Raw genomic sequence first — 57,671 nt, forward strand, 5'->3', positions numbered from 1 at the left:
GCAAGAGCGGAGGGGAAACACCTGTACCCATTCCGAACACAGAAGTTAAGCCCTCCAGCGCCGATGGTACTGCACTGGCAACGGTGCGGGAGAGTAGGCCGCTGCCGGATGCTTTTTTATGTACATCACATCGAAGGAAAGGGGTTGCAGAGTTTATGATCCGGGAAGCGAAGGAGATGGCGAGGGAGATCCGCGAGAGGATGCGCGATGGGAAGGGTTCGGTGGAGATCACCCACATATTCAAGCAGGATGAGCTCAGGGGGAAGGCACGCCTGGTCGCCAGGGTCACCATACCGCCCGGCGCATCTATCGGTTTCCATGAGCATAATGAAGAAGAGGAGATATACTACATAATATCCGGCAAAGGCCTCGCTAATGATAACGGGACCACAAAGCTCGTCGGCCCGGGGGATGCTATCCTCACGGGCGGGGGCGCTGGTCATGCCATCGAGAATGCAGGGGACGAGCCCCTGGAGATGGTGGCTGTGATCCTCCTTTTCGCTTAGATTCGGCGTAGATATCTGCCTGTTTTCGAGGTCGAGCGAATATCGTCGGGTGGGGGCGACCAATTATCTACAAGCTCGAGCTGGTGAATATATATAAGCGGAAACTTATCGCTATTTCCGGCAGGTTAAATGAGGTGGAGGTCCTCCGCGATGTCTCCTTCGGGGTAAGGGGAGGGGAGGTTACGGCGCTCCTCGGCCCATCCGGATCCGGGAAGTCAACAGTTCTCAGAATCCTCAACCGCCTCGAGGATCCCTCTTCGGGTCAGGTCTTGCTTGATGGTGTGGACACGTGCTCACTGGATGTCCGCGCCCTGCGCCAGAGGGTGGGGATGGTCTTCCAGGTGCCGGCGCTCCTTGGCGGCACCGTTCGGGATAATATTCTCTATGGGCCCCGTATGAGACAGCGTCGCTGCGATGTGGCCATGTATCTCGACATGGTCGGCCTGGAGCGCGAGTTGCAGGACCGGCCCGCGACGGCCCTCTCCGTTGGCCAGCAGCAGCGAGTGGCCATTGCGCGGGCTCTCGCCAACGAGCCCGAGGTTCTCCTCCTCGACGAACCGACGTCCGCCCTGGACGGGAAGGCTGCGCACAATATTCTCGACCTCATTCTGAGGTTCAACTCATCTCTAGGGCTTACTGTGGTGATCGTTACGCATATACTCGAGCACGCCCGCGCGGTGGCTGACCATGTCGTGTTGCTCGTTGCTGGCAGAAAGATCGAGGACGGACCTGCGGCCAAATTTTTCCAGCCGCCTTCGATCGAGATCGGCCGGGGGTACCTCGAGGGGAATCTCGAGGTGAATGAGACGGGTTCCGAAAAAAGCTCCGAAAAGAACTCCGGAGAAAATCACGAAGCGCAGCCCGAAGGGGGTTTCAGGGGAAACTCGAAGGGAACGCGGATATAAAGGTGAGGTAAGGGTAAAGGCGGGGAAGGTAGTCAGGACGCAAGAGGCGACAGAATCGAGGCGACGGAATAGATAGCAGGTATGACAGACTCGAATTCGGTAAACTCCTATATCCACATAACATATCTCGACCTCCTCATTGCGCTAGCCCTCATTGCCATTGCAGCGGCGATCTCGCGATGGCAACGGCTCGGTATGGAACGGGACATGGCCGTCGGGACTGTGCGTGCATTCGTGCAGCTCCTCGCGGTCGGCCTCGTGCTCCAACAAATATTCAACGCTGCCCGCTGGTACTGGGTTATCCTCGCCCTGGCTGTGATGACCTCGGTGGCGGGGTGGAATGCGATGCAACGGCAGGCCGGGCCGCGCCGCGGGGTGTTCCCGCTGATGGCCGGGGCCATAGCCATCGGGAGCGCGCTTGCGCTGGCTATCGTCATCGGTGTCGTCCTGCGCGTCCGGCCATGGTACCAACCGCAATATGTGATCCCCATAGCCGGAATGGTTATAGGCAATGCGATGAATGGTGCGGCTCTGGTGGTTGGGAGGCTCCGTTCCGAGATACTGAACCGGCGTAATGAGGTGGAGGCTGCTCTCGCGCTCGGGGCCTCGGCCCGCGTGGCTTCTGAGTCTGCGCTGCGCGAGGCCTTGCGCGCGGCCATGGTACCAACCATCAACTCGCTCATGACGGTCGGCATAGTCCAGCTTCCCGGGATGATGACGGGGCAAATAATCTCCGGGGCCAGGCCCGCGGATGCGGTGCGCTACCAAATAGTCGTGCTGCTCATGATCGCGGCGGCTACCGCAATCACCGCAATGGCCGCCGGGTTTGGCGCGTTTTCGCTCTTCTTTACGCCGGCCCACCAGATATCGCCCTACATGGAACTCGGCCGGGACGGAGGTAGGTACAGGACAAAGTGTAGGGGATAAAATAAAATGGATGCTCCAAATGACGCGGAAAGGTGGACTTCCCGAGGGCTCTCGTAGCTTGGGGGAGTATGAGAAGGAGGGTGGCAACGTCCATGCGTATAGGGGTTATCGGGGATATTCACGGCAACTTCTTCGCCCTGGAGGCTATAACCACGGATGCCGCCTCTCAGGGGCTCGATGGCTGGATATCCGTGGGGGACCTGGCATTCAAGGGGCCGATGCCGGAGGAGGTTCTGGCGTCCCTCATGAGCCTCGGGCCGGTCGCGATGGTGATGGGCAACACCGACGAGTGGTTGGTTCGCGGTTTCCCCACATCGTTTAACCCGGGTCCCGATAAGCTGGCCAGGTTCAATAAATACAGGGAATGGGCGCTCGAGAGGCTTACACAGCGGGGGATTGGCTTGCTTTCGGGGCAAAAGGCATCGCATGAAATGCAGCTAGGGGGCCAGAAGGTGTTATTCGTTCACTCAACCCCGCGATCCATGGCAGACTGGATTCCATCTTCGTCCCCGGACCAGGATATGGCGCCGATGCTGGCTGGCCATGATGCCGGTGTCGTAGTCTGCGGTCATATCCATACCCCGTATCTCCGGCGGGTCGAGGGGCGGACCATAATCAACACGGGGAGTGCTGGTAACCCGTTTGACGGCGACCCGCGCGCATCATACCTCGTGCTGGAGTTCGGAGGCGAAGCCGATTCCGGTCCTGATGGCCCCGATGGTCCTGATGCCGGCCTCGGTTTCGCGGCGAGCATTCGACGGGTATCCTATGATGTCGATCGGACCGTGGTCGCCGCCAGGGAGCGGGGATTCCCATGGGTTGAAGAGTATGCCGAGGTATTGCGAAGGGGCCGGGGGTTTTAGTTAGTCGCCCCGTCAGGGGTTCAGCAGGGATAGAGATCGGTGCTCAGGTATTTCAGGCCGCAATCATTAATAGTCAGGGCTACGGATTTGCCTTTCTCTTGTGTCGTAAGCAGGGTCCGGGCCGCGGCAACGTTTGCGCCGGAAGAGAAGCCGGCAAAAATACCCTCTACTCTGGCCAGGTCTCGCGCGGCTTTGGTCGCTTCCTCGTCGGTCACCGTCACGTAGCCGTCCACGAGCTCCCGGTCGAGGAGGGTGAGGTCCCTGCAGTAACCGCCGCCCTGGATCTTGTGATTTGGGGACGTTACGGGTCCGCCGGACAGATAAGGCGCCGCGGCCGGTTCCACAATGTAGCAGCGGACACCAGGATTGTGCCTCTTCAGAGCCCGGGCACATCCAACGAACGTCCCTCCTGTCCCGACGAAGTCGACATAGGCGTCAACCGCTCCCCCCGATTGCGCCCAGATTTCCTCGCCGGTATGGTGTTCATGCGCGCGGATGTTGGCCTTGTTGCCAAACTGGTCGGCAAAGAAGGCATTCCTCTCCCGCGCGATCGCCTTTGCCTTCTCTTCGACGAGGGCGAGATCCTCCCCGGATACGTAGCCGGGCCGGGCACCTGGCGCTTGATCCACAAGGATGACCTCTCCGCCCAGGGCCTGTATCATGCGGGCCCTTTCAGGGGAATTCCCCTTTGACATGACTGCCACGAATGGGTAGCCCTTTACCGTGCAGACGATCGCGAGGCCGGTGCCGGTATTGCCGCTGGTAACCTCGACAACGGGCTGACCTGGCTTCAAGGTCCCGTTCCTTTCGGCCTCCTCGATGATTTGCAATGCGATCCTGTCCTTCTTGCTGAAGCCGGGGTTAAGGTATTCCAGTTTAGCCAGGATCCGACCCTGGATTTGCCACAGCCTGACCAACCGGGATAGTTCGATCATAGGGGTTTGACCTATGGCCTCATAGATTCCTGATAGTATTTTACTCGGCATTATGCAAAGGCTCCTTGGTTTCCTCAAACTTAGGATAGGCCCTAACCGGTGAAACTCACGCGCTGGATGCTTATATGTCACATATTCTAGGATTACCGCCCGATCAATGCTTAATACCTCGTCATTACCGAGCTTGGGTACACCAGCGCCTATGTTAGTTGAAGGGAAAATATCTTAGAATTCAGATGGTTATCTGCCCAGAAATGTAGAAAAAGTATAGGTTTTATGATATAATCGTTGCCGATTATGTATTTGTTTTGGGTTGGATGCCTCAGATGATCTACATGGAGGGAGAGCGGGGTCGCCATGCTTGCCGAAGAACGTCGCAGGGAAATATTAAATTTGCTGAATACTAAGGGTATTCTTAGAACGGCGGAATTATGCTCGATGTTCGATGTATCCAAGGAAACCATTCGTCGAGACCTCAGGGTGCTACAGGAAGAGGGCCATATTAAAAAGGTTTACGGGGGCGTAATTTACCCGGGAGGTCCTGAGAGAGTCGAGACGCCATTTATGTACAGGGAGAGGGAGAATAGGGAGGAGAAGAGGAAGATCGGGGTCGCCACGGCCCAATTAATAGGGGACAGGGAAACTATTATAATAGATACGGGTACTACGCTTAGGGAGGTTGCCCGGCATATTAGGGCGAGCTACTTAAATGTGTTCACAAACTCAATCCCCGTTGCCCTGGAGTTGCTGGAGAAACCTAATGTCGAGGTTTATCTTATAGGAGGCAAGCTCCGGGCAGGTGAATTGTCATTGTCCGGGCATATAGCGGAGGAAATTTTAATGGAATTTCATGTTGATAAAGCGATAGTGGGTGCGGGTGGTTTATCTATACGCGAGGGGCTGACCGACTACCATATAGAGGAGGCAAGCATAAGACGATTCATGATCAAAGCTTCCTCAAAGGTAATTGTTGCAACAGATCACACCAAACTTGGCAAAGTAGCCCTCGCCAATGTGGCACCGTTATCTAGTATTCATGTTTTGGTTACTGACAGCGGCATATCCCCTGAGGATAAAGCGAAATTTACGGAGGCGGGGATACAGGTCATAATCGCTGACTATGTTATAAACTCATGATTTATTTCGACCTGTGATGTAATAGATGGCAAGGGCATATCTCCCGGTAATTAGATTTTTGGAGGGGTTTACAAGGTGAAAAAGTATATTCTCTCGATCGATCATGGGACGACTGGCACAAGGGCTATATTGTTTGATCGATCTGGAGCAGCCATCGCGCGGGCGTACAGGGAATTATCTCAAATTTATCCGCAGCCTGGTTGGGTTGAGCACAATCCCGAAGAAATCTGGAATATCACTGCCTTTGTGATCAAGGAAGTATTGAAACAGGCTCAGGTTGGGCCCGCGGATATAGCGGCTATAGGTATCGCAAATCAAGGTGAGACAGTAGTCGTTTGGAACCGTTTCACTGGTAAGCCTATCTATAATGCAATCGTGTGGCAGTGCCGCAGAACGTCATCACTATGTAGCAAGTTGGTTGAAGAGGGGTATCAGGATAAGATACAGTCGAAAACGGGGCTTGTCATCGATCCATATTTTTCCGCGACCAAGGTTCAATGGATCCTCGATAACGTGCCCAATGCTAGGGTGCAGGCGGAGAACGGTGAATTGCTCTTGGGAACTACGGATACATGGCTTGTCTGGAAGTTAACCGCAGGCCGGGCCCACCTTACAGATTACTCTACTGCATCAAGAACTATGATGTTTAATATCCATTCGCTTGAATGGGATCAGGAGATATTGGACCTTTTATCGATACCTCGAGTGATGCTTCCTAAGGTCGTTTCGTCAAGCGGAGTATGTGCTAAGACAGATCCTTTTTTATTTGATGGACAGAGCATGATAATCGCCGGGTTGGCAGTAGATCAGCAAGCCGCTTTGTTTGGGCAGGGATGTTATGAACGTGGAATGCTCAAATGTACCTATGGCACGGGGAGCTTTATGCTAATGAATACAGGAGAGTCCCCCGTCAAATCCACCCATGGCCTTCTAAGCTCGATAGCATGGAATATAAACGGCAGGATAAATTATGTGCTTGACGGAGCAATCTATGTAGCCGGGGCTGCCGTCCAATGGCTCAGGGATGGACTCCGGATCATAGAGAATGCGTCTCAAACGGACGAGCTTGCCTCTAAGGTGCCAGATACCGGAGGAGTATATTTCGTGCCTGCCTTTGCCGGATTGGCCGCCCCATATTGGGATACCAATGCTCGTGGCACTATAGTTGGTCTCACCAGGGGTACTACCCGGGAACATCTCGTCAGGGCGACCCTTGAGTCTATTGCTTATAGAGTGCGGGACGTGGTTGCTGCGATGCAGGAGGATTCAGGTATCAAGATAGAGAAATTGAGAGTAGATGGAGGGGTAACGGCCAATAAATTTTTGATGCAGTTTCAAGCCGATATTTTGGGTATTCCTGTGGAATTACCGCCAATCGTCGAGACCACTGCTCTAGGGGTTGCTTACCTGGCCGGTCTGGCTGTCGGATATTGGGATGGCATAGATGAGATTAAATCCCGGTGGAGAGCAAGGGAGAGATTTGTTCCTAATATGGGCGAGGAACAGCGTAGTAAGCTATATGCAGAGTGGAAGAGGGCCTTGAACCGAGCGAAGGGGTGGGCGGTTGATATTTGAACCCCCATACCGCCTACATAATATGATTTTTGTTACATAATGTGATTTCGATCTCTCAGCAGCATTGCTGAGAGATTTTTTGTTGTTTCGTTTGGCAATCGTGCCCTCAATAATGCATATGTTGTATTGGGGCTTAAAATGTCTGGTGCATCCATGAGCAAAAAATATTGTAATGCGGCAGGAATTAAGAGCACAACGTCAAATATAATACAATAGATATGGGCATAAAGAATAAGTACATCCACACAAATTTAACATAATAATATCACAAAGCCAGGTTGTTGAGATAGTTTTATTTCTCGTCCTCTGGCTGTATTTCATGCTATGGGAGGTCATTAATAAAATGTACGGCAAAAAGTATCTTTTTAGCCCGGGTCCAGTCCTGGTATCCCAACGAGTCAAAAATTCTCTTCTGCATCCTGATATATGCCACAGAGGGCCCGATTTCATGGCGATGATGGATTCGATTCAGGAGAAGCTTATCCGCTTATTTAGGGCTGATAGCGAGTATGTAGGCCTGGTAGTAAGCGGATCGGGGACGGCCGCAAATGAGGCTGTTTTATCATCAATCCTAACCGAGGGGGAGAAGATCCTACTTATAACCAATGGCGAGTTTGGCGAGAGGTTGGACGAAATCGTAGAAAAACATAATATTCCCAAGACCATCTTGCGCTACAAGTGGGGCGGATATCCGAAGGTGGCTGATGTAGAGGAGGCATTAAAGGCCGATCCGGCGATTGGGCTCGTGGCGATGGTTTTCCACGAGACCAGCACCGGGATGATAAACCCTGTCCACGAGGTAGGAGAGGTTGTTGCACGTTACGGGCGCAACCTCATGATTGATGCTGTAAGCGCCATTGGCGGCGAAGATGTCAACGTCCTAAGAGACAACATAGATTTCTGTACAGGGGTTGCTAATAAAGCAGTCGGCGGGCTGCCCGGAACCTCGTTTATATGCGCCCGAAGGAGCGTACTGGAAAAGCGGAGGGCAGCGGCGAGACCCAGGACGGTCTACTTGGATATATATAAACATCTTGATTTCTTTGACCAGATGAGACAAACACCCAATACCCCGAATGTGTCCCTATTTTTTGCGCTCGATGCTGCCCTGGAGGAGATCCTTAGCGAAGGATTGGAAAACAGGTTCGCACGTTACAGAAGGTGTGCGGAGATTCTCCGTAGTGGAATCAAGGAACTTGGACTGAAGCTCCTGCTTTCGGACGAGCATACTTCTAACACTGTAACCTCGGCGTTTCTCCCGGAAGGTATTGAGATCGATGAGTTTTGCGAGTTAATGGAGAAGAAGGGTATAGTGATTTACCCCGGCAAGAGGCACCTGAAGGCGGAAAACATGTTCCAAGTGGCCAACATGGGGACTATCGATGAACGGCTGTGCAGGATGTTTCTCATCATCCTCAGGGAGACCCTGGAGGAGCTCGGCTACGAAATCAAGGAACCGGAGGAACAAGAACTTCGGTCAATAAAGGTTGCGGCTAGCTAATCCATCAATAATAATAGGGCCCTATTAGGCCTACTTCGGAGAGGTGGTAAATCATGCCCGATAGCATGATGCTCAATCATGACATGGAAGGTCTCATCGGAAGCCGAGAGCCTGATAACATCTCAGGCGAGCTCATAAGGCGGGCTGGCGCCAGGCTCGGGCTATCCCGGGAGGCTATAGGGGAGCTCATAAAGCCCCAGAACATATATGCCTTTCGCCTGCCCGTGTTGCTGTATGGCAGGGTGGTCAATATATGGGGCTGCGTTGTCCTACATAACAATGCAAGGGGTCCGTATAAGGGCGGGGTGAGGCTTGCCCCTGATGTTGATATATGGGAGACAACAGAGCTTGCAAGGCTCATGACTCTTAAGACCGCTGTCACCGATATAGAGTTCGGCGGGGGGAAGACCGGTATAAGGCTTGATATGAGTAGACTGTATAAGATATATGGCAGGACCCCTAGGGATCCCGAATTCGAGACGAACGTAAAGAGGAATGTACTCAGGGACTTCGGTCTTGAGTTCAAGGACATATTCACGAGGCACATCTACATCCCAGCACCGGACATGGGTACAGGGCCCCTTGAGATGACCCAGATATATAACGCAACCATGGATCCTGCATCTGTGACAGGTAAGCCCCAGGGCATCCAGGGATGGCTCCCTGGAAGAAAAGAGAGCACAGGGTACGGAGTAGCTGCTAGCACCCTGAAGGCTATAGACATCCTGGGTCTTGACCCAAAGAGCGTCAAGGTTGCGATCCAGGGGTTCGGGAATGTTGGCTCCCATACAGCCATGTTTCTTCATGAGAAGGGGATAAAGATAGTTGGAATCACGGATATAAACGGAGGAGTGTATAACAAGGATGGGCTTGATATAGAGAAGCTGCTAGAGTATGCAGAGAAGACAATGACAGTGGCGGGGTTCGATGGAGGGGTGCCGCTGACGAATGAGGAGCTATTCTCCCTTGATGTAGACATCCTGATACCCGCAGCGACGGGCCATGTAATAAACAAGGATACAGCGCCCATCATAAAGGCGAAGGCAGTAGTAGGGGCAGCCAACATGCCGGTGACCCCGGATGGGATGGAGATACTCGAGAGCAAGGGGATAATGTTCTTCCCGGATATCATAGCAAACGCAGGGGGCGTCATAGCATCGCAGCTGGAGTATTCAGGGTCTTTGAGCGCCCGGCAGAGGACGAAGGAGAGGGTGCTTGAGATAGTGGGAGAGAAGATAGAGGATGCATTTGAGCGCACGGTTGAGATAGCAAGACAAGAGAAGGTTAATCTCACAGAGGCGGCGATTCAGCTTGCTGTAATGAGAGTTCACGATGCTATGATGCAGAGGGGATGGGTAAGTACAACTACAATTGCATGAGGGGAGACGAGCAAAATGCGCTTAAGAGTTGGAGTTGTCGGGCTAGGGCGAAGCGGCATGGAGCTTCATTGCGATCCCTTGAGCAAGATGGAAGACCAATATGAACTTGTGGCCGTCTGTGATCAGAGCGAGAAGCGGCTTGAGATAGCAAGGCAGTCTTTTGGGGTAAAAACATTCACGAACTACGCTGACCTGCTCTCTGAGCCTGGTATTGATCTTGTAGTTATCTGCACTCCTCCAAATTATCATAGCTCCATGGCGATCCAGGCCATGGAGGCAGGTAAACACGTGGTCGTCGAGAAGCCTATGTGTCTTGGTGTCGACGAGGCGGATAAGATGATAAAATGCGCTAAGGATCGTGGGGTCATCCTCACAGTATTCCAGAACCGGCGCTGGGATCCTGATTTCGAGACTGTAAAGCAGGCTATCCAATCCGGGCTCATAGGGGATCTCTTTGTGATCGAAGCAAGGGTTATGTCGTATGGCGAGGAATGGACGAAATATGGGGTAGCCGAATTCAGGCCCTCATGGCGGCTTGAAAAGAAATATGGGGGAGGCCAGCTGCTTGACTGGGGTGCGCACCTCATAGACCATACCTTGCAGATCGTGCAGAGCCGCGTTATCGATGTATATTGCGACCTACAGTCCAGGTTATGGACGGAGGAGGTTGACGATCATTTCAAGTGCATGATTCGTTTTGAAAACGGCGTAATAGCCCATGTTGAATCGAGCAATAATGCAAGGCTGGTTCTTCCTCGATGGTATGCCATAGGAAGCAAGGGCACGCTATATGGGAACGGCGAGTGGGGGAGATGGGAAGATATCACCATAAGGACCAAGGTGGGCTATATGGATGTTACCTTGAAACCATCGCCGAAGATCGCGGCGACCTCAGGGGTCAAGGCGCTCGATGTGAATATATCGAATGCTTTGAGGTTCTACGGCAATATCCGCGAAGTTATCGAGGGGAAGGCCGAACTCGCGATAAAGCCCGAGGAAGCGAGACAGACGATAAGCGTCATAGAGGCGGCGAGGAAATCAAGCGAGATGAGTCAGGTGGTGAACCTAAAGTCTTAAGATAGGATTCAAGGGGTGATGGGAAAGATGTGGTTGAGCATGAAAACTAGAAAGCACCTAACATCTTACATTTTTTTGACGCCCTACGCCCTCCCCTATATCATTTTTTTACTTGTGCCGGTTATTTGGTCGTTTTATATAAGCCTATCGCAAGGGGGTATTCTTACAGGCACGACTTTTGTTGGTTTACAGAACTATAAGAAAATATGGGGTGACGCGTTATTCATTAAGTGCTTCAAAAATACGGTCTTTTACACCGTCATGGTTGTACCAATATGTATGGTTGTCTCTTTTTTGGTTGCCCTCCTTCTTAATAGTATTATGCGACTACAGAACTTTATTAAGCTATCTATATTCTTCCCTTTGCTGAGTCCAGTTGTTTCTCTAGCGATTATATGGAAGGTGTTGCTTTTACCCGGAAATGATGGTCCCATAAACTACCTTATAAGTAGGGTTGGGCTTCATCCCCAAAATTGGTTAGGCAGCCCTGCGACTGTTATCCCGACGCTTGTATGGTTTGAAATGTGGAGGGGTTATGGGTTTTGGGTGCTCATGATACTTGCCGGACTTCAGGCCCTCCCTAAAGATGTTTATGAATCGGCAAGGATTGATGGTGCCACTGGCTGGAGGGAACTCGTACATATAACACTTCCTCTGATGAAGCCTACTTTATTGTTTTTGTTGGTCATGGGAGTAATATGGAATTTCCAATTGTTTGATGCTGTATATATTATGACTTTCGGAGGGCCAGCCGATTCAAGTGCGACAGTGGTTTGGTATGTCTATCGCAATGCATTCCATTTCGAAAGGATAGGGTATGCCTCGACGATGGGCTTCGTGGTTCTTGTAGTATTATTAGTGGCATCCATATTTCAAATGAAGTTCTTGAGGTCGGGTTTTGAATACTGAAAGATGTGGTTGTCAGGGAGGTACCAGAATGCGTACTGACTTACTACTCGTAAAGGACAGCAAGAAATTGGCAAAAAAGAAAAAGCAATTAGGTAGAAGAACGATAATATATTGCATCCTGCTTATTATTGCCTTTATATCCTTGGGGCCTTTTGCATTTATGTTTCTTATTTCAATTCAGCATACCAGTTTTATATCGGGGAACCCGACCCGTTGGTTACCCCACACCCCAACTTTAGGTACGTATATCCATGTTTTTAAGAGCTCTAATTTCTTCCGTTGGTTGATAAATAGCTGTTTAGTTGGGGGTGGCGTTACGCTCTTGACCTTACTTATACATTCGATGAGTGGGTATGTCTTTGCAAAAAGACAATTCCCGGGGCGGGATATTATATTTCTAATTATTCTTTCCAGTATAATGGTACCCAGGGCCGTTACAATTCTACCTCAGTTTCTAATCGTTACAAGGTTTCACTGGCTCAATACTTATCTTGCTCTAATAATGCCTCCTCTTTCCCTACCTATAGGTGTTTTTATGATGAAGCAATTTATCTCAACATTACCCTCGGAGTTAGAGGAAGCGGCTAGGCTAGATGGGTGTAGTGACTTTGGGATCTTTGGGAGAGTAATTCTGCCGCTCTCGAAACCGGGTTTGGTTGTTCTGGGTATTTACACCTTTATGGAACAGTGGAGAGATTTTATTTGGCCTTTGATTGTGACAACGGTCGATGAAATGAAAACTTTACCTGTTGGATTATCCACATTTCATACTGAGTTTCAGACAGACTATGGGGTAATGATGGCCGGGGTTATGTTGAGTATTTTACCTATTTCTGTAGTTTTCCTGTTTGGACAGCGATATTTCGTTAAAGGGTTAACGTTGGGTGCCGTAAAGGGCTAGATACCTATACATTAGTGCGCCACTATAGAAAATAAAGATGGGATATCAAAATAGAGACCCATGTCATCAATGGATAAGAGTACGAGCTTTACCAGTACTACGAGCCTGAAAGGCGGAGGTAAAGTTATGGAGATAATTGACTGCCATTGCCATATAGGAGAGCATCTAGAATTTGGACAGACCCCGGAAGAACTTCTGAGAATTATGGACGAATATTCCATTGCACAAGCTGTAATCGGACCCATGGGACGTTCTTTGTTACTAAATATACGTCAGGCTAACGAAATAATTGCGCGGACTGTTGAACGATACCCTAATAGGTTTATAGGGTTCGGGACGGTAAATCCATGGTACGACAACGTCCTTGACGAATTAGATTATGCGATTAAGGCTTTGGGACTAAGAGGTATATTACTCGAGCCTGCTCTCCAGGGTTTTCCTGTCAACCATGCGATGGTTTACCCTCTTATGCAAAGGGTTGTCGAATTAGGGGTTCCTATTCATATCCAGGTAGGGTCTCCGGAATATTCTCTTTCAGGACAGATTTCCGATCTAGCGGACCATTTCCCCGATGCCAAGATAATTATTGGGAGCATGCGCTCAGATTTCTGGTTTGACGTTAGGTCGTCGGTAGAACGTGTCAATAACATCTGGCTTGAAACATCGTGTTGCGTGGTCGAGACAGAGCTAAAAGCTATTCTCAAGTCTATCGATTCTGAACGGGTTCTATTTGGTACAGATCTACCTTACTATTCTATCGCTGCGCTTATGGCGAGAGTAGAGTTGCTTGGCCTAGATGGTATCGACGCAGAGAATGTTTATTATCGAAATATCACTCGGCTGTTAGCATTAGAGGGGTGCTGACAAATGATTATCGACGCACATGCGCATCTAATGATGGATGCCAAGGGAGAATTTGCCTCCTCACGAAGCGATAACGGCACCGAAGTATTACTTAGAAATATGAATGAGTGTGGGATTGACAAATCCGTAATTTTTACCATAGATTTCAGGACTCCTTCGTATAAAACCAATAATAGGATTGCCGAGGTAGTGAGGGAAAATCCCCATCGCTTTATCGGTTTCGGTACTGTTCACCCATTTGACGGTGGAAGGGCGATCAAAGAAGTCGAACGTTGTGTGGCGGAGTTAGGGCTGAAAGGTCTTAAGTTCCATCCGTGGGTCCAGGCCTTTAGGGGGGATGATCCGTCCTTAGACCCTATTATTCATAAAGCTATACAGCTGGAGTTGCCGGTATTCTTTCATACAGGTACTCTCCCCTACACTCATCCTTTCCAGATCGCCGTATGGGCGGAGAAATATCCTAAACTTATTTTGATAATGGGACATATGGGCCTCGGAAGCTATTGGAGAGATGCCTTACACGCAGCAGAAAAGTTTCCTAACATATATCTTGAGACATGCGGTTTACCATATGGGAAGCCGGTGAAAATTGCCTTAGAACGAATAGGTGCTCATCGAATAGTATTCGGTTCAGATAATTCCCTTTTACACCCACGACCAGAGGTTGCCAAGATTCGATCGTTAGAGATTTCAGAGAAAGATAAGATATCAATTATGGGTGGCAATATGAAAAGGCTTTTGTGTCTATAGGGTTGGAGAAAGAAATATAGGAGTAGCATTTTGTCTTATGAATTCACATAGGGTATGGGATACCAGCATAGTCCTAGGGTTAAGGGGGGATGCACCTAGATAGAACATAGAGAGAATATGATATCGGAAGATAAGATTAGAAACCTACAAGTAGAGGATTGGGATCTTTAGGCTGATTTGAATCAAGTATTATTATAGTTAGGAGGAGACTGTAGATGAAGGGTATAAGTCGTTTGCTGAGGCATAGAACCAGTTTGTTGTTTTTCGTTTTGGTGGTTTTGTTTCTTGGATTATCGCTCCCAGTTGGGGCTAAGAAAATAACTATTACTTTTTGGAAGGCGGCTCATGGAGCAGATGTAGAACTCTACACTCCCATTATTGAGAAGTTTCAAAGCCAGAATCCAGATATTGAAATAAAGTTTCTTTCCCATCCGTGGGAGGGTTGGGACGAGAGATATGGTTCGGCGTTTGCTGCGGGAACCCCCCCAGATATTTCCTATATGCCGGATGAGTTTTACCCTAAATTTGCTGAAGCGGGCCTATTGGCCAAGTTAGACGAGGTGTTCCCCGATGCCATGAAGAAAATGGCCAAAGACTACCCACCCAACTTCTGGGCTAAGGGTGCTTATGGGGGACATCAATATGGTGTACCATATCTGTTTGTAGCAGTCGCGCTTTTCTATAATAAAGACATTTTCAAGACAGCCGGAATTAAGGAGCCTCCATCCGATATGCAAGCTGCTAAAGGATGGACATGGGGAGAATTTGCTGAGGTCGCGCAGAAACTGACCGCGAGGGAGAAAGACCGTTGGGGTTATAGTTGGAGTGCCGCCTATCGCGATCCTAACTACCTCTATCCATATTTCTGGCAAGCAGGTATGGATATCTTAGACTTAAATAACAACAGGGCTGGCTTTGGTGGTGAAGGGGGTGTAAAGGCGGTACAATTCCTAGTGGATCTTGTACACAAATATAGGGTTGTACCCGCAGACGGAATGCATCCGAATTTTCAGCAAGTATTTTACGAAGGGCGAGCTGCAATGGCTCCCGTTGAGTCCTTTTCTGTCCCGATCGTGAGGCGCCAATATCCGAAACTTAATGTAGGCGCTGCACTAAATCCCCAGGGCCCCGGAATTCAGTTCTTCGAAGGGCGTGGGACCTTTGGCAACCTCGGTTTCATGGTTGTTTCGAAGTCTGCCATAAGTTCTTCGACCAAGAAAGAAGCTGTATTAAAGTTTCTAGAATTCCTATGCAATAAAGAAAACGCTCAGACATATGTAGGTGGAGTTTCGCTTTTTGGTGCTAGGAAAGATTTTGTTATGGAGCCTGACCCCCTTTATTCAGTATTTCAGAAAACCATCCCATTCCTGGTTGGCTATCCACTTCATCCGAAGCTCAGGCAAGTTCACCCGATTGTCATATCGGAGGTCCAGTCAGCAATCCTTAAACAAAAGTCACCTAAGCAAGCCGTTGATGATGCTGTAAGACGCGTTAATGAACTCCTAAAGTAGAGTGACATGAGTGAACTAAGTCTGGGTACTGGGTATATGGTAGAAATGTGAAGACGTGAAAAGTAAGGTAGAAGCGAGGCCGGCATATGATCTTGGTATTTGGTCGCAATTGCTGGCCTCGCTAAAAGAGGGTAATTCCCCTTACCATGGAAGTAACTTGTGGGATTTGCTAGCCTATCCCCTTATGAGGCCTATAAATTGTCATTGGTTTGTTCCCGAGTTTAAGGACTAAAGGCTTATATTTGTTGTAGCGCTAGGGCTTATAGTCTTTTCAATTCTCGGACCTCTTGAATTGCGCCAGTACAAAAGTCAATTAATGAGGGGATAAGTGCGTGGTAACTATAAAACAGACCCGAGTTAGTTAGTCTTGAAAGAATCTACAGGATGATTTTGATTTTTCACGTACATCATGCTGCCGTGTTCGCTTTCTGGAGGGGCTCAAGACAGATGTATAAACAGAATGGGGGTAAGAAGATTATGGAGAGGCGATTAGAGTATATGAGACCAAGTCAGATCCTGGCTGAGAAGGAGCGGTGTTCGGTTATATATGTACCTGTTGCCCCACTTGAGTGGCATGGCCCCCATCTACCTCTAGGAACCGACCCCCTCCGTGCCCGGGAAGTTGCTCTTAGGGCTGCGGCGATAACAGGGGGGGTGGTTATGCCTACTTTGTTTTGGGGTACTGAAAGGGAAAGAAGCCCTGAACTTCTGAAGAGTATAGGTTTTAAGGGAGACGAGTGGATTATAGGGATGGACTTTCCTAATAATGCTATGAAGAGCCTATACGCCAAGGAGGAATTCTTTAGCATAGTCGTGAGGGAAACGCTTAATCTCCTTGTCAAGCAAGGTTACAGAGTAATAGCTATTGTAAATGGGCATGGTGCAGAGAATCATATGGCTGTTTTGAAGAGGCTAGCTGCAGAATTCACTGCAGAGAGCCCAGCCACGGTTATATATAGCTTTGTTGCTGTGGAGGATGGCAATGTCCAGCTGAACTTTGGACATGCTGACAGAGAAGAGACATCCGTAATGATGGCATTATGTCCTGAGAATGTTGACTTAGGCACTCTCCCGCCCAAGGGCCAACCTCTTTACAATTTGGATTGGGCTATTGTAGATGACCAGACCTTCCGTCTTAACCCTAGCCCAGATTTTACCGTTAGGGATGACCCTCGTAACGCGTCTCCCCAGGAAGGGGAAGAGAATATCAGGGCAGGGGCTAATCATGTAGCCCTAAAGGTTAAAGAGGCCCTGGAAAAGCTGTAAGTGCGGTAGTGTTCGCCGATCATTCCAGGGGATCAAGTGGTCAAAGCTAGCCTTTAATGGTGGAGGAGCTTCAAATTCAAGAAGGGAGATGGGAATAGATGGTGGAGGCAAAGGTTACGCAAAAAGATGCTGTAACCGGAGGAGTATATAGATTCTCCGCAGGCCCATGGAACATCCACGAGGGGGCGGATCCCTTTGGCCCTGCGGTTAGAGAGCCCTTCACATTTGAGGAGAAGATAAGGTTCTTAAAGGATTTAGGCTTCGATGGCGTCCAGTTTCATGATGATGACGCGGTTCCCGGGCTTGCTAGCATGTCCACCTCTGAAATACTGGCGCGCGCCCGGCAGGTTAAAAAGCTATTAGATGATGCCGGTCTTGTAGCGGAGTTCGTGGCCCCAAGGCTTTGGGAGGCGAGGGAGTTCGTAGATGGGGCTTATACTGCGAATGATCCTAAGGTGAGGGAGCTAGCCATGAATCGTTCTCTTACGGCAGTAGATATAGCCCGGGAGCTCGGGACGAGAAATATCGTTCTCTGGCTTGCAAGGGAAGGTACCTATATCAGGGAAGCTAAGTCGTCCAGGAGATCAGTGAAGTACATCCTTGATGCGATAAACAGGATGCTTGAGCATGATAAGGAAATCCGGATTCTCATTGAACCTAAGCCAAATGAGCCTATGGATCACGCGTATATTCCCACTATAGGTCATGCCCTGGCCCTTGCATACATGAGTGCCGACCCAGCTAGGGTCGGGGGTCTAATTGAGAGCGCTCATACTATCCTCGCGGGTCTTGACCCTTCCGATGAGATGGGGTATGCCCTGGCTCATGGTAAGCTTTGGAGCGTCCACCTAAACGGGCAGAACGGGTTGAAGTACGACCAGGATAAGTCCTTTGGCAGCGATAACCTGAGGGTAGCGTTTAACCAGGTCCGTGTCTTGGATGAGAATGGGTACGGCAGAAACGGTGAGTTTGTGGGCCTTGACGTGAAAGTGATGAGGACTCAACCCAGGGACATGTCTACCAAGCACCTTGCCAACAGCATAAGACTTTTCAAATATCTCCTTGAGAAAGTCAGAACTCTAGATCGAGACCTTGAACAGCGATTAATAGCTACCAGGGATTACGAGGAACTAGATCTCTACATGAATGAACACCTCCTAGGGGTGCGCTAAACTCTAGGTTGTCAATTGGTCTACTGGGTAATATCGCGTGTGGATATTCATTCTAAGAATCGGGGGAGCATTAGAGGCTACTGCCCACTATTTTAAGCGCCGCTAGACATGGAAAGTGAAGGAGGGTATAGTGACTCGGTCATTCTGGGCTACTGAGAACACCATATGTAGCTTCGAATAGAAGCATCGCGGACCAACAAAATTGCTTGGTGAAAAAGGGTTGTAGATGTGAATAATAGGGGGATTTTGGGGATGGCACGTCCTAAGATTGGTCTCGCGACGATAGTGAATCCGTTTGAAGTCGGCGCTGAGAGAGCTAGTGATATCCAGGCTGAAGGTTCAATGCGGATAAGTAAGCTTCCTGCTGACCTGGTTGTGGCTTCCGCCATCGTAGAGGATGAGAATAGTGCGTGGCAGGTTGCTGAAGAGTTAAGATGTTCCGATATCGACGTTCTATGCGTTCTGGTCGGGACCTGGAGCGAGGATCACCTAGTCCTCGAGATTCTTGAGCGGCTCAGGGTGCCTCTTGTAACCTGGGCAATGCCGGGGATTCATACCGGGTCATTGTCCGGCTCTCAGCAAATCTGCTCGGTCTTAAATGAACTTGGATTCCCATATAAGTTTATCTACGGCAAGCTTTCGGATTCCCATGCGTATAATTCTCTAATGGTGTACGCCAGGGCCGTCGCGCTGAGGAATCGATTGCGTCTAGCTCGTTTTGGGCTTATTGGGACGCATGTGAAGGGAATGACCGAGGTTACATTCGATGAAATTGAGCTAAAAGCGCTTTTCGGATGCTCGGTGGTTTCAGCGAATGTTCAGGACCTTGAGCAATGGACACAGGAGATATCTATGGATGATGCGACCTCCATATGGGAGGGAGTTAAGGGTCGGGTTGGAAGTGTGAACGTGGATGATGAGGAAGGGTTGGCATCTTGCAGAGTATACCTTGGTCTCAAGAAGTTTGCTGAAAAGGAGCACCTGGCCGGGTTGGCCATCCAATGCTACCCGACCCTTATGGGCAAGGTTTGCCTGGCTTATTCTCTCCTCAGTGAGGAGGGAATCGTAGCTGGATGTGAAGGTGATATGAATTCGACTGTGGCCATGTATATGTTACATATGCTGACAGGTCAGCCTGTGCATAACACGGATCTACTAGCTGTAGATGAAAAGGAGCATACTATGGTCCTGTCACACTGCGGGTCAGGCGGATTCTCTTTAGCTTATCGACCTGATGACATCACACTCGGCCCTGTTAGATTGGCCGAAAGTGGCCTATGTGTCCTATTCCCTGCGAAGCCCGGGCCTGTTACCATGGTAAATCTCATCGGCCGCCGGGGGACATACCGGATGTGTACACTTTGTAGTCAGGCGCTTCCTACCCACATGGTGTTTCCGGGTAACCCTATTAAGGTACGAAGCCCTATGAATATAGGAGATCTCCTTGATAAAATAGCGAGTTATGGTTTCGGTCACCACTGGATGATTGGATATGGTCATGTGGGAAATGAGCTGAAGGAACTGAGTAGGCTTCTGAAGATCACATACATCAGTTATTGATGTCGACCGCATAGTTCTACCGAGTTTGGTCTCGGCTGGTCTTTTTATAGTGACAGGAGAGGAGAAGTGGGAGCCACTCCTTCCTGTTTCAAAATGGGTGCTTAGTAGGGGTTCATGTATGGAAATTGCATCAATTAGTTGCTTGCTCTTGCTTTACAAGGTTTATCAGGAGAGTAGTGAAGAATAAGATCAATTCTGGTTGGACGGAGGATGATTTTATGCGTGTACTAGCTGTGGGTGCTCATCCGGATGACCTAGAGCTTTTCTGTGGGGGGACCCTCGCCAAATATGCACAACGGGGTGACGAAGTGTTCATGGCTATTGCCACCAATGGCGAAGCGGGTTCCGCGGTTCACGGGAAACAAGAGATTGCCAATATACGATATAGGGAAGCCAAAGAAAGCGCGGCGGTAATTGGTGCAACCCTTATCTGGATGGGATATCCGGATGAATTTCTCTTCAGTAATGAGGAGACTAGATTAAGGTTTATAGATTTGATCCGCGAAGTCAAACCGGATGTAATTTTTGGGCACTACCCCGAAGATCTATATAATCCTGATCATTCGACTGCTGGCCAAATTCTTAACGATGTAGCTATTATGGTCACCGTTCCTAACATAAAGACAGGGCATCCACCCTGTGATAAGATTGTTCCGATGTATTTCACTGAGTCTCATTGCGGGGTAAATTTCCTTCCTGACGAGTACGTTGATATTTCATCTACCATCGAGATCAAGAAGACCATGATGAGCAAGCACCAAAGCCAAGTTGCTTGGCTAGAGAATCAATATGATATGACTCCTCTCGATTTTATCGAGATTACCGGGCGATATCGCGGCCTGCAAGCTGGCGTTAAATATGCCGAAGTATTCAAGCGTGTCCGTGCATGGCCACGTGAATTCCCTGGTAGTCTACTTCCGCATGATTAACTTGGTTATAGATTGTGGGTGGGTTAGGACATTGAAGGAGAATTTTTAAAGGAGGCGAACCGAAGCGTGTGAATGTTCTAGAAAAGATTATTGTAGCCCATAAGATGTGAACTATCTCTATTATTTCTCATGTATAAATCTAGAGGCGGAGTAACTAACTGCTAGAGGGCAGGAAGAAAAAAGGCCGGAAACAGCTATGGTCTTTTTTAATGATGGGGTGAGGGGGCCATGAGTGTAAGGGTTGATTTTAAGCGAAGTCACTGGGGATTTCAAGTATTAATGGTTGAGAATGAAATATTCCGGGTGACGATTTTCCTAGAGGTTGGAGGGAAAATTTGGGATTTATATTATAAACCTGCAGGTTGTAATTTCCTCTGGCATAACCCTCGTGTGGAGCTACGGAGGGTGACATCTAGCGCGAATTTTGATGATGTTTGGCCCGGAGGGTGGGATGAAGTCTTCCCTAATGATTCACCTGATAGGTCTCAGGGAGAGGATTATCCAGATCATGGTGAACTATAAGTCAAGGTGTATCCCGGTGGGAATATCGAGGTCGATCTCCGGGGGTAAAATTATTATAGCTTGAGCCATATCTTATAGAAGGAGAAGTCACGCTAATAGCGAATTATTGTGATTAGGAATGTTCCAGGAACGTTTCCATGAGGTAGGACCCGATGCTATAAAAGTAATATAGGCAAAGAGAATCTGAGATAAGGAGAATCATAGCAGCGTGGGCGATAGAAACATTACGATCAAAGACGTAGCCAGGATGGCAAAAGTAAGCAAATCTACAGTATCCAGGGTTGTAAATAACCAGGGTGGGGTCAAGTCTGAGACCGAAAAAGCAGTTTGGGAGGCCGTGAGGCGACTTGGATATAAACCGAACATAGCTGCCCAGCGTCTGGTGCGCGGGGAAAATGGACCTGGCCCCACGCAGGAACCTAATAGTGTGGCCTTGTTGCTTAGTAGCGATGCGCATTTCTATGGGGTTCATTTCTTTAGTGAGCTAATCAACGCAACTACGAACATTTTATCGGAGAAAGGTTTACATTTCTACATCCTCAAAATTAATAGAGAGCAGGACCCTGAGCTTATAATCCGCAGACTAACTGAGGTAAACACTCTTGGTGTACTGAAGATGAGTCTCGCCGCCCCTGAGAGAGAGTTTGTAGAAGGAGTTCTCGCCAGGGAGTTCCCAGTTGTAGTCGTGGATCACCTCGCATCGGAGCTTGAGGTCAATTGCGTCTGCCCAGATTATTATCATGGAGCATATGAGATGACCCGGTACCTCATAGGGCTTGGGCATCAGCGGATAGGGGTAATAGCGGGGCCAAAAGGGGAAATCGAGGGTTCTTTTGGGGCAAACGCCCTAAGGGGTTACCAGAGGGCGCTCGAGGATGCAGGTCTAGACTTTGACGAGGGGATCATAGTGCACGGGGATTACCGCGCCGTAGGTGGCCATGACGCTATGATGAAGCTCATTCAAATGGATGAAAGACCTACAGCAGTCTTCGTATTGGGCGATGAGGTCGCTGTGGGTGCCATCCAAGCCGTAGCAAAGAGCGGTCTCAGCATCCCGGACGATATATCCATAGCTGGCTTCGATGACCTCGAGATATCCGAGGATTTGCATCCTGCGCTTACTACAGTCCACGTACCCAAGAAAGAGCTCGGCAATATAGCTGTGAATCGATTGATCGCCATTTCCCGCGGCGACGACGATCTTCCCCTTAAAATAATCCTCCCGACTCGGGTTGTTGTCCGGGATTCTTGCCGGGCTCTTGACCAACGCGGGAGGGGCTCCAGTGAAAGGGAATCTGTCTCGGCCATGGCGTAAATGATCACCTTACTAGAGGTGATCAGAAGCGCTTCTCAAAACTTAACAAACTCTTATACTGGAATTATATAACAATAAAATATAACAATAAAACTTGGAGGGATTCCAAATGTCAAAGAATGATGTCACAACGGTAAAAGGTGCACCAATCCATGGGCAAGATGTCTTCCCTGGAGGAGAAAATATAGGGGAGGAAGAGAAGCGCGCGGTAGTCGAGGTCATTGAGAGTAAATCCTTGTTCCGCTATTACGGACTGAACCTTCTCAACAAGGTAAAAGAGTTTGAGCAAGAGTTCGCCAAGACCATGGGAGTAAAATACGCGCTCGGCGTAAGTTCAGGCACCGGTGCCCTCTATGTGGCCATGAACGCCCTCGGGATAGGGCCTGGCGATGAAGTCATCGTTCCGGGCTATACGTTCATAGCGTCTATGGAGGTCATACCGGCGGTTAAGGCGATCCCGGTTATTTGCGACATAAATGAATCCCTAAATCTGGATCCCGAGGAGTTCGAGCGACGAATAACCCCGAGAACCAAGGCTGTAGTCGTTGTTCACATGCGCGGAATACCGGCCGACATGGATCCCATTCTTGAGATCGCAAGACGACACAACATTAAAGTTCTCGAAGATTGTGCCCAGGCTACGGGAGCAAGCTATAAAGGCAAGCGGGTTGGCTCAATGGGGGATATAGCAGCCTTTAGCCTCCAGTACCACAAGATCATCACCTCGGGCGAGGGCGGGGTCGTAGCTACTAACGACTTTGATCTCTACAAGCGCGCTATCCGCTTCCATGACCACGGATACATGCGATTTGAGGAATATGGCAGCGAAGAGCAGGTCAATGAACCCCTCTATCTCGGCTTGAATTTTAGGATGAGCGAGCTCGTAGGCGCGCTCGCCCTGGCTCAACTACGCAAGCTCGATTCCATACTTACTGCCCTCCGTAGAAATAAAGCTAAGATTATGGATGGTATCCGAGATATCAGGGGTATAACCTTCCGCAAGATCCCGGATCCATCCGGAGAGGCTGGATCGACGATAGTGTTCTTTACCGATTCGGCAGAGAAGACGGCTCGATTTGCCGAGATGCTAAACGCCAAGAAGGTGGCTGCTTTCATTCCTTACTACAGCGGCCCACATGTTTATGCACACTGGAGACAGCTCCTAGAAAAAGCTGTCATCCATAACACCGTCAAGTGCCCGTTCGAAGGGTGTCCTCACAACAAGAGCGATGTGAAATATGAGGTCGGGATGCTGCCGAAAACGGACGACATCCTCAAGCGGGCGATCCATATCGACGTATCTCCATTCTTAACGGACGAGGCAGCAGACCAGATCATATCCGCGATACGGAGCACAGCAGAGGCTGTCCTTTAATCAACTTTAATTAACTCTGCCTCGATATCCTAATTGATAATACTCTAAATAACAAATAACGCATATCCCAAATGGGGGGTCATAGCGGTGAAACTTTCGGCATGTATAGAGATGCTTTATACAGAGTTCCCTTTTGAGGAGAGGATCGTAAGGGCAGCTGAAGATGGGTTTGAGGCTATCGAGTTCTGGGATTGGGAAAACAAGAACCTCGGGATGGTAACCGAAAGGGCGATGGCCGCTGGGGTTGAGATCGCCTGTTTTCAAGGGAATCGCGTAGGCTACCTGACATACCCATCCGCGAGGGAGCGAACCATAGCAGATGTGAGAAAATCGATTGCCAAGGCAAAGGAGAGCGGGGTGAGGAGGTTGATACTCCTCACGGACGAGCTTGGCGAAGACCGGTGCGTGAGGCCTTTCGGGCCCTCGCGCCCGGAGGATGAGCGATGGGAGAGCAAGTGGGAGAGCGTGCTCGAGGGTGCCAGGATCCTCGCGAAAATAGCAGAAGATGAGGGCGTGATACTCCTCCTGGAGGCCTTGAATACAAAGGTGGATCATAAAGGCTACTTCCTCGATCACTCCGGGCCTGGTTTCCAGATCATCAAGGAGGTCGGGAGTCCCAATCTCCGCTTGTTATTTGATATATATCATATGCAGGTAATGGAGGGTAATCTAATATCAACTATCCGAGAGAATATTGAGCTCATAGGGCATATTCACGTCGCTGACGTCCCGGGTCGGCATGAACCTGGCACTGGTGAGATCAACTACAAGAATGTATTCTCAGCCATAGAGGAGTCGGGATATGCCGGTTTCGTTGGCATGGAGTTTCAGCCAGCATCCGGCACCCACATAGCTATTACTTCGCTAAAGAAACTATTGTGAAATATATAGGCTGCCGTAAGGAGGGCATCATATGCCAATAAGAGCGTTGAAGGGTGGACAGTTCAAGCCTCTATCCGACGGTGATATTCGCAGCATTCACTGGGCCGTTCTTGAAGTCCTTGAGGAAGTAGGGGTACGCGTGGAGTACCGACCTGCGCTCGAACTCTTCCGAGACCACGGATGTAACGTGGATTTTGAGGGGCGAATCGTCAAAATCCCCGAGCACATCCTGAGGAGGGCTCTTAGCACGGCGCCAAGTCGCTTCACTTTGTGCGGCAAGACCCCTGAATATGATGTTAGGGTGGATACAGATAGTGTCTATACGATAGGCGGTTCATCAGCTTTATACGTGCTCGATCTTGACGGTAGGCGCCGGGAGGCCACGCTTCAGGATCTGGCCGATCTGACGCGCCTTCAGGATGCGCTGGAGAATCTGCATATAATACATGCTATCGTTGATCCGCAAAATATCCAAAGGGAGGCCTTTGATAGAATACTCTTCTCTACTGTTGTACGGAATACCTATCGAAATTACTACTCTCAAGGGCAAGGAGGACAATCGGTCCGTGACCAGGTGGAACTCGCGTCTATAATCGTCGGTGGCACAGAGGAGGTTCGCAGGCGCCCGATTTTCACTATGGTCACGTGCCTTATAAGTCCACTCGTTCAATCTCGCGAGCGGGTTGAAGAGATAATGGAGGCTGCCAAGTACGGGGTTCCCCTTTATATAGAGGTAGATGCCCAGCAGGGAAGCACCACGCCTGTGACCATTGCGGGGACTCTGGTGGAAGAATGCGCAAATGTGCTGTGCGGGATCACTCTGGCCCAGCTTGTGAACCCGGGGACGCCATGCATTTTTGCTATCGCATCTGGCCTCATGGAGATGCAATCGGGAGGATACTGCGGGGCTGCGCCGGAGGTAGCCCTGCTGCATGCGGCTACGGCGCAAATGGCGCACTTCTATAACCTTCCCTTCCAGGGTGGCACGGGGATCGATGCTAAGCTTCCCGATGCCCAAGCTGGCTACGAGCGAGCTCTGCAGGTGTTGACGTGCGCTCTCGGCGGGGTGAATTTCATCCATCTATCGGTGGGGATGATGGACCAGATGCTCCTTGCGAGCTATGAACAATGCGTAATAGATGATGAAATATTGGGGGCGGCGTTCAGGATCGTGCGGGGTATTGAGGTAAACAGCGAGACCATAGGCCTGGATGTCTTAAAACGCGTCGGCCCGGGCGGGCACTTCCTGGACCAGGAACATACAGTCAGGCACTTGCGACGGGAGGTCTGGATACCGCGGCTGACTAATCGTAACAGGTGGGAGATATGGGAGCAGCAGGGGGCGCGGGATATGCGTTCGGCTGCCAACGAGCGGGCCCGGCAGATCTTGCGTGATCACCATCCAAAACCCCTTACCCCGGAGCAGGAGAGGGAGCTTGACCGGTGTCTTGAGGCTCAGATCAGGCGTCTCGTACAGCGCGCAGGGTGAGAATTGCTTTGAGTGAGAGAGTAGTTTGATAAGAAAGCTTTGGTTGACCGGAACGCTATTAGATTACGAGGTAGACAAGCCTGGAAGGGGGGATGGGATTTACGTGACTGGAGACTAATGCAATGCTAATGCCAACTATTGGTGCTAACTGATGTCGTATCCATAACGGGTCATTTGAATGGCATGTCATTTGAAGGGAGGGTTTGGAATATGGTGTGCCAGAGGTTTAGAATATCGGTGAGGGCGTTTGTCGTTGTTGTGGTCGTTACGTTATCGCTTGTAGCATGGGCTGCTCAGGGTATACTTGGCGCCTCGAAGATTACCATAAGCTTTCACAGCTGGATGGCCGCTGAAAAAACCTCCGGCGGCGTGGGGGTGCTGGAGTATGCGGAGAAGCTCTATGAAAAAGAGCATCCCAACATAGATATCAACACGGTTCCCCTACCCTATGAGGAAACGCTCAACCAGTTTACAGTTATGTCCGCAGCTGGAAATGCACCAGATATTACCTTGATTGATGTTGCCTGGCTTGCTCAGATCGCCGCTATGGGAAATGTAGAGACTCTCGATGAATACCTACCGAAGTCCATGGTAGATGACATGTTCCCTTCCACCCTGGCAGAGGGGCGTATCCGGGGAAAGCTCTATGCTCTTCCATGGAACCAGAACCCTAATTGCATGGTATACAATAAGACCCTGATGAAAAAGGCTGGTCTCGATCCCGAAACCGCACCGCGTACGATGGATGAGCTAGATAAAGCTATCGCTGCGATCGGCAACCTGGGACCAGATATTCAAGGTATTGCCCTTAACGGGACATTGGATGCATTCTCGGCGGATTACCTCCACCCGTGGTTGTGGAACTTTGGAGGGGAAGTGCTTGATACCAAGGGCAACGTAATTATCAACCAGGAGGGTGGGGTTAAGACCTTTAAGTGGTTGAAGAATCTTGTCGATAAGAAGTATATGAAGGCGGGCCTTGGCATCAGGGAGATCAGGGTGTTGTTTGCTCAGGAAAAGGTCGGTTTTATGTTGGAGGGGCCGTGGATAAAAGGCATCCTTGAGAATTTAAGTGAAAAAGGAACGGAATTCAATAAAGAATGGGCCATGGTGCCGATCCCAAAGGGTCCAGCGATCAAAGGCGAGTATGGTTATGCGAACCCAAGCTCTCATATGCTGGTGCTCTCAAAGGCGAGCAAGCATAAGAAAGAAGCATTTGATTATATGAAGTTCCTCGTTACGGATCCAAGGGTTACCAGGGACTACTTTGCAAATACGGGCCTAATGCCCATCCTGAAGTCTCAACTTATGTCATGGAGCGAATTCAAGTCCCCATTTGCGCAGGCTGCCCTTCTGCAAATGCAGTACACGCGCATCCCGAATGCGTGGGGTCCCAAGTGGCAGGGGCTCGGCACTGCAATTATGAAGGCCACGCAGAAGGTTCTCATGGAAAACGCCGATGTTATTACAACTTTGAATGCGCTTGCTAAAGAGCTCCAGCGCATGCTCAAGCAGTAGCGCCGTAGGATACGGGATGAGCGGGATGGTCGTCTGAGGATATTTTGGGGTGGGGGTGCCCGGATGTCTGGGTGGGGTGCCCCCTTCCATCAGAATTTGGAAGGAGAGCTTTCCTATGGGGGAGAATACTGTTATAGCCGCTGGCGAACAGAGAAGCCTCCGCGTAAGCGGGATGCACGTCTCCGTGCACGGACGAGAAAGGCGCTTTTTCACATCCCTGATATTGCCGGCATTGGTCATAATGGCATTTACAATAGGCTTCCCCTTGGCGAGCGGAGTGCGCCTTGGTTTTTTTCGGTATTTTTTGACTGATATAACCGGCGAGAATCGCTTCATCGGCCTGGGGAACTTCGCGAACCTCTTAAGGGACCGGGCATTCTATGTTTCCTTCTACAGGACAGTTGAGTATGCTGCAGGGGTCGTAGTCTTATCTTTTATCATAGGTTTTGCGCTTGCCCTGCTCCTAAACCAGGATATACATATGAGAGGCGTTTTTCGGAGCCTATTTCTAGTGCCGTGGATTGTTCCATACGTTGTGGTTTCCTTGCTCTTTATGTGGATCCTGAATGCCAATTACGGGGTATTCAATGTGATCTTATCTAACATTGGATTGATCAAGCATTTTCGCGGGTGGCTTATAGAGCCCCGCTTGGCAATGCCTTCGGTTATCTTGGCAACGGCGTGGAAGACCTATCCCTTCTTTATGTTGATGCTCCTGGCCGGGCTTCAGACGGTCCCCGCGGAGCAGTATGAGGCAGCGACTATTGACGGGGCTGGCGTCATACAGCGTTTTCTCTATGTCACCTGGCCAAACCTGCGCGAGATTATAATGATTGTAACGTTACTGGAATTCATATGGGAGTTTCAGAATTTTACACTTATCTGGGTGCTGACGAAAGGCGGGCCAATTGACGCCACCAATATATGGCCTGTGCACATTTACAAGACCGCGTTTAAGGAATTCAACATGGGATACGGGAGTGCCATGGGTGTCCTATGGCTCGTTTTCCTCCTGATTTTTAGCCTCGGCTATATACGCGTAGTCGGGGGAAAGGAGGCGGAGTAGATGGCAGTTTGGATGCTTACTCTGGCTAGGCGAAAGCGGCTACTGGCCAAGGTGGGAACCTACGCTGCGCTGGTGGCAATGCTGGTTATAATCTATTTCCCTGTCTACTGGATGGTAATTACATCTATAAAGCACCATAATGTGTTATTTAAGCTCCCGCCAGAGTGGTTTCCCCGGAAGCCCACGCTCCTTCCCTATTATAACGTTATCGCCTCTGGGCAAGCTGAGGCGCTCAACTTTCTCGCGTACTTCCGGAATAGCATTATAGTCAGCGCCTCAACGGTATTCTTAAGCATTATCCTAGCCACTATGGCCGGCTATGCATTCTCGCGTTTCCGGTATGCGGGAAGGAGGACGACGTTGACAGCGATCCTAATAACCCAAATGTTTCCCCTTCCTATGCTTCTTATATCGTTTTACATTATGTTTTGGCGCCTGCGGCTGTTAAATACTTATACAGGGCTAATTATCTCTTATACAAGTTTCGCCCTGCCTTTTTGCATATGGATGTTGAAGGGTTTTTTTGATAAGATCCCAGGAGAACTTGAGGAAGCCGCCCTCATTGACGGGTGTAGCCGGCTCCAGGCGTTATGCAAAGTCATCCTTCCGCTGGCCCTGCCCGGGGTACTGGCGGTGGGGGTATTCTCCTTTCTAGTTGCTTGGGATGAGTTTATGTTTGCCCTGACTCTAATGTCCCAGGATAGCATGCGGACGATCCCACCTGGCGTAATCTTATCTTTTGTGGGAGAGTTTGACATAAGATGGGAAGACATGATGGCCGCATCGATAATTGTAACGGTTCCGGTGGTTGTAATATTTCTTGGGCTGCAGAAATATTTGATCCAGGGCCTGACTGCTGGAGCTGTTAAGGGCTAATCTGGAGATTGTTGTTTTGGAGCCGCAGAGGACAAAGTATGTATGTATGAAAGGGCTGTATCCTTATGAAATTGGATTTTGAGATAGATACTTGTGAGGTTGAGCACCGTAAACAACAAATACGAGATGTATGGGCATATAGAAAAGTTGATCATATTCCAATAATGATGAGCATACGTGCTAATCCGTGGGGATATACAGTCACTGAACAAATGATAAACATGGAGAAGCAGCTAGAGGTGGCATTAGCCGGTGTTAAACTCAGTTGGGAGAGGATCCCGGATGATTATATCCCCGCAATGAGGCCTGATGTCGGTTGTATCGTCCTTGCCAGTGCCTTTGGGGCAGAGGTTATATATGGTGAACACCCCGATCAGACGCCTTACATCAAGGGGCCGGTCCTGGATGACGTTGAAGACGTGGATGATCTTGAGCTGCCCGATCCGACGGTAGATGGTCTGATGCCAGAGGGGCTGCGGCGGATAAAGTATTTCGCAGAGGAGACTGACCACAGGATATATCTATCTCTCTTGGATATGGGCGGGCCGATGAATGCAGCCATGGACCTTCTGGGTTCTACTCGCTTCTTCACAGCAATGTACGATTTCCCTGAGGCATTTCGGCGGCTTTTAGATTTACTCACTGAGACATTTATTCTATTTGCAGATGTCTCAATTGAGGCCGCAGGAGGAATTGACTTTATTACATGTACTGATTTCCCCGATATCTGGTCCCCTGAGGGTCATAAGGGTCACGTAAGCGATGATACATGCGCTGCCTATTCTCCGGAGTTTTTCCGGCGTTTTAGCATGCCTGTAAATAACAAAATCTTTGCAAAATACGGGGGAGGGATGTTACATAATTGTGGGCCAAATCCCGCGGCCGATGATTACCTCTGGCATACTCCGAGGATATATGCGGTTGATCTCTCTTACCGTTGTTCAAGGGGCGACCTGACAAAGCTGAAATCTGCGTTTGCTCATGAAGGCGTTATCTATTTCGGGTTTGAAGGCCCTTTAGAAACGGCCCTTAATGACTATAAGCATGTGATGGAAGTAATGACTCCGGATGTAATAGTAATACCATGCGTGGAACTAAGTCCCGATGACGATGCGAATTATGCCTATAATGAGTTCCTTAAGATCTCCAGGGAATATGCTCTCAGGATGGACTGGTCGAAGAGGTCGTCCAACGGGAGGCGGCCAGAAAAGCCCAAATTTGAGGACGTCCGTGGACAATAGAAGCGATTCCTTTGGGTCGATTCTGGAAATCCTCCATATGCTATAGCGATTTACCAGCGGGACTGTCGCCAGGTAGATTTTTTTGTGTCGAAGCAGGAATTCGTTAGATTATGACGAATTAATAAATCGAGTTTAATAAATAATTGGGCGCTATTATGAAACGGCATCTTCAATATATCTCAATGTTACTGTAAAAATGTAATAGTCTCGTTGCCGGCATCGGTCCGTTCGGGTGCCATTTGAGTATCGCCTACCTAAAGGAGCACGTTCGGAGCCCTGACCGGTCGGGAGGAGCATCAGTAGTGGATGGGATTCGGTCCGGGAGCAACATGAGCGATGTGAGAGGGGTAAACCGCTCAATAGTCTTTGAAGCGATCAGGAATCTCGGTCCAATTTCCAGGTCTGAGATCGCCGTGATGACGAAGTTGACACCGACTACCATAACCAAAATAGTGAATGAGCTGTTGCGTGAGCGTCTAATTATGGAGAGCGGCAAGGAAGGGAATCCTGGCCCGGGGCGGAATCGTATTCTGCTCAGGCTGAACCCGAAAGCCGCCTATGTAGTAGGTGTGGGATTTGATCGAACGGGTATTACAACAGCCGTCACGGATCTCGATGCGCATGTTGTAAGTGGGCCAGAAGTCAGGATCTCAGCAGGGAGGGAGGTCGTGTCCCCCCTTGACCTTATGGCCTCCATCAGAAATGCAATTCACCTATCGAAGGTAGATAGGCAGAAGATTATAGGGATTGGCGTGGCGGCGCCCGGGCCCCTTGATGTCGCCAGGGGGATTATAGAATCTCCCCCTAACCTCAAGGGTTGGACCGGTGTGAAACTGCGCGAGATGGTTGAGGATGAATTTGGCGTTCCCATGTATCTCGAAAACGACGCGAATGCGTGTGCCCTCGCGGAAAGATGGTTCGGATGTGCAACTAACGTCTCCAATTTTGTATATATAAGGACAACATCAGGCATTGGCGGCGGTGTCTTCATAGGGGGTGAGCTTTACAGGGGCGAGACCGGGGGTGCCGGAGAAATCGGGCATATTACGATAGATATCAACGGACCTCGATGTGAATGTGGAAATCGAGGATGTGTTGAGTTGTATGCCAGCACCTCCTTAATTATGAGAAGAGTAATAAATGCGATACAGGGTGGGCAGACGACGCGTATAGCCGATTTTCTAGATACCCACTCGGAGTCTGGAGGCCTTAGCCTGGAGATGATAGGGAAAGCTGCACGCGAGGGTGATGAGTTTGCAAAGCAGGTTATATCCGAAGTCGCCGGGGCCCTCGGTGTGGCGGCGGTTAATGCAGTTAATCTCTTTAATCCGGAGCTCGTAGTTTTCGGGGGTGAACTCTCTGATGCGTGGGATGATCTTCTGATTCGGCCAATTGCAGAAATAGTGAGAGACCGAGGATGGGGAGATTCTGCAAGAATTGTGAGAGTGGTTCGGGGCGCTCTGGGCAAAGAGGCGTTGATTATCGGGGCGGCGACCATGGCTATTCGGGAGCTAGTGAGGCGCCCGACGCTTGGAGTATCGAGGGCATTGGTCGCGGGGAGGTAAGGAGAGCCTATAGTCACAATTCCTATTGCGTCACCAAGTGTTGGTCTGACTAGGTAGATATGGGGGTGATTGAAGGGGAAAGACGGAGGTATAGATGCACAGCGAAAAGTCTGGGGGTTTCGTAGGTGTATACGTGAGAGAGTACAAAGGTTTTCCGAAAACTTTTATTAAATGAAGTGGAGGAGGAATTCTGATGACAAAGGCTCAGAAAGTTATAATTTTAATATCGACTCTGATCCTTGTTTTTTCCACGGCTGCCTTTGCAGCATCGGCTATAACGATTGAGATATGGCGACCAGCAGGGGCTGCGGTTCCTGCTGAAAGGGCTGGAAGGTGGTGGGACGACGACGGGGAGATACTTAAGAAATTCCAAGAGACCCATCCTAATATCAAGGTTAAGATCGAAGATATTCCATTTGAGCAATTTGATAACAAGGAGCTCACGGCCCTGAGGGCTGGCATCGCACCCGATGTGGTCTTCGTTAACCATGTAACTGTTGGGGCCGCTGTGGGCACGGGAGGGCTAGAACAACTCGACGATTTCATTGCCAAATCTAAGGTCATAAAATCAGAAGACTTCATCCCAGGCCTCTGGAAGATAGGGAATATAAGAGGTAAGCAATATACGATTCCCTGGGATACTGATACGCGTATTCTATGGTACAATAAAAAGATTCTAAAGGACGTAGGAGTCGCCCAGCCACCGCGTACTTGGGACGAGTGGCTTAATGTCCTAAACAAGATCAAGACTCTCAACAAGAGGAATATTTTTGGGTATGGTTTCTTTGGGGCAAGTTACTGGGGTGTACTTTACCAGGATGTAGGACCCTATCTAGTTATGAAAGATACTTCGTTCTTGACCCCTGATGGTGCCAACTCCGCTGCGTTAAGCCCCAAGACTATCGATGCATTTGAATTTGCTGTAAAATTAGCCAAATTCGCGCCTGAGGCGGCTGTAACATACACTGATAGTGATCTAGACAATATCTTTGCTCAGGGCAAGCAAGCCTTTTACGTATGGGGGATGTGGTATAAGGACACGCTACGCGGCCTTAGACCCGACTGGAAGCTCGATGTCGATTATGGTATCTCGCTTCTTCCTGGGCCGGAGCCAGGAAAGACGGGATCGTCAAACGGGGGCTGGCACCTCGCTATCCCCAAAGCTGCAAAGCATAAAAAAGAAGCCTGGGCCTTCCTAGAATTTCTGTACCAGCCCGATATAATGGCTCTTGGAACAAGATTCCACATTCCGACACGCATTTCAGTGATGGACTATCCTTATTTCAAAGGCGATCCATTCGTTGAGCTTTCACTCCAGCAGGCCAAATTTGGGCGTCCACCTGTCCCGTGTGTGGCTCAGTTGCCGGAAATTGCTCAGATCGTTCAACGGCAGTACTTACGCGCTGTAAGGGGTGAGATTACATCAGAGGCTGCACTTAAAGAAATTGACCGCAGGATAATTGATGCTCTCAAGAAATAATCCAGTGTTTTTACGGGGCGGTGCCTCCTAGATGCCGCCCCTCTTCCCTCGCGTAAAATAAACGAAAAGAATCTGGAGGTGTACCGATGAAGGATACCGTCGCCCCGCGGCTTAGGGTTGGTAAATACGTTTTGCCGTATGCTTTACTCCTTCCAGCCATGGTCTTGATTTTAGCCATTCTGATATACCCTATTTTCGATACCCTACGATTAAGCTTCTATAATGTCAAACTCACTTCGATAGAACAACCTTTTATAGGCTTAGATAACTATAGAGCAGTCCTGTCTGAGAGGCTCCTGAGGGTCGTTCTCAAGAACTCTTTCATCTGGACCCTTGGTTCCATACTAGTTCAATTTCTCCTTGGCTTCGGTACAGCTTTGATCCTGGATCGGAGTGGGAGGTTGGGGAGTATCATTAGAGGGTTACTCTTGGTTCCATGGGTAATGCCAGGTATTGTCATAGCATTCATATGGCGTTGGATTTTGAGCCCTGATTGGGGTGTTCTTAACTTCACAATGACACGTCTCGGTCTTATCGATTCCTACCAACCTTGGCTCGCCCGTCCCACAAGTGCCATGATATCTTTAGTTATTGCTAACGGATGGAAAGGTTTTCCTTTCTGGATGATCATGATCACGGCAGGCTGCAAAGCCATAAACCAGGAAATCTATGATGCTGCAGCTGTTGACGGTGCTGCGGGCTGGCGCATGATTTGGTATATCATACTACCCCTTTTGAAGCTCCCCCTTTTCGTCACGTCAACATTGGCCTTTATATGGACGTTTAATTACTTTGACCTCGTTTTTGCTCTAACACGTGGTGGTCCTGTAGATGCCACTCGAACCGTACCACTTTACATCTATGATACAGCTTTTACGGCCTTTCGGATGGGTGAGGCTTCGGCAACATCTGTCCTCCTCCTTGCGCTAATGAGCGTGGCTATTTTCCTTTATATTAGACTCTTAAGAATCCAAGGGGGACACTTATCATGAGAACCTGGAGATGGTATACTCGTTTAATCATGAAACATGGACCAGCAGCTATTTTTATAGTCTTGGTCATTATATTTGCCTTCTTTCCCTTTTATTGGATGATCATAACTTCATTCAAGCCACCTTCGGAGATTTTTCGTGATCCACCGACCTTTATACCGCAAAACCTTTATTTGGGTGGCTACAGGAAGCTCCTTGTGGACCCGGCCTTCGTAGGTTATATGAAGAATAGCACTATTGTTGCAGGAGGTACTGCCCTAATTGCCACATTTGTGGCGAGTTTCGCAGCATATTCATTTTCGAAGTTCAGATTTCCCGGTAATAGGGTAATGTCATTTTCCCTGTTTCTTACGCAGCTCTTCCCGCAGTCCGTCATCCTAGTACCTTTATTCATTGTCTTTCAACACTACCGCCTCTACGATACTTATGCTGCTTTGATATTGAGCAATCTCGCTTTTAGTGTACCCGTCTCAATATGGCTCATGATCGGCTTTTTCGAGGCTATTCCACAAGAGTTGGGTGACGCAGCGCTTATTGATGGGTGCAGTCGACTCGGAGTGCTTTTTAGGATTATTCTTCCAATAGCAAGAACAGGCGTAGTGGCTACAGCTATGTATATTTTCATTTCAGCATGGAGTGAATTGCTTTTTGCACTTACATTTACAACGTCTAAGACAATCAGGACGTTACCTGTCGCCCTTTCCATGTTTATTGGCCAGTACACAGCTGATTGGTCGGGCCTTCTCGCCGCAGCAACGCTTACATGCCTTCCCGTGGCGATTATATTCCTCGTACTTCAAAGGTACTTTATCGAGGGCATGACAAGCGGAGCTATGAAGGAATAACGCTGAAGGGAGAGATTACCGATGACATCAAGGGAGCGAGTAATCGCCGCACTCCATTTCCAGCCCGTCGATCGTGTACCTAGGGATCTCTGGACATTGCCGGGGGTAAAGATGTTTCGCTCAGGTGAACTAGCAGAGGTAACTAGCAAGTTTCCCTTGGATTTTGTGGAGCCACGTTACCGTTACGGGGAAGGGCGTCGTGCACGAGGAGAGGTTGGAATAGTAGGCGAATATGTTGATGCCTGGGGCTCTGTATGGAAAGTAGGGGAACCAGGAGTAGCTGGCGAAGTCAAGAATTACCCTCTAGCCGACTGGGCAGTCCTAGATACCTATAGACTGCCGTGGGAGCTATTGGAGGAAGCTGACCTTTCGCAAGTGAACAAGAGCTGTGCGGAAACCGATAAGTTTGTTAAAGTAGGGACGGAGACGCGTCCATTTGAACGTATGCAGTTTCTGCGGGGAACGGAGAACCTTTTCATAGATCTTGCTTATGGGACCCGGGAAGTATACCGCCTCCGAGAAATGCTTCATGATTTTTTTACAAGGGAGATGGAGATGTGGGCTCATACAGATGTGGACGCGGTATCATTTATGGATGATTGGGGCTCGCAGAAAGGCCTCTTGATCTCTCCTGATATGTGGAGGGCCTTTTTCAAGCCTCTCTATAAGGATTACTGCGATATCCTTCATTCCCACGGGAAGTTCGTATTTTTTCATTCTGATGGCAATATCGAAGCTATCTATCCTGACCTCATTGAGCTTGGCATTGATGCCCTCAACTCTCAGCTTTTCTGCATGAATATAGAGGAGCTAGGGCGTGCATACCGTGGGAAGATCACCTTCTATGGCGAGATAGACCGCCAGCATCTGCTCCCCTTCGGAACGCCGCAAGATGTTAGAGATGCGGTGTGGAGGGTACGACGAGCTTTAGATGGCAAAAATGGGGGTGTGATTGCCCAGTGTGAATGGGGGGTTAAGGATCCCCGCGAGAATATCGAGGCCGTCTTTGAGGCGTGGCTGGAGGAGGGTTGACTAAGAAAAGAATCACCTAGAGTGATCGGGGAATCTTCAAGGAGACTCACCGCTCATCATAATGGAGGCGGATTTGATACAGGTAAGAGATGCAAAGGATCCTGGAGGTGGGACTATGACCTCAAGGGAGCGCGTTCTGGCCAGTATTGAGTATCGTAAGCCGGATCGTCCACCTTACAGTTTTTCGGCGATGCCCGAGTTGTGTGAGCGGCTGAAGAGGGATTTTGGTTTGGATGACGCCGGAATGAAAGAGAAGTTCGGTGGCGATATTCGCTGGGTTCGGCCAAAGTCTAAGGTAGAGGCAAGTGATATAAGATACGCGGATCCCACTATTGAGTTGACCCCGGATGGCTTATATCGTGACATTTGGGGAGTGGATTTTAGGAAGGTGGAACACTCCACCGGGGCCTATGTGGATCTGGCTCGGAATCCGCTCCGGGATATCACCTCAGTCGATGAGCTGGCAGGTTACCGTTACTGGCCATCGGCTGACATGTGGGATTATTCCACCATCGAGGAACAATGCATTGAATACGCTGATTATGCTACCATCGGGCACACGCGCGGTTTCTTCGAGATCAGCTGGTTTATGAGGGGAATGGACAATTTCCTCAGCGATCTCCTAATAGATCCTGGGTTGGCATGTGGCGTAATGGACCTGGTGCTGGAATACCTGATTGAGCGCATGAATCGCGTGCTTTCGGCAGCAGGCGGGAAACTGGCTATGTTCGAGATCAATGATGATGTAGGCACGCAAAACGGCCTTCTGATGAGCCCGGATCTTTGGCGCAGATATATCAAGCCGCGTTTGAAGCGCCAGGTGGACGTCTGCAAGCGGTATGGGGTTAAGGTGCAATATCATTCATGCGGCAGCGTGCGGGCCATCATTCCCGACCTTATTGAGATAGGGATCGAAGTGCTAAATCCTGTTCAGGCTCTCGCAAGGGATATGGATCCCCTCGAGTTGAAACGGGAATTTGGGAGCCAGCTTACATTCCATGGTGGCGTGGATGAACAAGAGCTTTTGCCTCATGCCACTCCTGGCAAGGTGAGAGATTATGTCAAACGGCTTGTGGAAGAGGTAGGGAAAGACGGCGGCCTCATTGTGGCTCCATGCCATACCATTCAGCCCGACACACCCACAGAGAATGTCTTGGCTATGTATGGGGTACTCTGGGAACCGTATTGATCAAATCTCCCCATAGGTAGCTTTCCCTTATAGATTTTCCCATAGAAAGATAAAAGGATGTCGATGAAAATGAGCGACAGTGCGGGACCTAAGGCTCATACTTTACGTATGGTCGGAAATGCCCACATTGACCCTGTCTGGCTCTGGCAGTGGCCTGAAGGGCTCGAGTCGGCTCGTTCCACTTTCAAATCTGCCCTCGATAGGATGGAGGAGACTCCAGAATTCATTTTCACTTGCAGTTCTGCCGTAGTCTATCAATGGATTGAAAAGACAGACCCTGCGCTTTTTGAGCGCATCAAGGAGGCTGTTGAGTCTGGTAAATGGTGTATAGTGGGTGGCTGGTGGATAGAACCGGATTGCAACATTCCTTCAGGGGAGTCCTTCGCCCGCCAAAGCTTATATGGTCAGAGATATTTCAAAGAGAAATTCGGAGTAATGGCCAGGGCAGGATATAATATCGACTCATTTGGCCATAATGGCATGCTGCCACAAATCCTGAAAAAGAGCGGCATGGACTATTATGTATTCATGCGACCCATGTCCCATGAGAAAGCTCTGCCTCCATTATTCTGGTGGGAAAGCGATGACGGTTCAAGGGTTCTCACCTATCGTATCCCGATAGCCTATAACTCAGAGGATGGGCACCTAGGGAAGAGAGTGGAGAGATTTCTTGAAGAGGTCCAGCCCCTCTGGCCAGATATGATGATCTTTTATGGGGTTGGAAACCATGGGGGTGGGCCGACGAAGGAGGCAATCACCAGCATCATTGAGATGAATGCTGATCCCAATATGCCCAGGCTTGAATTCAGTAATCCTGATCGTTTCTTCCAAGAGGTTGAGAAGCAGGAATTAAACTTGCCGGTGGTTCATGGTGAGCTTCAACATCATGCGAGCGGGTGTTACTCGGTGATGTCAGAGATAAAGCGTAATAATCGCAAGGCCGAAAACACCCTCCTTGTTGCTGAGAAATTCTCCGTAATCGCAGATATCCTTGTGGGAAGAAAGTACCCCAGGGGCGCATTCACCCAGGCATGGCATGACCTCCTCTTTAATCAATTTCATGATATCATGGGTGGGACATGCATACCGGAGGCCTATGAAGATGCCAGAAACCTCCACGGTCGTTGCCTGCAAGTGGGTACAGAGGAACTAACCTTCTCAACCCAGGCTATTGCAAGCAGGATTGATACCTCCGGGGTTGACCCCGTTCTGATAGTATTCAACCCCCATTCCTGGAGAGTGAAAGTACCCATAGAGTTCCGGCCGTCTCTGGATGGTCTCGAGGATGACGATGGTAAGTCTGTGCTCCATCAGAAAGTGAAGAACCTAAATATTATAACGCAGAGGGAGAGGAGTGCGGCGGTTGTCGAGGTGCCTCCCTTGGGTTACCAGGTCTATCGTAACAGTAAGAAGGCCCTTTCGCGAGATGAGGTCGAAGCTCGCGGGACCTTGAGTGCTACCGCGACTACACTGGAAAATAGGTGGCTCAGGCTCGATATCGAATCTCGGACGGGATATATCAGCGAGCTTTTTGATAAGGTCAATGGAATACGGGTTTTCTCAGATCGCAGTGCGGTTCCTGTCGTAATAGATGACCCTAGCGACACCTGGAGTCATGGGGTTTTTGAGTTCAAGGATGAATGTGCAAGGTTCACAGACGCCCGCGTGAGTCTTATGGAGAGCGGTCCGGTAAGGGCCCGCCTCCGTGTAGAGAGCAGATACAATAATTCAAACATATGCCAGGATTTCATCCTCCACAGAGAGCTTGCCTATGTGGAATCCCGGGTGACCGTGGACTGGCGTGAGAGTTATAAGATGTTGAAGTTGAGGTTTGCAGTTAATGTGGAGGAGCCTGAGGTAACTTATGAGATACCCTTTGGACACATAGTGAGGCCTGCCAATGGAGAGGAGGAGCCCGGACAAAATTGGGTGGATGTGACAGGACAAGCTACGACCACATATGGAGAGCGCATCCGGTACGGCGTGAGCCTGCTCAATGATTGTAAATACAGCTACGATGTTAGGAACGCAGAGATAGGGTTCACAATCCTCCGGAGTCCTTCTTATGCTGATCACCAGACCAATGGGGACCTGCCGGGAGTGACCTATCAGAGTATCGATAATGGGATTCAAACGTTTAAATATCTAATTCTACCTCACAGGGATACCTGGCGTGAGGCAGGAACCGTGCATCTGGGCTGGGAACTCAACCAACCGCCAGTTTGGATTGTTGAATCCAACCATAGTGGGTATCTTCCGGAGAGAATGTCGTTTATTGAAATTAGCCCGGGCAATATCTTGCTTTCCGCGTTAAAAAAACATGAGGATTCGGAAGATCTTATAGTGAGGGTTTATGAGGCGGAGGGAGAGGCCACCGTTGCTACAATCAAGCTGCCATTTCTTGACCGTGAGTGGAGTGCAAAACTTGGGCCCTGCGAGATAAAGACTTTTAGAATCTCCAGAGACAAGACGATGCCGGTATGTGAAGTAGATTTGCTGGAACGATCGTGTCACGAGCGGAACGGGGGTTCCCAGTAGGTGTGAATTTGTTAGGGAGAGGCGTAACGACAGCTTCATACCCTTGGGAGGCGGAATGACTTTATCGCAACCAATTATCTACAACGATAAACCAAAAGTCGGTGTAGTGACGTTCACAGATCCAAGGGCAGGGAATACGAGCCTGGCCCGGGAGCGCGAGGTATTCAACGCTCGGAAGCACTTTGAGCTCGTAAAACTACTTAAGGAGAACGGGTTTGAGGTAATAGACCCGATAGCCTATATGTCGTCCCAGGGCGCCGGAAATCACCCCGGCGAAGATGGGGAGGGAAGTGCCAGTGCTGGGAGTGCCAGCATCAATAATAGAAGCATCCACGACGGAGGCCTCACTGAAAGCTTAGGAACTAGCTTTGGGATAGGCTCCCCCCGTGATATCGAGCCTTGCGCCCGCATCCTGAAGCAAGCCGGCGCGGAATGCCTGATCATGGGTTGCTGGGTTTGGACCGACTCCATGCTCCCGGTCTACCTGCAGCGCGAGATGAATCTCCCCACGCTTCTGTACGCCGAGAGGGACCCGTCGAGGCCCGATGCGGGTGTGACGTGCCTGGCCGCTGTAGGTTGCTCGCTTTGGGAGGAGGCGCCCAACCGGCACGCTATTACCCACAGGCGCCTGCGCGATGATAGGGATGGTGTTATCAGGTGGGTGCGAGGCGTCTCAGCCTATCAGAAACTCAGGCGCAGCACATTGCTCCTCTGGGGCGGCTCGTGCGCGCTCCGTATGGAGCACCTGCTGGACGATATCCCGCGTTTGAAGTCCTTCCTGATCGGTGAGGTTCTAACCGAGGACCAGTACATGCTCGTTAAGAGGGCGGACCGCATCCTCGCCCGGGAGCCGGGGAGGGTTGATAGCTTCTTGAAGTGGCTCGAGACGGGCGGGGCGAAGATCGTGTATGATCCTGTGATGGTGACCCGCGAATCACTTTCTAAACAGGTTGCCTTGTACCTTGCTGCCCGCGACAGGTTGAAGGAACTCGAGGATGAAAGGATAATTGGAGTGTCAATCAAATGCCAGCCGGAGCTTTCCTGCGAATACGGGGCGACGGCGTGCTTCCTGCCGGCATTCCTGCCGTTCGGGGTTGATGCGGAGGGCCCCCGGGATGTCATCGCCACGGTATGCGAGGGTGATATCAAAGGACTTATTTCATCTGTATTATTACAAAAGGTTGCCAGTAACGGGATTGACGCGGGAGATGGAGCCTGGGACGAGAGCTCTCGGGGAGTGATGTCAGGTTCAATTGGTGGTACACTTGGTTGTAGAGTTTGTGACAGGCTTAGCCGCGTGGTCGGTGGCGAAGTGCCAGCGCTTTTCGGTGATTTCAACGATTATGCGCCAGGGTACATCGTGATCTCCAACTGCGGCGCTTCGTCTGTGTATTATGCGGCGAATTCGGCAAGGCCTGAGGATGTGCTCGGACGCCTTACGATCTCGGCGCAGTGCCAGGGGGTTGCGGGCGCGGCCATTGGCTACTTCGCCCCCGAGGCCAGAGTAACGGTGGCTCGCCTGTCGCGCGTCAACGGGCGGTATTTCCTGCAGCTTGGCGTTGGCCGTAGCGTGCGCATGCCCGATGAGGCCGTCCGCGAGGTCGCCTGGGGCAGGAGCTGGCCCAGGATGGCGGTGGACCTCGGCATCCGGACCGAGCTCCTGCTCGACGTCGCCAGCGGAAACCATTTCTCGATAATCCCTGGCGATTATTCACAGGAAGTGATACATGCATGTCGCGAGGCGGGCATACCTGTCATGCGAATCGACAGGGGGGAGGAGTTGGTGAAGGGCAGGGAGTTTGTCGAGAGTCTTGAATATCGAAATCCTTGAATCTGGTCACGTCTGTGTCCACCATGCCAAGGCGCTATGTCAAGGCGTCAAGGGTCAAGGCGTGTGGTTCGTCATGCTTGATCCCCGGCTTTTGTCACGATTGATCCCCTGATCCAGAAGGATATCATTAGCCGCGCGGAGAATGAATTATGAATTAAGTCAATATACGAAAGTTCGCCGGACTTTTTCAGCCAGTATCAGCCAGTAATTGAGGCAATGATGCAAAATGCCAGGATAGATGGATGGGGGATCGAAGGAGATGCAGTATCTACTGGGTATCGATCTTGGAACATCGAGCGTGCGATCCATTCTAATAGATACGGATGGTAATATTCTCGGCCTCGCGGGTGAGGAATATCCCATATTGATCCCGAAGCCGGACTATGCCGAGCAGGACCCTGGAGCCTGGTGGGATGCGACGAAGCGGACCATCGGGCGGGTGCTGGCCAAATCAGGCATTGACCCGCGGAATATAAAGGGGATCGGGCTATCAGGCCAGATGCACGGCACGGTGTTTGTTGATGAAGCCGGCCATCCCCTGAGGCCGGCTATCATCTGGCCAGATAAGAGGAGCGCGCGTGAATGCCGGGAGCTCAATGAGAGGGTTGGCGTCGAGCGGCTTTATGAGATTGCGGGCCTGCCTACGGCCACGGGCTTCATGGCCCCTTCGGTCTTCTGGGTCAAGCGTAACGAGCCGGATGTCACCAGGAGGGCCTCGAAGGTCCTCCTGCCCAAGGATTACATTCGCTTGAAGCTCACGGGGAAGATGGCAACGGACGTGACCGATGCCACGGGCACGCTCTTCCTGGACATCACGAAGAGGGCGTGGTCAGCGGAGGTTATGGCGGCGGTTGGTGTCGCGCCAGATATCCTACCGGACCTCCTCGAAGCGTCCGATGTTGCAGGCGAGGTGACGCCGCAGGCGGCCGGCGAGACGGGGCTTGCGTCCGGGACCCCTGTTATCGCGGGCGGCGCGGATCAGGCCATGGGCGCCATTGGTAGCGGGGTCGTGCGTGATGGCATCGCCGCCTCGACGATCGGGACAGGAGGGCAGCTGATCACGTGTATATCCAGGCCCATCCTCGACCCGAAGCGGCGGGTGCATACCTTGTGCCACGCCGTCCCGGGGAAGTGGATCTTGATGGGCGCGATGCTGGCGGCGGGGCTCTCGCTGCGCTGGTTCAGGGATAACCTCGGGCAGCTGGAAAAGCTCTCAGGTGGCTTCAGCGGCGCTGATCCATATGAGATCGTGTCGAGGGAAGCGGAGAAGGTCCCTGCGGGCTCCGACGGCCTGGTGTTCCTGCCTTATCTATCAGGCGAGCGCACGCCCCACATGGACCCGCGAGCCCGCGGCGTCTTCATTGGGCTTACGCTCCAGCATGGCAGGGGACACATGATCCGCGCCATCATGGAGGGCGTGAGCTTCGCCATGAGGGAATCATTGGACATATTCAAGGAGCTCGGCGTATCTGTCGACACGATGCTCTGCTCGGGCGGAGGGGCCAGGAGCCCGGTTTGGCGGCAGATACAGGCGGATATCTATGAGATGCCTGTTATCACGGTTAGCAATGAAGAACATTCATCCTATGGGTGCGCCCTTCTTGCGGGGGTCGGAGTTGGCATATACCGTGATGTCGATGAGGCGTGCAGGGGAAGGGTACGATACACGGGAATGACGCAACCCCAGACGCAATCCCGCGAGGCATGCCCTGGCGATCGCCTCTTTGGTGCTTTTGGTGCTGGTGAGGCCGGCGGGGATAGGGCCGGGAACAACGAGGCAGGGGAGGCAAACGCTGAAGTAGCTGGCCGGTACCGGATGTTGTTTGAGGTATATAAATCGCTTTATCCGCGGTTGAAGGATGTGTTCCATAAGCTCGGGAGCTAGTGATTAATATCTAATGATTGAGTGACCGAACCAATAACAATAACCGAGCCGGGTAGGCGGCCTATTTTCGGTCAGGCCCTTAGGTATGGCATTAGGTATGACAAACTAAGTGTGAGTTCGAAAATTATCGCCGTTTTCCCTGGGGTTGCCAGTGTTGCGTTCCGGGGACGGCGCGCTTGCGGCGCGCCTCCGTTGAAATTTGGCGCGAGGGCATTGCCAAATTTCAAAGGCCCCGTCACGCAAGCACTGGCAACCCCAGGGACGTGCTGGTAAACTGGCAGAAATTAAGGAACCTATACTTAGTATTAGCAGGGGTTTTGGCCTCAGCGGCCGGGGCGTTTATGGCTAATTCGTTAGATTTTTTACCTTGCTAAGAAGGAATTAAGGAATCTAGGGAGAATATTAATGTATATGAAGCAATCGATTGCGCAAACGATTGCTAATCTTCGGGTCTTCGGGCCCCCCCTCGGGTCTTTTGGTCTTTCTTTTTTCTCCTCTTCCTAGCCTAGTTTGTCCAGTTATTCCCAGAGGCATTTTCATCCTCTGTGGCGCCGCATCGCGGCATGAATGACTTCTCCTTTAACGATCCCAACTGGCGTTGGGGAGGTGAATATAAGAAAGATGGCTAGGATAGATACGAGACATGGAGGTGGTAGGTATAGCGAAGGACAAAGTCAGGATCAAGGCTTAAGGTTAGGGTTGAAGCTGAGACTCAGATTGAGGTAGGAGAGATTTACAATTCAAGGAGGCGGGGTCGATGAGAAACTTCAATAAGATTCTGCGTGTGGTTTGCCTGTTGGCTCTGGCATTGGTCATGTGCGTGACGCTTATCACAATGGGCGGGAGCGCAGCCTCAAAGAAGCTTGTCGTTGGATATGCAACCAAGTCCGCCACAAACCAGGGTTGGATATTAATCAATAACGGCGCGAAACAAGCGGCGAAGGACCTGGGGGTCGATTTGATTATGCTTGGGCCCCCAAAGGAGAACGATATCGCGGGACAGCTTGCGGTCGTTGAGGACCTAATCAACAGGAAGGTTGATGCTTTGGCTATAGCGCCCTGCGATTCAACGGGAATAGCCCCGGCTGTGGAGAAGGCGAATCGCCTCGGCATCCCGGTTGTGGCGGTAGACACAGCGATTTATGGCGCCAAGGTTACCAGTTTTGTTGCTACTGACAATCTCAAGGCGGCGGCATCAGCCGCTAAGTGGGTCGGCGAGAAGCTCGGTGGCAAGGGCAATATCGTGATGATAAATGGCATGATCGCCCAGCAAACGGGGAAGGATCGCCGGGATGGCTTCTATAACTATATCAAGGAACATTATCCAAATATGAAAATCGTCGCAGAAGTCCCGGCCGAGTGGCAAACCGAGAAGGCCTTGAGCGGCATGGAGGATGCCCTACGGGCTAACGACCAGATCGATGCTGTATTCTGCGCGTGGGATGGCGGCACGATCGGCGCGCTGCAGGCGCTTGAAGCTGCAAAGAGAAAGAGCAAGACACTACTGGTCGGCTTTGACGCCGCCCCCGATGCCCTCAAGGCGATGAGACAGGGCAAGGTGGACGCGGATATTGCCCAGTTCCTCTTCAAGATCGGGTATGAGGGGATCGCCACGGCTGTCAAGGCCGCCCGCGGCGAGAAGGTCCCGGAGCGGGTCGATACGGGGTCGATGGTTGTTACGCCTGAGAATCTCGAGAAGTTCATAAAGGATAACCATATCCCGGTGCGTTAGACTTGCTAGAGCATTTTCTAGATCGAGAATTATCGTTTTGAAGCGAGATCGGTTAGCTGCGGCGGGCGAGGTCGGGCCGCGATTGGTCGACGTCTGGCCTCGCCCACCAGAGCGAAGCATTCATTTTAGTGGCAAGATCGACTACGTGGTGTAGTTGCGCGCGTAGCTATGCTATGTGGTATAGCCAGGTAGCTGGGTGGTGAGTTAGGCGTGCGGCGTGATAAGGTTCGCGACAAGGTTCGCGATGGGGTTTGCGGTAGGAGCGCGGAGGGCACAGGTAGTACCGGTAATAACGGTAATAACAGCTGGGGTGCTACCAGGGGTGTTACCGGGGAAGTCATCCTCGAAATGAAGGACATCACGAAACGCTTCCCGGGTGTGCTGGCTCTGAACAAAGTTCGCTTCCAATTGCGCAGGGGAGAAGTGCACGTTCTGCTTGGCGAGAACGGCGCCGGTAAATCTACGTTGATCAAGATCTTGACAGGTGCCTATAAACCGGATGAAGGAACGATCCTCCTGCGCGGCGAGGAGATACGAATAGATAACCCTGCTCATGCTCAGGCGCTGGGAATCAGTGCGGTATATCAGGAATTCAATTTGATTCCTCACCTGGATGCGGGGAAGAACATCTTCCTTGGCAGGGAGCCTCTCAAGGAAGACGTAGTCAAGATCATCGACAAGCGCGCAATTTATGAGAGAAGCTCCAACCTCCTGGAGAGCCTCGGCGCAAAGATCGACCCGCGCATCCCTGTGAAAAGGCTGGGTGTAGCTTCTCAGCAGATGGTAGAGATCGCCAAGGCGCTTGCGGCTAACGCCGAGATCCTTGTACTTGACGAGCCGACGGCGGTGCTGACGGAGGAGGAGACCGAGCGGCTATTCTCCGTGGTTCGAAATTTGACGGCGCGCGGGGTCGCCGTGATATATATTTCCCACCGTCTTGAGGAGGTCGCCCAGATCGGAGATCGCGCAACGGTCTTTCGCGATGGCGAATACGTCGCCACCGTTGATCTAAAGGGTGCTGATATTGACATTGATTATCTAATTCAGCTGATGGTGGGACGGAGGCTCGATGAGAAATTCCCGAAGGCAAGGGTGGAGCCAGGTTGTGAGGTGCTGCGAGTTACCAATCTCTCTCGAAAGGGAGTGCTGCACGATATAAGTTTCTCGCTTCGCTCCGGTGAGATACTCGGCCTTGCGGGCCTCGTCGGCGCGGGAAGAACCGAGCTTGCGAGGGCTATCTTCGGAGCGGATCCGATTGATGGCGGGGAGATTTATGTCGAAGGGCGACTTGTTCGCATCCGTTCGCCTCGCGATGCGATTGCATTGCAGATCGGGCTGGCGCCTGAGGATAGGAAAACCGAAGGTCTCGTCCAGCTATTGCCTGTTGACAGGAATATAATCCTGGCGAGCGCGGGCAGGGTCTCCCATAGAGGCATTCTTAACCTGAGAAGGCAGAGCGAGGTCTCATGGGATTTGGTAAGAAGCCTCAGGATAGTTACCCCAAACTTGAAGCAAAAGGTCATGTACCTTAGCGGCGGCAATCAACAAAAGGTTGTCCTTGCAAAGTGGTTGGCGTCGCAATCAAGAATAATAATCTTTGATGAGCCTACTCGAGGTATAGATGTTGGCGCCAAGGTCGAGGTTTATCAGTTGATGAATGAGCTTGTGCGTCGAGGAGTGGGCATTATTATGATTTCCTCGGAGCTTCCAGAGATACTCGCGATGAGCGACCGGATATTAGTTCTGCATGAAGGGCGTATCACAGCGGAATTAACCAGGGAGGAAGCTACGCAAGAGAAGATTCTTCGTTATGCTGCTGGAGGTGGAGAACGTGCAGCTATCTGATACCCCTGTGGCGAAAACCGCTACACCCAGGGAGACGTCTTTTACCCAGTTTAGGCAGGCATTTTCAAGCCAACTGAGCTCGATCCTGGCTCTTATCGGCCTGAGTGTTATATTGAGCTTTCTGTCGCCGCACTTTCTAACATCGGGCAACCTGTTAACGGTGTTGCTTCAATCATCAATAAATAGCATTCTCGCGGTGGGGGAAACCTTTATCATTTTAACGGGCGGCATCGATCTATCGGTCGGCTCCGTGGTTGCTTTTTCTTCGGCGATCATGGGCGAACTGGTCGTGAATTATGGGCTCAATCCGTATCTCGGGATTTTGCTCGGGCTCGTCCTTGGCACTCTTACGGGCCTCTTGCATGGTGTCATCATAACTAAGATAGGCATACCCCCCTTCATCGTTACCCTCGGCGCGATGTCGATATGGCGGGGGCTTGCGCTGCAGCTAACCGGGGGAACTCATACCTATGGTTTGCCTTCCGTCATCCTCTGGCTCGGGCAAGGCTACATTGGACCGGTTCCCGTCCCGTTTGTCGTCGCGCTCGCTGTGTATGTGGTCTCCTGGTTTATCCTCGATCGCACCCAGCTAGGCCTCTACACCTATGCAATAGGCGGAAATGAGCAGGCGACTCGCCTCTCTGGGATTAACATACACCGTTATAAGGTATACCTCTACGCTATATGTGGTTTCCTCTCGGGCCTTGCGGGCGTGATATTGGCGGGGCGTCTCAATAGCACGGCCGGTGTAGTGGGCGTGGGGTTTGAGCTTGACGCGATCGCGGCTGTCGTCATCGGCGGGACCTCCCTATTCGGGGGTGAGGGCATCGTGTGGGGTTCGCTCCTCGGCGCGGTCCTTATGGGCGTGATCAGGAATGGTCTGAACCTCCTGAATGTGTCTGCATACTACCAGATGGTAGTGATCGGAGCGGTGATCGTCGCGGCAGTCGGTGTCGATGCTTTAAGGCGAAAGAAAATTTGATCCGATGCGCGGGGAAAGCGGGAAAGCGAGCGAAGAAGCCACAGCGTCTTGTGAGATTGCTATTGAGGGCGCAATGAATCAGAAAAGCAGTGAATCAGAAACATGGAGTATTGTGACATAACATGGAGTACTGTGACATGGAGCATTGTGAACCATGAGATCTTCGACTATGAAAGACGTGGCGCGATTGGCTGGTGTCTCGCCCACAACGGTTTCTCACATTATTAACAAGAGCAGATTTGTCTCGGAGGAGACGAGACATAGGGTCCTGGAGGCGATGCGGGAGCTAAACTATCAGCCCAATGCCATCGCCAGGAGCCTGCGGCGCAAGGCCACGCACACGATCGGGCTCGTCATTTCGGATATATCAAACCCCTTCTTTACGGGGCTGGTCCGGGGAAGCGAGGACGTTGCCAACAAGCATGGCTACAGCATAATCCTCTGCAATACCGATGAGGATCCCGAGAAGGAGCGCATGTATGTAGCTGTCTTACATCAGAAGCAGATAGACGGCCTCATCATCGCCCCGGCGGCCGGTGATCATGGCTACCTTTGTAAGCTGATCGAAGACGGCTATCCGGTTGTATTTGTGGACCGGTACCTTGAGGCAGTCCCGGCAGACGCGGTCGTGGTAGATAACGAGTGCGCCGCTTACGAGGCTGTTATGCACCTGATCAGACTCGGCCACAGGCGAATCGGTATGATCGGGGGAGTCCCCGGCATCAGCAGCACCACTGAGCGGGCGAGCGGCTACGAGAGGGCGCTAAGGGAAAGCGGCATTCCAGTCGACAGGGCCTTGATCATAGAGGGGAACTCTCGGGTGAACGGCGGATATAATGGTCTTACGGCTCTTCTTAGCGGGCCACAGCCACCCACCGCCGTGTTTGTCGTGAATAACCTCATGACCATCGGCGCCATGCTCGCCATTCGGGATAAAGGCTTAAGATGCCCCGAGGATATCGCTGTGGTTGGTTTTGACGATTTTGAGTGGGCCTCCGCCTTTAGACCATACCTTACGGTAGTAGCGCAGCCAGTTTACAAGCTCGGGGAGACCGCGACCCAGGTCTTGATTGATAGAATAAGAGGCAGGCGCAGGCGCCCCCAAAAGACCGTGTTGCCAGCGAAGTTAGTTGTAAGGGAGTCATGCGGAGCAGCCCCCTATGCTGCGGTGCGGCGCCACAGAGAATGAAAATGCTGCCTGGGAATAGCTGGGCAATACGAACCCCAGCCTGCAAGGCTCCGGCTGTTCGGGATTAGAGCTAAAGAGGGTCCACGCCGGGACGGACCCGTTGGACCCATTGGGATTGTTGTGAAGGGGCTGGTCTCTTTGGGCAATTTGAATAATCTGAGTCATAACCTGAATCCGAATGACCCGGATAATAAATACATACTCGCTCATGACCTGGGGACCTCAGGCAATAAGGCATCACTGTATGACGCGTCCGGAAGGCTTATCGCCTCGTCATTTTATGGTTATGAGCCGGTCTACCTTAGTGCTACGTGGGTTGAGGAGGACCCGGGGGATTGGTGGAAGGCTATATGCAGTTCTACGCGAGCTTTGCTGAGCGACTCGGGAATCCCGCCGAGCGCCATATCTTGTATCACATTTAGCGGTCAGATGATGGGGTGCCTGCCGGTGGACGTGGGGTCGAGGCCATTAAGAAGGGCTATAATCTGGGCTGATCATCGAGCAACTGAGCAGGCGATGAGGCTCGAGGATTCCCTGGGAGGGATCGAGGCTATTTACGTCCTGACGGGGCACAGGGTGAGCCCGGGCTATTCCATTCCCAAGATCATGTGGATACGAGATAACGAGCCTGACGTTTACGCCAAGGCTCGTAAATTCCTCAATGCTAAGGATTTCATCGTCGCGAAGCTGACTGGCAGGTTTGCGACAGATTACTCTGATGCATCCGGTATGGGTGCTCTTGACCTCAGGACCAGGAGCTGGTCTGTGCAGGTCCTTGACGCGGCTCATATTGACGCTGACAAGCTGCCTGATCTCCATGCTTCCAGGGATGTCGTCGGCGAGGTCACGGCGGGCGCGGCGGAGGAAACGGGGCTTGCGCCGGGGACCCCTGTTGTGATCGGTGGAGGCGACGGCGTGTGCGCGACGGCGGGTGCGGGTGTGGTCCGCGAAGGGGAAGGCTATATCTGCATTGGCTCCTCCTCATGGGCTGCTCTCGCGACTGGTGAGCCGATACTGGATGCCAGGATGCGGACCTTCACCTTTGTGCATCTGGACGATAGGATGTATTCACCCTGCGGCCCTATGCAGGCGGGTGGCGGATCATATAATTGGGCCCGGCACGTCCTGTCGCCTGTGGAGAGCGTTGTTGCGGCGGATCTGGGGTTGAGCCCCTATGAGGTTATGAATGAGGAGGCCAGGACCGTGCCGGCCGGTGCGGAGAGGTTGGTCTACCTGCCTCACCTGATGGGCGAGCGCAGCCCCTATTGGAATCCGCAAGCCCGCGGGGCCTTTGTAGGGTTGACCTCAAAACATGGGCGACCTCATATGATAAGGGCTATTTTGGAGGGTGTTGCATTTCATTTGCGAATGATCATGGATGCCTTTGAGGAATATACGCATGTGGACAGGGTGCGCGTGATCGGCGGCGGGGCGAGGAGTGAGCTCTGGCGGCAGATCATGGCGGATGTTTTCAAGAAGCCGGTGCTGAGGCCGAGGTTTCTGGAGGAGGCCACCTCCCTGGGGGCGGCCATCGCCGGGGGCGTCGGAGTTGGGATTTTCAAGGATTTCAGCGTGGCTGAGGATTTGGTTGAGATAGTTGATATTCAGGAACCAAATCGTGATAATGAAGAAATCTATGATGGCCTTTACGGGGTCTTCAAGGATACATACCGGGCGCTGGAGCCGATTTACCGGGAGCTTGCGGAGCTTCCAGCGACCTGCTAAACGACAATCCGTGAGAGCAAGTGAGGTTTGTGACCAAGCATTGCGAGAATCGCCGAAAGCTCAACTTGCTGGGAATATGCTGGGAATATATAAATCGGCGTAAATTGCTAAACGAACGGAAATTGGGGAGGGGGAGCGTATGACTCCGAAGGAGAGGCTGCTTCGCGCGTTGAATCGTGAGAAGCCTGATAGATTACCCGCTACAGTTCATAGCTGGATGACTTATTATTTGAACCATTATCTGGGGGGAGTCGATCAATTTGAGGCCTACAGGCGGTTTGGCCTGGATCCCGTGATTTATTATACGAAATTTAAGGAAGCGCCGGTGGGTCCATCGTTGGAGCTGCTATTCTTTGAGCTGTTTGAGGGGCCGAACTGGCATGTCGCGTATCAAATGATAAGGCAGGAAGGCGATATTACGGAGTACGCTTTTGAGATCGAGACGCCCGGCGGCAAGCTCACCAAGAAGATGGCCACCAACCAGTATACCGCCTGGGTTACGGAGTACCCGATCAAGGAGCTTGAGCAGATAGAGATCGTCAGGAAGTATATGCCAGTCCCGGAGCTTGATAAGGAAGCCATCAACGCAGTATACGATAAACTGGGCGACGACGGGATATTGCGGAGTTACGTCGCAGGAAACCAGCCAGGCATCTGGCAGGATGCATGCACGATGGTGGGCACCCAGGAGATGATCTTTCACGCGATTGACAATCCCGGTTGGGTTCACGAGTTCTTGAGAATCCTCCTTGAGCGAAAGCTCGCCTTTGTCGAGAGCATGAAAGGCGTGAAATACGATCTTATCGAGAACGGTGGGGGCGATGCATCGTCCACAGTTATCTCACCAAAGATGTTTGAGGAGTTTTGCCTGCCCTACGACCGGCAGGTGCATAAGGCGCTCCACGACCTGGGTTTCAAGGTTACGTATCATACGTGCGGTGGGATGATGCCTATCCTCGAGAAGATCGTGGCAAACGGTTGCGATGCCTCCGAAACCCTCTCCCCACCCGATATGGGTGGCGATGTCGACCTCAGAGAGGTGAAGCGCAGGATCGGTGACAAGGTTTGTTTGATAGGGGGCATGGACCAGTACAATATCCTCGGCAGGGGGACTCCCGAGATGGTTCGCGCCGCAGTTAGGAAGTGCTTTGAGGAGGCGGGGCCGGGCGGGGGCTACATAATGATGCCGTGCGACCATTTCTTCCATGCACCTGTGGAGAATATCCAGGCCTACGCTGATGCGGCGCGGGAGTGCGAGTACTAGAAGCGGAGTGCAAGAATCGCTTAGACTCCTCGTGATTTTTGAAGCCTAATTTTTTCAGGGTCCATCGTTAAAAGTTGCCTGGCTTAATAGTCTCTGTGGGCGTCTATTAGGGGCTTTACTTTTTGGAGCAATCTATGGCCAAATCTAGGGAGGTAATGATATAATAAAAAATAGAATAGAAACTGCGGTATTGATAAACTGCGGAGTTAATGGACTTACGTTAATTATGGTGGTGGTACGTGGCCAAGATCAGGTCAGTATATGACGCCGGGGGCGATAAATATGACGATTCAGATTCAGAAGCGGTTTCTAGTCCGTATCCCGCCCGATGTTCGCAAGGAGCTCGGCCTCAAGGAGGGTGATCATCTCGAGGCTCGGGTGGAAGGGGGACGCCTCGTGCTGGTTCCAATGAAAACCCTACCTGCCGATCAGGCTTGGTTTTGGACTGAGGAATGGCAAAAGGGAGAGAGAGAGGCGGACGAAGATATACGTTTAGGCCGGGTAATCAAGTGCAAGAGCGTGAATGATCTAGTTCGTGAACTCGAGAGATAGGCTATGCAGTTCGAATTCACGGAACGCTTTAAGAGGGAATATAAGAAGCTGTCGTCTGAGGTTAGGAAACAGGCTCAGCAACAATTTCAGCGCCTATTAGATGATCCGACGCACCCATCTCTTCGAGTTAAAAGAGTGCAGGGAACCGACAACATATGGGAGGCCAGCGTCAATATGTCGGTGCGCTTCACTTTCCATGTTCGAGGAGACTCCTACGTCCTACGGACGATCGGTGACCATAAGCGTGTATTCCGGCAGCCCTGAGGAGAGGAGAGCCATTGCTTCACTTTTCGTAAGACCTCTGGATCAAGAGCGTTCATACTTTCTGAGATATATTCAAGCTAGACAAAATCAGTCTGGATATATCATTCGTCCTCTTCTTTACTGCTTTTAATTCTCAGGAATCGCTTAAAATCCTCGTGATTTTTGAAACCCAGTTTCTTAAGCTGTCTGTTGTACCATTCGGTGCCTGTATCTCGGCCCCCTGGCATGCATATGAATATCGATTCTCAGCAGGTTGCCATGTCCCAAAATCCCAAAATACCATCTTTACAGCCGTGCAGTCGCGTATTATAATAAAAATGGCGCAGGTGACCTCGTAGAGAAGAGCGGGGGATAGGGGATGGAACCCCCGCCACGCATCTGATCAGTCGTTCCCCCTTGAGGCCCTGCGCCGCTTGGTTTACGCTTGGTTTATCTACCCTTGCCGGGGCTCAATCGAGTTCCATTCCTAATTATCTTGTCGACCCTTATGGCTTTCAGCCTTCACCTCTCAACCATGCGGCGATCTCTTCTTCACCAGGATCTACCGGGTCTGCCTTAAGGCCGGGTATATACCTTGTAGCCTCGTAGAGGACCGGCGCAACATTCCCGTGGACGCACGCCACATGGTGTATGTACGGCCCCTTTATGAATTTCTCTTCCCACTTAGGCCAGTCGTTGACCTCGACCCAAACGTAGGTGCCCCTGGTCATCGGCCCGTCCACACCGCGGCCGTGGCCCATAAGGAGCGAGTACTGGCCGCCGTCGCCGTCGAACCTGGTTATCGTGATGTCACCGCCCCTGATCTGCCACTCGCAAACACCAGGGCATCCATTCTCCTGGGTGTAGTTTCTATCTACCCTCGCATGGGGGGAATTCTCCGCCTTAAGAGAGAGCGGGAACGGCCCACAATGCCATATCAGTTCAGCGTTATCATTATCAGGGTGCCTGATCGTAAGATCTGCGAAGAATATAGGGGTCTCGCCCATCCGGGCGGCCTGGGCCATGATCGCCGACACTGCACCATGAATATCTGTCTCACATACGACAGGAAGTCCCGCATCAGTAAGCTCCGCGTTGGCGAAACAAGGCATGATGCCGAGCGCGTCCTGAAGCGCACTCCAGCATTGAATTGCAATCGCGCTGCACCCTTCCCCGGTTGCCCATTCTTCCATAGTGAGCTTTAGGGCCGCGATTCGTTTGATAATCTCATCGTCAATGTTGTGAAATTCAACTTTGCCCTTGAACTCTTCTACAGTTGTCTTCAGATTAGTATCGTTCTTTGCGATTCTAGAGTTGACGGAATTTACGATCTCCACTAGACTGATGGGCACAATTTCTATCCCGAAGCGTTCCAGGAGCTCTCCCTCGTTGACCATGACGGTCCAGAAAGCTGCGGGTCTTGTGCTTATTTGACCGATCCTCAGGTTTCTAAATGCCTTCACAACGGCTGACGCAGCCAAGAAATTCTTGACGCCCCTCTCAAATACAGGGTCATTTAGCCGGCTGTTGACGATGTATGTGAACGGAACGCGAAGCCTGCGAAGGATCTTGCTCGTCGCAAACAGGCCGCACTGGGTGTCCCTCAGCCTCATACCGTCCGGAAGCGGGGCCTCGTCGCGCGGCCCCCAGAGGAGAAAAGGCTTGCCCATAATCTTTGCAAGCTTCGCTACGGCATCCTCCGTGCCAAAGTTGCAGTGGGGGCTGAAGACAGCATCCACGTTTTCCTCCTTAAAGCGTTGCGCTATTTTGGGGGCGTCCGCCGCATCATATAACAAGCCTTCCTCGTTCAGCCAATCGATGGTTATGAGCTCTATCCCCCAGCCCTTGAGTTTTTCCTCCGTGAGCCGCTTGTATTTCGCTGCGTCCTCCTTGCTAAATATGTTTCGACGAGTGGGTGCATATCCGAGCTTGATCTTGTGACGATTAGCAGTTAGACGTGTAGCATATGTAGCCATTATTCATAGTCCTCCTCGATGTTTTACCTCAGTTTTATCTTAATGTTTTATGTTTTATAAGGTAGCCTTTGAAAATATAAGCTACTGGAATTGCTATTGGGATCGTGCGATCTCTATTAGCGCAACAATATTTTCAACGGGTACATCGGCCGGAATGGCGCCCGCCGAACTTAAGATATACCCGCCACCGTCCCCCAGCATATGCATGACTTCTCTAGCCGTCTTTCGGACATCATCACTGCTCCCATACCTCAACGTACTTTGGGCGCCGATACCACCAAAGAGGCAAATATCTTTTCCCCACCGCCTCTTTATTTCATACACATCCATACATTCGGGTTGCACGGGATTAATGACGTCCACCTCAAGCTCAACGATATCTTCGAATATTTCAAATACGTCCCCACATGTATGGATGAATACGGGGAGGCCCGCCTTGTGGACTTCCGCATACATCATCCGGAGTCTAGGTTTCAAATACCTGCACCAGTAAGTGGGCCCCATGATCAGGCCCTTCTGCTGTCCCCAGTCTTCCACGAAGCGTATCCCGTCAATATTGAATCTGGAAAGCTCCCTGATTAGGGCGATATTGAACTCAAGGGCCATATCAAGCAGGTCATTTACGAAGGTAGCGTTTCCCCCAAAATCGCAGAGCAGGTTCTCAAATCCGCGAACATGCCATGCTAGATCAAAAAGGCCGAGCAAGCTTACCACGACCATCCTGTCTTGGTGTGCTTGAATAAAGCTGGGTAGATGTTCAAACCGTTTAGGATCTCGCGGGTCTGGGAGTTTGAAGGTGCTAAGATCAGGTTCCTTCAAGGGGAAGTCAATGATGCCTCCCCAGTCTCCCATGTCACGCCACTGACCTTCCTTACGCCAGGTGACGCCGAATTCGTCGCGCACAAGGTCTGGATCCTCTGGGCGCGTAGTGGAGTCGCCCGAACTCGTCGAAGCTTCGGCGATGTCAACTCTAGCAAGATGATTACCAATGAAATCTTCTACGTCATGAATAGGTACTCCGTAGTACGCCGCGATTCTTCTTGCAGTAGCTCGGGTGAGGTCGATATGATACGGAATTATGTCAGAGGTCTCGTGTTTTATGGCTCGCTTCACCCTTTCCTTCGGGAGCATTTTTCTCACTCCTTCCCATGAGCAAGTCTTACCTCGCCCGATTATACAATGACTTAGAGTTTCGTGCCCTCGACAGCTTCAAAGAAGGCCAATATATTCTCCCAGGGTACGTCGGGTTCGAGTACGTGAGTCGGGGCAATCACATAACCTCCGCCAGCCCCCAGTATCTCAATAGCCTCTCTTACCTTAAACCTTACTTCATCCGGAGTCCCAAAAGGCATGGTAGTCTGAGTCCCAATCCCTCCCCAGAAGCTTAAATCCCTTCCATATCTCCTTTTCAAGTTCGCTATAGACATGCATTCAGGCTGGATCGGGTTGAGTATATTTACACCAATCTCGATAAGGTCGGGGATCACGGGTTCGATATATCCATCACTATGATAAGAGATAAAAACCCTGGGGTTAACCTTCTTGGCAGATTCAATGACTCTCAGAAGTCTGGGCTTAAACCATTCTCTCCACATTTTCGGGCTCATTAGCATTCCCCTCTGGGTCCCGATATCGTCACCGACCCTTATAATATCCACCCCCGACTCTGCATAGCGTCGAGCCATCTGACAACGTATCTCCGTGATTTTTTCAAGCAATACAGTCGCAAAATCCGGGTTAAAGGCTATATCCTCAAAGAGCCTATCCATCCCTCTCATATGCCATGCTATTTCAAAGATAGTCCATTCCATGTAACCAATAACCGCGAGGCCCTGATTCTTATAGCGCTCAACCT

At 50.9% G+C, this 57,671-nt stretch carries 47 protein-coding genes and 1 rRNA gene (1 of these 48 running past the window's edge); 44 read left to right on the forward strand and 4 right to left on the reverse strand.

Annotated elements, in window-relative coordinates:
- The 5 genes from rrf to HPY71_10280 all read left to right on the forward strand — a co-directional run.
- Window positions 1-110, forward strand: a 5S ribosomal RNA gene (gene rrf, locus HPY71_10260); the annotation flags it as partial.
- A gap of 45 nt (window positions 111-155) precedes the next feature.
- Window positions 156-506 carry a cupin domain-containing protein gene (locus HPY71_10265; GenBank protein NPV53892.1) on the forward strand — a complete coding sequence of 117 codons (351 nt, stop codon included), beginning with the start codon at window positions 156-158 and terminating at the stop codon, window positions 504-506.
- Between the two features lie 83 nt (window positions 507-589).
- Window positions 590-1,411 carry a phosphate ABC transporter ATP-binding protein gene (locus HPY71_10270; protein ID NPV53893.1) on the forward strand — a complete coding sequence of 274 codons (822 nt, stop codon included), beginning with the start codon at window positions 590-592 and terminating at the stop codon, window positions 1,409-1,411.
- A gap of 81 nt (window positions 1,412-1,492) precedes the next feature.
- The gene (fetB, locus tag HPY71_10275; GenBank protein ID NPV53894.1) at window positions 1,493-2,338 is read left to right on the forward strand and encodes an iron export ABC transporter permease subunit FetB; all 846 of its coding nucleotides are present in this window, start codon (window positions 1,493-1,495) and stop codon (window positions 2,336-2,338) included.
- A 92-nt stretch (window positions 2,339-2,430) separates the two neighbouring features.
- Window positions 2,431-3,201 (forward strand): metallophosphoesterase family protein, encoded by a 771-nt coding sequence (locus HPY71_10280; protein NPV53895.1) that lies wholly within the window; start codon window positions 2,431-2,433, stop codon window positions 3,199-3,201.
- A 20-nt stretch (window positions 3,202-3,221) separates the two neighbouring features.
- On the opposite strand, the gene HPY71_10285 is transcribed toward HPY71_10280, so the two are convergent.
- Complete coding sequence (locus tag HPY71_10285) at window positions 3,222-4,187, reverse strand: cysteine synthase family protein (protein ID NPV53896.1); 966 nt, start codon at window positions 4,185-4,187, stop codon at window positions 3,222-3,224.
- Window positions 4,188-4,493: 306 nt separating this feature from the next.
- On the opposite strand from HPY71_10285, the gene HPY71_10290 reads away from it, so the two are divergent.
- The 39 genes from HPY71_10290 (at window position 4,494) to HPY71_10480 (ending at window position 53,597) form a co-directional block, all read left to right on the forward strand.
- Window positions 4,494-5,273 carry a DeoR/GlpR transcriptional regulator gene (locus HPY71_10290; protein NPV53897.1) on the forward strand — a complete coding sequence of 260 codons (780 nt, stop codon included), beginning with the start codon at window positions 4,494-4,496 and terminating at the stop codon, window positions 5,271-5,273.
- A 75-nt stretch (window positions 5,274-5,348) separates the two neighbouring features.
- Window positions 5,349-6,848, forward strand: coding sequence for a glycerol kinase GlpK (gene glpK, locus HPY71_10295; GenBank protein NPV53898.1), 1,500 nt, complete (start codon window positions 5,349-5,351; stop codon window positions 6,846-6,848).
- 343 nt (window positions 6,849-7,191) lie between these two features.
- On the forward strand, window positions 7,192-8,349 hold the full coding sequence (locus HPY71_10300) for an alanine--glyoxylate aminotransferase family protein (protein NPV53899.1): 1,158 nt from the start codon (window positions 7,192-7,194) through the stop codon (window positions 8,347-8,349).
- 53 nt (window positions 8,350-8,402) lie between these two features.
- Window positions 8,403-9,728, forward strand: coding sequence for a Glu/Leu/Phe/Val dehydrogenase (locus HPY71_10305; protein NPV53900.1), 1,326 nt, complete (start codon window positions 8,403-8,405; stop codon window positions 9,726-9,728).
- Between the two features lie 15 nt (window positions 9,729-9,743).
- The gene (locus tag HPY71_10310; GenBank protein NPV53901.1) at window positions 9,744-10,805 is read left to right on the forward strand and encodes a Gfo/Idh/MocA family oxidoreductase; all 1,062 of its coding nucleotides are present in this window, start codon (window positions 9,744-9,746) and stop codon (window positions 10,803-10,805) included.
- Between the two features lie 39 nt (window positions 10,806-10,844).
- Complete coding sequence (locus HPY71_10315) at window positions 10,845-11,714, forward strand: sugar ABC transporter permease (GenBank protein ID NPV53902.1); 870 nt, start codon at window positions 10,845-10,847, stop codon at window positions 11,712-11,714.
- 28 nt (window positions 11,715-11,742) lie between these two features.
- Window positions 11,743-12,615, forward strand: coding sequence for a carbohydrate ABC transporter permease (locus tag HPY71_10320; GenBank protein ID NPV53903.1), 873 nt, complete (start codon window positions 11,743-11,745; stop codon window positions 12,613-12,615).
- 126 nt (window positions 12,616-12,741) lie between these two features.
- Window positions 12,742-13,479 carry an amidohydrolase family protein gene (locus HPY71_10325; GenBank protein NPV53904.1) on the forward strand — a complete coding sequence of 246 codons (738 nt, stop codon included), beginning with the start codon at window positions 12,742-12,744 and terminating at the stop codon, window positions 13,477-13,479.
- Between the two features lie 3 nt (window positions 13,480-13,482).
- Window positions 13,483-14,229: an amidohydrolase gene (locus HPY71_10330; GenBank protein NPV53905.1), complete on the forward strand. Its 747-nt coding sequence runs from the start codon at window positions 13,483-13,485 to the stop codon at window positions 14,227-14,229.
- 215 nt (window positions 14,230-14,444) lie between these two features.
- Window positions 14,445-15,740, forward strand: a complete 1,296-nt coding sequence (locus HPY71_10335; protein ID NPV53906.1) for a sugar ABC transporter substrate-binding protein — start codon at window positions 14,445-14,447, stop codon at window positions 15,738-15,740.
- A gap of 447 nt (window positions 15,741-16,187) precedes the next feature.
- Window positions 16,188-17,006, forward strand: coding sequence for a creatininase family protein (locus tag HPY71_10340; protein NPV53907.1), 819 nt, complete (start codon window positions 16,188-16,190; stop codon window positions 17,004-17,006).
- Between the two features lie 98 nt (window positions 17,007-17,104).
- Window positions 17,105-18,178 carry a TIM barrel protein gene (locus tag HPY71_10345; GenBank protein NPV53908.1) on the forward strand — a complete coding sequence of 358 codons (1,074 nt, stop codon included), beginning with the start codon at window positions 17,105-17,107 and terminating at the stop codon, window positions 18,176-18,178.
- A gap of 252 nt (window positions 18,179-18,430) precedes the next feature.
- Window positions 18,431-19,738 carry a hypothetical protein gene (locus HPY71_10350; protein ID NPV53909.1) on the forward strand — a complete coding sequence of 436 codons (1,308 nt, stop codon included), beginning with the start codon at window positions 18,431-18,433 and terminating at the stop codon, window positions 19,736-19,738.
- A gap of 218 nt (window positions 19,739-19,956) precedes the next feature.
- A complete protein-coding gene (locus tag HPY71_10355) occupies window positions 19,957-20,667 on the forward strand; it encodes a PIG-L family deacetylase (GenBank protein NPV53910.1) in 711 nt (236 codons plus the stop codon).
- Window positions 20,668-20,895: 228 nt separating this feature from the next.
- Window positions 20,896-21,189 carry a DUF5107 domain-containing protein gene (locus HPY71_10360; protein NPV53911.1) on the forward strand — a complete coding sequence of 98 codons (294 nt, stop codon included), beginning with the start codon at window positions 20,896-20,898 and terminating at the stop codon, window positions 21,187-21,189.
- A gap of 208 nt (window positions 21,190-21,397) precedes the next feature.
- Window positions 21,398-22,504: a LacI family DNA-binding transcriptional regulator gene (locus HPY71_10365; protein ID NPV53912.1), complete on the forward strand. Its 1,107-nt coding sequence runs from the start codon at window positions 21,398-21,400 to the stop codon at window positions 22,502-22,504.
- A gap of 109 nt (window positions 22,505-22,613) precedes the next feature.
- On the forward strand, window positions 22,614-23,879 hold the full coding sequence (locus tag HPY71_10370) for a DegT/DnrJ/EryC1/StrS family aminotransferase (GenBank protein NPV53913.1): 1,266 nt from the start codon (window positions 22,614-22,616) through the stop codon (window positions 23,877-23,879).
- A 111-nt stretch (window positions 23,880-23,990) separates the two neighbouring features.
- Complete coding sequence (locus HPY71_10375) at window positions 23,991-24,761, forward strand: TIM barrel protein (GenBank protein ID NPV53914.1); 771 nt, start codon at window positions 23,991-23,993, stop codon at window positions 24,759-24,761.
- A gap of 31 nt (window positions 24,762-24,792) precedes the next feature.
- Window positions 24,793-26,250, forward strand: coding sequence for a hypothetical protein (locus HPY71_10380; protein ID NPV53915.1), 1,458 nt, complete (start codon window positions 24,793-24,795; stop codon window positions 26,248-26,250).
- A gap of 210 nt (window positions 26,251-26,460) precedes the next feature.
- Entirely contained in the window at window positions 26,461-27,768 is a 1,308-nt protein-coding gene (locus HPY71_10385; GenBank protein ID NPV53916.1) for an ABC transporter substrate-binding protein, read from the forward strand.
- A 115-nt stretch (window positions 27,769-27,883) separates the two neighbouring features.
- Window positions 27,884-28,834: a sugar ABC transporter permease gene (locus tag HPY71_10390; protein NPV53917.1), complete on the forward strand. Its 951-nt coding sequence runs from the start codon at window positions 27,884-27,886 to the stop codon at window positions 28,832-28,834.
- Window positions 28,835-29,710 (forward strand): carbohydrate ABC transporter permease, encoded by an 876-nt coding sequence (locus tag HPY71_10395; protein NPV53918.1) that lies wholly within the window; start codon window positions 28,835-28,837, stop codon window positions 29,708-29,710.
- Between the two features lie 65 nt (window positions 29,711-29,775).
- Window positions 29,776-30,951, forward strand: a complete 1,176-nt coding sequence (locus tag HPY71_10400) for a hypothetical protein (protein ID NPV53919.1) — start codon at window positions 29,776-29,778, stop codon at window positions 30,949-30,951.
- A gap of 302 nt (window positions 30,952-31,253) precedes the next feature.
- Complete coding sequence (locus tag HPY71_10405; protein ID NPV53920.1) at window positions 31,254-32,516, forward strand: ROK family transcriptional regulator; 1,263 nt, start codon at window positions 31,254-31,256, stop codon at window positions 32,514-32,516.
- 193 nt (window positions 32,517-32,709) lie between these two features.
- Window positions 32,710-33,996 (forward strand): ABC transporter substrate-binding protein, encoded by a 1,287-nt coding sequence (locus HPY71_10410; protein NPV53921.1) that lies wholly within the window; start codon window positions 32,710-32,712, stop codon window positions 33,994-33,996.
- 86 nt (window positions 33,997-34,082) lie between these two features.
- The gene (locus HPY71_10415) at window positions 34,083-34,988 is read left to right on the forward strand and encodes a sugar ABC transporter permease (GenBank protein ID NPV53922.1); all 906 of its coding nucleotides are present in this window, start codon (window positions 34,083-34,085) and stop codon (window positions 34,986-34,988) included.
- Window positions 34,985-35,833: a carbohydrate ABC transporter permease gene (locus HPY71_10420; GenBank protein NPV53923.1), complete on the forward strand. Its 849-nt coding sequence runs from the start codon at window positions 34,985-34,987 to the stop codon at window positions 35,831-35,833. Before HPY71_10415 ends, HPY71_10420 begins: the two co-directional genes overlap by 4 nt.
- A gap of 21 nt (window positions 35,834-35,854) precedes the next feature.
- Complete coding sequence (locus HPY71_10425; GenBank protein NPV53924.1) at window positions 35,855-36,865, forward strand: methyltransferase; 1,011 nt, start codon at window positions 35,855-35,857, stop codon at window positions 36,863-36,865.
- A gap of 61 nt (window positions 36,866-36,926) precedes the next feature.
- On the forward strand, window positions 36,927-38,054 hold the full coding sequence (locus HPY71_10430) for a hypothetical protein (GenBank protein NPV53925.1): 1,128 nt from the start codon (window positions 36,927-36,929) through the stop codon (window positions 38,052-38,054).
- Between the two features lie 69 nt (window positions 38,055-38,123).
- Window positions 38,124-40,592, forward strand: coding sequence for an alpha-mannosidase (locus tag HPY71_10435; protein NPV53926.1), 2,469 nt, complete (start codon window positions 38,124-38,126; stop codon window positions 40,590-40,592).
- 55 nt (window positions 40,593-40,647) lie between these two features.
- Complete coding sequence (locus HPY71_10440) at window positions 40,648-42,423, forward strand: hypothetical protein (GenBank protein ID NPV53927.1); 1,776 nt, start codon at window positions 40,648-40,650, stop codon at window positions 42,421-42,423.
- A gap of 238 nt (window positions 42,424-42,661) precedes the next feature.
- On the forward strand, window positions 42,662-44,308 hold the full coding sequence (xylB, locus tag HPY71_10445; protein ID NPV53928.1) for a xylulokinase: 1,647 nt from the start codon (window positions 42,662-42,664) through the stop codon (window positions 44,306-44,308).
- Between the two features lie 757 nt (window positions 44,309-45,065).
- Window positions 45,066-46,040: a sugar ABC transporter substrate-binding protein gene (locus tag HPY71_10450; GenBank protein NPV53929.1), complete on the forward strand. Its 975-nt coding sequence runs from the start codon at window positions 45,066-45,068 to the stop codon at window positions 46,038-46,040.
- Between the two features lie 348 nt (window positions 46,041-46,388).
- Entirely contained in the window at window positions 46,389-47,885 is a 1,497-nt protein-coding gene (locus HPY71_10455) for a sugar ABC transporter ATP-binding protein (protein NPV53930.1), read from the forward strand.
- Window positions 47,851-48,867, forward strand: a complete 1,017-nt coding sequence (locus HPY71_10460; protein NPV53931.1) for an ABC transporter permease — start codon at window positions 47,851-47,853, stop codon at window positions 48,865-48,867. The genes HPY71_10455 and HPY71_10460 overlap by 35 nt, the downstream gene beginning before the upstream one ends.
- 154 nt (window positions 48,868-49,021) lie before the next feature.
- Window positions 49,022-50,056, forward strand: coding sequence for a LacI family DNA-binding transcriptional regulator (locus tag HPY71_10465; protein NPV53932.1), 1,035 nt, complete (start codon window positions 49,022-49,024; stop codon window positions 50,054-50,056).
- Window positions 50,057-50,224: 168 nt separating this feature from the next.
- Window positions 50,225-51,781 carry a xylulokinase gene (gene xylB, locus HPY71_10470; protein NPV53933.1) on the forward strand — a complete coding sequence of 519 codons (1,557 nt, stop codon included), beginning with the start codon at window positions 50,225-50,227 and terminating at the stop codon, window positions 51,779-51,781.
- A gap of 139 nt (window positions 51,782-51,920) precedes the next feature.
- Entirely contained in the window at window positions 51,921-53,045 is a 1,125-nt protein-coding gene (locus tag HPY71_10475) for a hypothetical protein (protein ID NPV53934.1), read from the forward strand.
- Between the two features lie 261 nt (window positions 53,046-53,306).
- On the forward strand, window positions 53,307-53,597 hold the full coding sequence (locus HPY71_10480; protein NPV53935.1) for an AbrB/MazE/SpoVT family DNA-binding domain-containing protein: 291 nt from the start codon (window positions 53,307-53,309) through the stop codon (window positions 53,595-53,597).
- A gap of 758 nt (window positions 53,598-54,355) precedes the next feature.
- Here the strand turns inward: HPY71_10480 and HPY71_10485 are convergent.
- The 3 genes from HPY71_10485 to HPY71_10495 all read right to left on the reverse strand — a co-directional run.
- Window positions 54,356-55,816: an L-fucose/L-arabinose isomerase family protein gene (locus tag HPY71_10485; GenBank protein ID NPV53936.1), complete on the reverse strand. Its 1,461-nt coding sequence runs from the start codon at window positions 55,814-55,816 to the stop codon at window positions 54,356-54,358.
- Window positions 55,817-55,909: 93 nt separating this feature from the next.
- The gene (locus HPY71_10490) at window positions 55,910-56,947 is read right to left on the reverse strand and encodes a hypothetical protein (protein NPV53937.1); all 1,038 of its coding nucleotides are present in this window, start codon (window positions 56,945-56,947) and stop codon (window positions 55,910-55,912) included.
- 53 nt (window positions 56,948-57,000) lie between these two features.
- On the reverse strand, window positions 57,001-57,671 hold the 3' portion of the coding sequence (locus tag HPY71_10495) for a hypothetical protein (GenBank protein NPV53938.1). 343 nt of this gene lie beyond the right edge of the window; the window shows 671 of its 1,014 coding nt (coding positions 344-1,014); its start codon lies off the right edge, out of view; its stop codon occupies window positions 57,001-57,003.

Source organism: Bacillota bacterium, assembly GCA_013178125.1.
Taxonomy (GTDB): domain Bacteria; phylum Bacillota; class SHA-98; order Ch115; family JABLXJ01; genus JABLXL01.

What these genes read in the sequence shown, in the direction of transcription:
- HPY71_10265 (NPV53892.1), top strand. Translation starts at nt 156, where the DNA reads ATGATCCGGGAAGCGAAGGAGATGGCGAGGGAGATCCGCGAGAGGATG.
- fetB (NPV53894.1), top strand. Translation starts at nt 1,493, where the DNA reads ATGACAGACTCGAATTCGGTAAACTCCTATATCCACATAACATATCTC.
- HPY71_10280 (NPV53895.1), top strand. Translation starts at nt 2,431, where the DNA reads ATGCGTATAGGGGTTATCGGGGATATTCACGGCAACTTCTTCGCCCTG.
- HPY71_10285 (NPV53896.1), bottom strand. Translation starts at nt 4,187, where the DNA reads ATGCCGAGTAAAATACTATCAGGAATCTATGAGGCCATAGGTCAAACC.
- HPY71_10290 (NPV53897.1), top strand. Translation starts at nt 4,494, where the DNA reads ATGCTTGCCGAAGAACGTCGCAGGGAAATATTAAATTTGCTGAATACT.
- HPY71_10300 (NPV53899.1), top strand. Translation starts at nt 7,192, where the DNA reads ATGTACGGCAAAAAGTATCTTTTTAGCCCGGGTCCAGTCCTGGTATCC.
- HPY71_10305 (NPV53900.1), top strand. Translation starts at nt 8,403, where the DNA reads ATGCCCGATAGCATGATGCTCAATCATGACATGGAAGGTCTCATCGGA.
- HPY71_10310 (NPV53901.1), top strand. Translation starts at nt 9,744, where the DNA reads ATGCGCTTAAGAGTTGGAGTTGTCGGGCTAGGGCGAAGCGGCATGGAG.
- HPY71_10315 (NPV53902.1), top strand. Translation starts at nt 10,845, where the DNA reads ATGAAAACTAGAAAGCACCTAACATCTTACATTTTTTTGACGCCCTAC.
- HPY71_10320 (NPV53903.1), top strand. Translation starts at nt 11,743, where the DNA reads ATGCGTACTGACTTACTACTCGTAAAGGACAGCAAGAAATTGGCAAAA.
- HPY71_10325 (NPV53904.1), top strand. Translation starts at nt 12,742, where the DNA reads ATGGAGATAATTGACTGCCATTGCCATATAGGAGAGCATCTAGAATTT.
- HPY71_10330 (NPV53905.1), top strand. Translation starts at nt 13,483, where the DNA reads ATGATTATCGACGCACATGCGCATCTAATGATGGATGCCAAGGGAGAA.
- HPY71_10335 (NPV53906.1), top strand. Translation starts at nt 14,445, where the DNA reads ATGAAGGGTATAAGTCGTTTGCTGAGGCATAGAACCAGTTTGTTGTTT.
- HPY71_10340 (NPV53907.1), top strand. Translation starts at nt 16,188, where the DNA reads ATGTATAAACAGAATGGGGGTAAGAAGATTATGGAGAGGCGATTAGAG.
- HPY71_10345 (NPV53908.1), top strand. Translation starts at nt 17,105, where the DNA reads ATGGTGGAGGCAAAGGTTACGCAAAAAGATGCTGTAACCGGAGGAGTA.
- HPY71_10350 (NPV53909.1), top strand. Translation starts at nt 18,431, where the DNA reads ATGGCACGTCCTAAGATTGGTCTCGCGACGATAGTGAATCCGTTTGAA.
- HPY71_10355 (NPV53910.1), top strand. Translation starts at nt 19,957, where the DNA reads ATGCGTGTACTAGCTGTGGGTGCTCATCCGGATGACCTAGAGCTTTTC.
- HPY71_10360 (NPV53911.1), top strand. Translation starts at nt 20,896, where the DNA reads ATGAGTGTAAGGGTTGATTTTAAGCGAAGTCACTGGGGATTTCAAGTA.
- HPY71_10370 (NPV53913.1), top strand. Translation starts at nt 22,614, where the DNA reads ATGTCAAAGAATGATGTCACAACGGTAAAAGGTGCACCAATCCATGGG.
- HPY71_10375 (NPV53914.1), top strand. Translation starts at nt 23,991, where the DNA reads ATGCTTTATACAGAGTTCCCTTTTGAGGAGAGGATCGTAAGGGCAGCT.
- HPY71_10380 (NPV53915.1), top strand. Translation starts at nt 24,793, where the DNA reads ATGCCAATAAGAGCGTTGAAGGGTGGACAGTTCAAGCCTCTATCCGAC.
- HPY71_10385 (NPV53916.1), top strand. Translation starts at nt 26,461, where the DNA reads ATGGTGTGCCAGAGGTTTAGAATATCGGTGAGGGCGTTTGTCGTTGTT.
- HPY71_10390 (NPV53917.1), top strand. Translation starts at nt 27,884, where the DNA reads ATGGGGGAGAATACTGTTATAGCCGCTGGCGAACAGAGAAGCCTCCGC.
- HPY71_10395 (NPV53918.1), top strand. Translation starts at nt 28,835, where the DNA reads ATGGCAGTTTGGATGCTTACTCTGGCTAGGCGAAAGCGGCTACTGGCC.
- HPY71_10400 (NPV53919.1), top strand. Translation starts at nt 29,776, where the DNA reads ATGAAATTGGATTTTGAGATAGATACTTGTGAGGTTGAGCACCGTAAA.
- HPY71_10410 (NPV53921.1), top strand. Translation starts at nt 32,710, where the DNA reads ATGACAAAGGCTCAGAAAGTTATAATTTTAATATCGACTCTGATCCTT.
- HPY71_10415 (NPV53922.1), top strand. Translation starts at nt 34,083, where the DNA reads ATGAAGGATACCGTCGCCCCGCGGCTTAGGGTTGGTAAATACGTTTTG.
- HPY71_10420 (NPV53923.1), top strand. Translation starts at nt 34,985, where the DNA reads ATGAGAACCTGGAGATGGTATACTCGTTTAATCATGAAACATGGACCA.
- HPY71_10425 (NPV53924.1), top strand. Translation starts at nt 35,855, where the DNA reads ATGACATCAAGGGAGCGAGTAATCGCCGCACTCCATTTCCAGCCCGTC.
- HPY71_10430 (NPV53925.1), top strand. Translation starts at nt 36,927, where the DNA reads ATGGAGGCGGATTTGATACAGGTAAGAGATGCAAAGGATCCTGGAGGT.
- HPY71_10435 (NPV53926.1), top strand. Translation starts at nt 38,124, where the DNA reads ATGAGCGACAGTGCGGGACCTAAGGCTCATACTTTACGTATGGTCGGA.
- HPY71_10440 (NPV53927.1), top strand. Translation starts at nt 40,648, where the DNA reads ATGACTTTATCGCAACCAATTATCTACAACGATAAACCAAAAGTCGGT.
- xylB (NPV53928.1), top strand. Translation starts at nt 42,662, where the DNA reads ATGGATGGGGGATCGAAGGAGATGCAGTATCTACTGGGTATCGATCTT.
- HPY71_10450 (NPV53929.1), top strand. Translation starts at nt 45,066, where the DNA reads ATGAGAAACTTCAATAAGATTCTGCGTGTGGTTTGCCTGTTGGCTCTG.
- HPY71_10455 (NPV53930.1), top strand. Translation starts at nt 46,389, where the DNA reads ATGAAGGACATCACGAAACGCTTCCCGGGTGTGCTGGCTCTGAACAAA.
- HPY71_10460 (NPV53931.1), top strand. Translation starts at nt 47,851, where the DNA reads ATGCTGCTGGAGGTGGAGAACGTGCAGCTATCTGATACCCCTGTGGCG.
- HPY71_10465 (NPV53932.1), top strand. Translation starts at nt 49,022, where the DNA reads ATGAGATCTTCGACTATGAAAGACGTGGCGCGATTGGCTGGTGTCTCG.
- HPY71_10475 (NPV53934.1), top strand. Translation starts at nt 51,921, where the DNA reads ATGACTCCGAAGGAGAGGCTGCTTCGCGCGTTGAATCGTGAGAAGCCT.
- HPY71_10480 (NPV53935.1), top strand. Translation starts at nt 53,307, where the DNA reads ATGACGCCGGGGGCGATAAATATGACGATTCAGATTCAGAAGCGGTTT.
- HPY71_10485 (NPV53936.1), bottom strand. Translation starts at nt 55,816, where the DNA reads ATGGCTACATATGCTACACGTCTAACTGCTAATCGTCACAAGATCAAG.
- HPY71_10490 (NPV53937.1), bottom strand. Translation starts at nt 56,947, where the DNA reads ATGCTCCCGAAGGAAAGGGTGAAGCGAGCCATAAAACACGAGACCTCT.